At 66.6% G+C, this 56,664-nt stretch carries 50 protein-coding genes and 1 pseudogene (2 of these 51 running past the window's edge); 17 read left to right on the top strand and 34 right to left on the bottom strand.

The window, feature by feature from the left end:
- Window positions 1-801: the 5' portion of a glutamate ABC transporter substrate-binding protein gene (locus CLV01_RS20505; RefSeq protein ID WP_013801878.1), read on the bottom strand. 102 nt of this gene lie to the left of the window's left edge; the window shows 801 of its 903 coding nt (coding positions 1-801); the start codon lies at window positions 799-801; its stop codon lies beyond the left edge, outside the window.
- A gap of 142 nt (window positions 802-943) precedes the next feature.
- On the bottom strand, window positions 944-2,254 hold the full coding sequence (locus CLV01_RS20500; protein ID WP_099735087.1) for a flavin-dependent oxidoreductase: 1,311 nt from the start codon (window positions 2,252-2,254) through the stop codon (window positions 944-946).
- A gap of 70 nt (window positions 2,255-2,324) precedes the next feature.
- On the opposite strand from CLV01_RS20500, the gene CLV01_RS20495 reads away from it, so the two are divergent.
- The 6 genes from CLV01_RS20495 (at window position 2,325) to CLV01_RS20470 (ending at window position 7,089) form a co-directional block, all read left to right on the top strand.
- Window positions 2,325-2,930, top strand: a complete 606-nt coding sequence (locus CLV01_RS20495; protein WP_099733341.1) for a TetR/AcrR family transcriptional regulator — start codon at window positions 2,325-2,327, stop codon at window positions 2,928-2,930.
- 73 nt (window positions 2,931-3,003) lie between these two features.
- Entirely contained in the window at window positions 3,004-4,005 is a 1,002-nt protein-coding gene (locus CLV01_RS20490; RefSeq protein ID WP_099733342.1) for an NADP-dependent oxidoreductase, read from the top strand.
- Window positions 4,006-4,035: 30 nt separating this feature from the next.
- Entirely contained in the window at window positions 4,036-4,740 is a 705-nt protein-coding gene (locus CLV01_RS20485) for an SDR family oxidoreductase (RefSeq protein ID WP_097202048.1), read from the top strand.
- 118 nt (window positions 4,741-4,858) lie between these two features.
- Window positions 4,859-5,182 (top strand): ArsR/SmtB family transcription factor, encoded by a 324-nt coding sequence (locus CLV01_RS20480; RefSeq protein WP_012206185.1) that lies wholly within the window; start codon window positions 4,859-4,861, stop codon window positions 5,180-5,182.
- A 40-nt stretch (window positions 5,183-5,222) separates the two neighbouring features.
- A complete protein-coding gene (locus CLV01_RS20475; RefSeq protein ID WP_099733343.1) occupies window positions 5,223-5,726 on the top strand; it encodes an arsenate reductase ArsC in 504 nt (167 codons plus the stop codon).
- Between the two features lie 76 nt (window positions 5,727-5,802).
- Window positions 5,803-7,089 carry an arsenic transporter gene (locus CLV01_RS20470; protein WP_099733344.1) on the top strand — a complete coding sequence of 429 codons (1,287 nt, stop codon included), beginning with the start codon at window positions 5,803-5,805 and terminating at the stop codon, window positions 7,087-7,089.
- Between the two features lie 38 nt (window positions 7,090-7,127).
- On the opposite strand, the gene CLV01_RS20465 is transcribed toward CLV01_RS20470, so the two are convergent.
- Complete coding sequence (locus tag CLV01_RS20465; protein ID WP_099733345.1) at window positions 7,128-7,508, bottom strand: hypothetical protein; 381 nt, start codon at window positions 7,506-7,508, stop codon at window positions 7,128-7,130.
- A gap of 504 nt (window positions 7,509-8,012) precedes the next feature.
- Here CLV01_RS20465 and CLV01_RS20460 point away from each other — a divergent pair.
- The 3 genes from CLV01_RS20460 (at window position 8,013) to CLV01_RS20450 (ending at window position 12,794) form a co-directional block, all read left to right on the top strand.
- Complete coding sequence (locus tag CLV01_RS20460) at window positions 8,013-11,513, top strand: InlB B-repeat-containing protein (protein ID WP_257221428.1); 3,501 nt, start codon at window positions 8,013-8,015, stop codon at window positions 11,511-11,513.
- A 213-nt stretch (window positions 11,514-11,726) separates the two neighbouring features.
- Window positions 11,727-12,164, top strand: a complete 438-nt coding sequence (locus CLV01_RS20455) for an acetyltransferase (RefSeq protein ID WP_099733347.1) — start codon at window positions 11,727-11,729, stop codon at window positions 12,162-12,164.
- Between the two features lie 150 nt (window positions 12,165-12,314).
- Window positions 12,315-12,794: a GNAT family N-acetyltransferase gene (locus CLV01_RS20450; RefSeq protein ID WP_099733348.1), complete on the top strand. Its 480-nt coding sequence runs from the start codon at window positions 12,315-12,317 to the stop codon at window positions 12,792-12,794.
- 36 nt (window positions 12,795-12,830) lie between these two features.
- Here the strand turns inward: CLV01_RS20450 and CLV01_RS20445 are convergent, their stop codons facing one another.
- The 3 genes from CLV01_RS20445 to CLV01_RS20435 form a co-directional block, all read right to left on the bottom strand.
- Window positions 12,831-13,271 carry a hypothetical protein gene (locus CLV01_RS20445; protein WP_013801890.1) on the bottom strand — a complete coding sequence of 147 codons (441 nt, stop codon included), beginning with the start codon at window positions 13,269-13,271 and terminating at the stop codon, window positions 12,831-12,833.
- Between the two features lie 311 nt (window positions 13,272-13,582).
- On the bottom strand, window positions 13,583-14,704 hold the full coding sequence (locus CLV01_RS20440; RefSeq protein ID WP_099733349.1) for an extracellular catalytic domain type 1 short-chain-length polyhydroxyalkanoate depolymerase: 1,122 nt from the start codon (window positions 14,702-14,704) through the stop codon (window positions 13,583-13,585).
- Between the two features lie 10 nt (window positions 14,705-14,714).
- The gene (locus tag CLV01_RS20435) at window positions 14,715-15,128 is read right to left on the bottom strand and encodes a CopG family transcriptional regulator (RefSeq protein ID WP_013801892.1); all 414 of its coding nucleotides are present in this window, start codon (window positions 15,126-15,128) and stop codon (window positions 14,715-14,717) included.
- 297 nt (window positions 15,129-15,425) lie between these two features.
- Here CLV01_RS20435 and trhA point away from each other — a divergent pair, with 297 nt between their 5' ends.
- Window positions 15,426-15,944, top strand: coding sequence for a PAQR family membrane homeostasis protein TrhA (gene trhA, locus CLV01_RS20430; RefSeq protein ID WP_257221427.1), 519 nt, complete (start codon window positions 15,426-15,428; stop codon window positions 15,942-15,944).
- Window positions 15,945-16,546: 602 nt separating this feature from the next.
- On the opposite strand, the gene CLV01_RS20425 is transcribed toward trhA, so the two are convergent.
- The 10 genes from CLV01_RS20425 to CLV01_RS20380 all read right to left on the bottom strand — a co-directional run bounded on the left by CLV01_RS20425 (window position 16,547) and on the right by CLV01_RS20380 (window position 29,020).
- On the bottom strand, window positions 16,547-17,023 hold the full coding sequence (locus CLV01_RS20425) for a hypothetical protein (protein WP_143290012.1): 477 nt from the start codon (window positions 17,021-17,023) through the stop codon (window positions 16,547-16,549).
- A gap of 102 nt (window positions 17,024-17,125) precedes the next feature.
- Window positions 17,126-17,536, bottom strand: coding sequence for a GFA family protein (locus CLV01_RS20420; protein ID WP_099733351.1), 411 nt, complete (start codon window positions 17,534-17,536; stop codon window positions 17,126-17,128).
- Between the two features lie 82 nt (window positions 17,537-17,618).
- Window positions 17,619-18,839, bottom strand: coding sequence for an HNH endonuclease (locus CLV01_RS20415; protein WP_143290013.1), 1,221 nt, complete (start codon window positions 18,837-18,839; stop codon window positions 17,619-17,621).
- Window positions 18,840-18,999: 160 nt separating this feature from the next.
- Window positions 19,000-19,335: a hypothetical protein gene (locus tag CLV01_RS20410; protein WP_223275358.1), complete on the bottom strand. Its 336-nt coding sequence runs from the start codon at window positions 19,333-19,335 to the stop codon at window positions 19,000-19,002.
- 199 nt (window positions 19,336-19,534) lie between these two features.
- A complete protein-coding gene (locus CLV01_RS20405) occupies window positions 19,535-20,479 on the bottom strand; it encodes an FHA domain-containing protein (RefSeq protein ID WP_065346240.1) in 945 nt (314 codons plus the stop codon).
- A gap of 119 nt (window positions 20,480-20,598) precedes the next feature.
- Window positions 20,599-22,818, bottom strand: a complete 2,220-nt coding sequence (locus CLV01_RS20400) for a TOMM precursor leader peptide-binding protein (protein WP_099733353.1) — start codon at window positions 22,816-22,818, stop codon at window positions 20,599-20,601.
- Entirely contained in the window at window positions 22,775-23,641 is an 867-nt protein-coding gene (locus CLV01_RS20395; protein ID WP_232245205.1) for a class I SAM-dependent methyltransferase, read from the bottom strand. Before CLV01_RS20395 ends, CLV01_RS20400 begins: the two co-directional genes overlap by 44 nt.
- Window positions 23,616-24,401 (bottom strand): BMA_0021/BMA_0022 family TOMM bacteriocin, encoded by a 786-nt coding sequence (locus CLV01_RS20390; RefSeq protein ID WP_034394953.1) that lies wholly within the window; start codon window positions 24,399-24,401, stop codon window positions 23,616-23,618. Before CLV01_RS20390 ends, CLV01_RS20395 begins: the two co-directional genes overlap by 26 nt.
- A gap of 17 nt (window positions 24,402-24,418) precedes the next feature.
- Window positions 24,419-28,507, bottom strand: a complete 4,089-nt coding sequence (locus CLV01_RS20385) for a TOMM system kinase/cyclase fusion protein (RefSeq protein ID WP_099733355.1) — start codon at window positions 28,505-28,507, stop codon at window positions 24,419-24,421.
- A 165-nt stretch (window positions 28,508-28,672) separates the two neighbouring features.
- The gene (locus CLV01_RS20380) at window positions 28,673-29,020 is read right to left on the bottom strand and encodes a low molecular weight protein tyrosine phosphatase family protein (protein WP_099733356.1); all 348 of its coding nucleotides are present in this window, start codon (window positions 29,018-29,020) and stop codon (window positions 28,673-28,675) included.
- Window positions 29,021-29,163: 143 nt separating this feature from the next.
- On the opposite strand from CLV01_RS20380, the gene CLV01_RS20375 reads away from it, so the two are divergent.
- Window positions 29,164-29,568, top strand: a complete 405-nt coding sequence (locus tag CLV01_RS20375; protein WP_034394943.1) for a GFA family protein — start codon at window positions 29,164-29,166, stop codon at window positions 29,566-29,568.
- 11 nt (window positions 29,569-29,579) lie between these two features.
- Window positions 29,580-30,722 carry a DSD1 family PLP-dependent enzyme gene (locus CLV01_RS20370; protein WP_099733357.1) on the top strand — a complete coding sequence of 381 codons (1,143 nt, stop codon included), beginning with the start codon at window positions 29,580-29,582 and terminating at the stop codon, window positions 30,720-30,722.
- Between the two features lie 75 nt (window positions 30,723-30,797).
- Here the strand turns inward: CLV01_RS20370 and CLV01_RS20365 are convergent, their stop codons facing one another.
- Window positions 30,798-31,805, bottom strand: a complete 1,008-nt coding sequence (locus CLV01_RS20365; RefSeq protein WP_013801912.1) for a Bug family tripartite tricarboxylate transporter substrate binding protein — start codon at window positions 31,803-31,805, stop codon at window positions 30,798-30,800.
- A gap of 204 nt (window positions 31,806-32,009) precedes the next feature.
- On the opposite strand from CLV01_RS20365, the gene CLV01_RS20360 reads away from it, so the two are divergent.
- Complete coding sequence (locus tag CLV01_RS20360; protein WP_013801913.1) at window positions 32,010-32,909, top strand: LysR family transcriptional regulator; 900 nt, start codon at window positions 32,010-32,012, stop codon at window positions 32,907-32,909.
- A gap of 40 nt (window positions 32,910-32,949) precedes the next feature.
- Here CLV01_RS20360 and CLV01_RS20355 read toward each other — a convergent pair whose 3' ends face one another.
- Window positions 32,950-33,732, bottom strand: coding sequence for an IclR family transcriptional regulator domain-containing protein (locus CLV01_RS20355; protein WP_012206162.1), 783 nt, complete (start codon window positions 33,730-33,732; stop codon window positions 32,950-32,952).
- A 170-nt stretch (window positions 33,733-33,902) separates the two neighbouring features.
- Between CLV01_RS20355 and pobA the strand changes: the two genes are divergently transcribed.
- The 3 genes and pseudogenes from pobA to CLV01_RS20340 all read left to right on the top strand — a co-directional run bounded on the left by pobA (window position 33,903) and on the right by CLV01_RS20340 (window position 36,517).
- A complete protein-coding gene (gene pobA / locus CLV01_RS20350) occupies window positions 33,903-35,078 on the top strand; it encodes a 4-hydroxybenzoate 3-monooxygenase (RefSeq protein ID WP_013801914.1) in 1,176 nt (391 codons plus the stop codon).
- Between the two features lie 120 nt (window positions 35,079-35,198).
- Window positions 35,199-35,980: pseudogene (locus CLV01_RS20345) on the top strand (2OG-Fe dioxygenase family protein).
- A 99-nt stretch (window positions 35,981-36,079) separates the two neighbouring features.
- Window positions 36,080-36,517 (top strand): universal stress protein, encoded by a 438-nt coding sequence (locus CLV01_RS20340; protein WP_012206159.1) that lies wholly within the window; start codon window positions 36,080-36,082, stop codon window positions 36,515-36,517.
- Window positions 36,518-36,607: 90 nt separating this feature from the next.
- Here the strand turns inward: CLV01_RS20340 and CLV01_RS20335 are convergent, their stop codons facing one another.
- From CLV01_RS20335 to rpoN, 7 genes are all read right to left on the bottom strand, one after another.
- Complete coding sequence (locus tag CLV01_RS20335; RefSeq protein WP_256974407.1) at window positions 36,608-37,162, bottom strand: bacteriohemerythrin; 555 nt, start codon at window positions 37,160-37,162, stop codon at window positions 36,608-36,610.
- 110 nt (window positions 37,163-37,272) lie between these two features.
- Window positions 37,273-38,256 (bottom strand): Bug family tripartite tricarboxylate transporter substrate binding protein, encoded by a 984-nt coding sequence (locus CLV01_RS20330; protein ID WP_043825246.1) that lies wholly within the window; start codon window positions 38,254-38,256, stop codon window positions 37,273-37,275.
- 254 nt (window positions 38,257-38,510) lie between these two features.
- Window positions 38,511-39,803, bottom strand: a complete 1,293-nt coding sequence (locus CLV01_RS20325; protein WP_099733359.1) for a Zn-dependent hydrolase — start codon at window positions 39,801-39,803, stop codon at window positions 38,511-38,513.
- Between the two features lie 66 nt (window positions 39,804-39,869).
- Window positions 39,870-43,697 (bottom strand): ATP-binding protein, encoded by a 3,828-nt coding sequence (locus CLV01_RS20320; protein WP_373681072.1) that lies wholly within the window; start codon window positions 43,695-43,697, stop codon window positions 39,870-39,872.
- A 112-nt stretch (window positions 43,698-43,809) separates the two neighbouring features.
- Window positions 43,810-44,010, bottom strand: a complete 201-nt coding sequence (locus CLV01_RS20315) for a hypothetical protein (RefSeq protein WP_013801919.1) — start codon at window positions 44,008-44,010, stop codon at window positions 43,810-43,812.
- A 1-nt stretch (window position 44,011) separates the two neighbouring features.
- A complete protein-coding gene (locus CLV01_RS20310) occupies window positions 44,012-44,206 on the bottom strand; it encodes a hypothetical protein (RefSeq protein WP_012206153.1) in 195 nt (64 codons plus the stop codon).
- Between the two features lie 523 nt (window positions 44,207-44,729).
- Window positions 44,730-46,292: an RNA polymerase factor sigma-54 gene (gene rpoN / locus CLV01_RS20300; RefSeq protein ID WP_099733362.1), complete on the bottom strand. Its 1,563-nt coding sequence runs from the start codon at window positions 46,290-46,292 to the stop codon at window positions 44,730-44,732.
- Between the two features lie 328 nt (window positions 46,293-46,620).
- Here rpoN and CLV01_RS20295 point away from each other — a divergent pair, with 328 nt between their 5' ends.
- Window positions 46,621-48,198 (top strand): hypothetical protein, encoded by a 1,578-nt coding sequence (locus tag CLV01_RS20295; protein WP_257221424.1) that lies wholly within the window; start codon window positions 46,621-46,623, stop codon window positions 48,196-48,198.
- Window positions 48,199-48,217: 19 nt separating this feature from the next.
- On the opposite strand, the gene CLV01_RS20290 is transcribed toward CLV01_RS20295, so the two are convergent.
- The 9 genes from CLV01_RS20290 to ligD form a co-directional block, all read right to left on the bottom strand.
- Window positions 48,218-48,496: a GlsB/YeaQ/YmgE family stress response membrane protein gene (locus tag CLV01_RS20290; protein ID WP_013801923.1), complete on the bottom strand. Its 279-nt coding sequence runs from the start codon at window positions 48,494-48,496 to the stop codon at window positions 48,218-48,220.
- A gap of 71 nt (window positions 48,497-48,567) precedes the next feature.
- On the bottom strand, window positions 48,568-49,095 hold the full coding sequence (locus tag CLV01_RS20285; RefSeq protein WP_099733364.1) for a hypothetical protein: 528 nt from the start codon (window positions 49,093-49,095) through the stop codon (window positions 48,568-48,570).
- Window positions 49,096-49,161: 66 nt separating this feature from the next.
- Window positions 49,162-50,796, bottom strand: coding sequence for a sigma-54-dependent transcriptional regulator (locus CLV01_RS20280; protein WP_099733365.1), 1,635 nt, complete (start codon window positions 50,794-50,796; stop codon window positions 49,162-49,164).
- A 132-nt stretch (window positions 50,797-50,928) separates the two neighbouring features.
- On the bottom strand, window positions 50,929-51,990 hold the full coding sequence (locus CLV01_RS20275) for a DNA topoisomerase IB (RefSeq protein ID WP_099735088.1): 1,062 nt from the start codon (window positions 51,988-51,990) through the stop codon (window positions 50,929-50,931).
- A 74-nt stretch (window positions 51,991-52,064) separates the two neighbouring features.
- Entirely contained in the window at window positions 52,065-52,253 is a 189-nt protein-coding gene (locus CLV01_RS28935; protein ID WP_141441593.1) for a hypothetical protein, read from the bottom strand.
- A 157-nt stretch (window positions 52,254-52,410) separates the two neighbouring features.
- The gene (locus CLV01_RS20265) at window positions 52,411-54,498 is read right to left on the bottom strand and encodes a catalase (protein ID WP_099733367.1); all 2,088 of its coding nucleotides are present in this window, start codon (window positions 54,496-54,498) and stop codon (window positions 52,411-52,413) included.
- A gap of 152 nt (window positions 54,499-54,650) precedes the next feature.
- Window positions 54,651-54,863: a hypothetical protein gene (locus tag CLV01_RS20260; RefSeq protein WP_012206144.1), complete on the bottom strand. Its 213-nt coding sequence runs from the start codon at window positions 54,861-54,863 to the stop codon at window positions 54,651-54,653.
- Between the two features lie 217 nt (window positions 54,864-55,080).
- The gene (ku, locus tag CLV01_RS20255; protein ID WP_099733368.1) at window positions 55,081-56,058 is read right to left on the bottom strand and encodes a non-homologous end joining protein Ku; all 978 of its coding nucleotides are present in this window, start codon (window positions 56,056-56,058) and stop codon (window positions 55,081-55,083) included.
- 34 nt (window positions 56,059-56,092) lie between these two features.
- Window positions 56,093-56,664, bottom strand: partial view of a DNA ligase D gene (gene ligD, locus CLV01_RS20250; RefSeq protein WP_099733369.1) — the 3' portion only. It continues 2,056 nt past the right edge of the window; only the last 572 of its 2,628 coding nucleotides appear in the window; the start codon falls outside the window, past its right edge; its stop codon occupies window positions 56,093-56,095.

Genomic DNA, 56,664 nt, shown 5'->3' with positions numbered 1-56,664 from the left:
CAGGAAGGCGTTGATGAAGGCCACGCCGTCCGAGCCCTTGGGCAGGCCGATGCCGTAGGAATCCTGGGCGCCAAAGGGCGCGCCTGCCAGCCGCGCGTCGCCAGTGCCCAGGCTCAGGGTGTTGAGCAGCAGGGTGTAGTCGGTCACATAGGCATCCACACGGCCCTGGCGCAGGGAGTCCAGCGCTTCCTGGTGGGTCTGGAACTCCTGCACGACCGCCTTGGGCGCGTGCTGCGCCAGGATGGCGGGCCCCGTGGAGCCGGCCTGCGTGGCCACCTTCTTGCCTGCCAGATCGCTGTACGACTGCACGGTCTTGTTGCTTGCCTTGACAAGCACCCCGGCCTGCGAGGTGTAGTAGGGGCCGGCAAACGAGATCTTCTCGGCGCGTGCGGGGGTGATGGAGTAGGTGGCGATCACCATGTCCGCCTGGTTGTTGATGAGCACCTGCTCGCGCGTGGACGAGGTCACCTGTGCGAACTGGTACTTGGACGCATCGCCCAGGATGTAGCGCGTGAGCAGCTGGGCCAGGCCTGCGTCGAAGCCGCGGATCTTGCCGTCCTTCTCGTTGAGCAGGGAGAACAGATTCGAGGTCTGGGTGCTGCCCAGGCGCAGCGTGCCGGTCTGCTTGATCTTGCTGGCCCAGGTGCTCGATGCAATGGTCGCGGCGTCGGCGACGGGGCCTTGCGCCACCAGGGCGTCAAACGCCGCTGTGTTCAGGGGCGCGCCCTGCGCAAAAAGCGATCCACTGCCCACGATCGCCAGCGTCACCACGGTGGATTTCAGAATGGATTTGATGGGCATGTGGTCTTCCTGCTTGGTCTGTGATGTAAATCTGGGGATGGCTGCCAGGGGCAAGGGCCGATTATGGCGACTCGCGGCCCTTGCTGCCGCACAAGGGTTCAGTCCCTGGTCATGCGCCGGTCGTGCGCCGGTCATGCGCCGGTCACGTGCTGGCCATGCGCCGACCGGGTGCGATGGTGGGGGCTGCGGCATTGAGCGTCTCGATCGCATAGCCGGCCGCTGCCTTGTAGCGGGCCATGAAGCCCTCGCGCTCCTCGCGCGGCAGCACCTCGTCGATATGGTCGAAGACGCCGCCGCAGCGCTCGTCCACCAGTCCCAGCAGGCCGAAGGGGCCGGCCCCGCGGTTGCGCAGCACCAGGGCCGAGATGTCCTTGCACAGCCTGTCGTCATAGGCGCGCAGCGCCTGCGGGCCCACGCCGTGGTCCAGCAGCTGCGCGCCCAGCACGCGCGCGTCCACGATGGCCTGGCTGGCGCCGTTGGAGCCCACCGGGTACATCACATGCGCCGCATCGCCCAGCAAGGCCACGCGGCCGTCCACCCAGGTGGGCACGGGGTCGCGGTCGATCATGGGGTACTCGAAGACATCCGTGGCGCCGCGCAGCATGGCCGGCACGTCCAGCCAGCCGTAGTCCCAGCCGTCGAAGTGGTGGATGAATTCCTCCAGCGCCACGCGCCGGTTCCAGTCGCCTTGCTGCCAGCCGCCGTCGTTGTCCACCGTGATCTCGGCGATCCAGTTGATGGTGGCCAGGCCCGTGACGGGGTCCGGCGGCGTGATGGGGTACAGCACCACGCGATGGCGCAGCGAGCCCACGCCCACGAAGGACGCACCGGTGCGCACAGGCACGCCCGGCGTGGTGCCGCGCCACATGATGGCGCCACCCCACTGGATGGGCGGCTGAGCGGGGTGCATCTGCGCGCGCACGGCCGAGTGCAGGCCATCGGCCGCCACCAGCAGCGAGCCCTGCACCTCCAGCCGCTGGCCATCGCGGGTGTCGATGAGGGCGGTCACGCCCTCGGCATCCTGCCGGTAGCCCACCACGCGCCGGCCCAGCTGCACGGCGTCGTCGCCCAGGCGCTCCCGCACGGCGTTGAACAGCATCATCTGCAACTGCCCGCGGTGCACCGCGTACTGCGGCCAGCGGTAGCCCGCCTGCAGCCCGCGCGGCTCGGCATATACCTCGTTGCCGTTGCGGCCCACCAGCGCCCATTCCCGCGCCTGCAGGCCGATGGTGTCCAGCACATCGTTGCCGAAGCCCAGGTCATGCAGTTCCCGCACCGCGTTCGGCTGCAGGTTGATGCCCACGCCCAGCGGCTGCAGCTGCGCCACCGACTCGAACACGATGCAGGGCACGCCGATCTGGTGCAGCGTGAGGGCAGTGGCCATGCCACCGATGCCGCCGCCGGCAATGAGCACGGGGCGGGATGGATTGTTGTGTGAAGCAGCAGCAGACATGCCGGGATTGTCCATGCAATGGCTGCGGGCGGATGTCCCATCTGCGGCGCGTGCATGGCGCAAACAATGTATGATGACCATCATGCGAAACACAAATTCCAGCGCCCGGGCTTCCGCCAAGGAGGCCACGCATGAGCGCATCGTGTCCGTGGCGGCGCGTGCCATCCGCCGCAGCGGCTATGGCGGCACCGGGGTGGCGGACATCATGAAGGAGGCGGGCCTGACGCACGGCGCCTTCTACGCCCATTTCGCCTCGCGCGATGCCATGCTGGCCGAAGCGGCGGGCAAGGCCTGCGCCGAGTCCTGCGCCGCCGTCGCCGACGTGGTGGCCAAGGCGCCGCCCGGCATGGTGCTGCAGGCCATGCTGGCCGCCTACCTTTCCAAGGAACATGTCCAGCGCGCCGAGGTGGGCTGCCCCCTGGCGGCCCTGGGCTCCGAGACCTCGCGCCAGGCGCCGGAGGTGCGCCGCGTGGCCACGGGCCACATCAAGGAAATGGTCGATCTCATCGCCCGCCAATCGCCGGACTGGGGACAGCCCGGTGCCCATGAGCGCGCGCTCGTCACCTTGTCCACCATGGTCGGCAGCCTGTTACTGGCACGGGCGGTGGATGACCCTGGCCTGTCCGACAGCCTGCGCGAGGCAGCACTCAAGCACCTGACGCCGGCCAGCCATTGATGGCGCATGCCCTGTGCATGTGCCTGGATTTTTTTCGCCATTACATATGATGACCATCATATAAAGGAAAGCCATGAAGGCATTCATTCTGGAAAGCCATGGAGCGAACCGCGCCTTGCAGCTGGCAGACGTACCCGAGCCGCAGCTGCGTGACGACGAAGTCCTGGTCCAGGTCCATGCCGCAGGCGTGAACCAGCTGGACTCCAAGATCAGGGACGGGCAATTCAAGCTCATCCTGCCCTATCGCCTTCCCCTGATCCTGGGCCACGACGTGGCCGGCGTGGTGGTCAAGGCCGGCCCGAGCGTGCGGCAGTTCAAGCCGGGCGACGAGGTCTATGCACGCACGGACGATTTCCGGATCGGTACGTTCGCGGAGTTCGTGCCGGTCAAGGAGTCGTCGCTGGCGCCAAAACCCAAGGGGCTCACGATGGAAGAGGCCGCCTCCATCCCCCTGGTGGGCCTGACGGCCTGGCAGGCACTGGTGGAGACAGCGAAGCTGACGAAGGGGCAAAGGGTCTTCATCCAGGCCGGCTCCGGGGGCGTGGGCACGTTCGCCATCCAGCTGGCCAGGCACCTGGGTGCCACCGTTGCCACCACCACGAGCGCGGCCAACTTCGAGCTGGTCAGGAGCCTGGGCGCGGATGTCGTCATCGACTACCGCACGCAGGACTTCGAGGACGTCCTGCACGACTACGACGTGGTGCTGAACAGCCAGGACGGCAAGACGCTTGGCAAATCCCTGCGCGTGCTCAAGGGCGGCGCGAAGCTGATCTCCATCTCCGGCCCGCCCGATCCCGCATTTGGCAGAAACATCGCTGCGCCCGCATTCGTGCGGCTGGTGATGCGGCTGCTCAGCTCCGGCGTCAGGCGCCGGGCGCGAGGCCGTGGCATTGACTACTCCTTCCTCTTCATGCGGGCCAACGGCGGCCAGCTGCGCGAGATCACCCGCCTCATCGAAGCGGGCGCCATCCGCCCGGTCGTGGACAAGGTCTTCGCATTCGAGTCCACCAACGAGGCCCTTGCCTATTCCGAAGCCGGCCATGCCAAGGGCAAGGTCGTCATCAAGATTCGTTGAATCTGTTTTTCCCCACCCCTGGAGTGCTCCATGAAAATTGAAAACGCTGTTGTTCTCGTCACCGGTGCCAATCGCGGCATCGGCCTGGCTTTCGCGCGCGAGCTGCTCGCCCGTGGCGCCCGCAAGGTCTACGCCGGCGCGCGCGACCCCGCCACCGTCACCCAGCCCGGCGTGCATGCCCTGCAGCTGGACGTGAACCGCCCGCAGGACGTGGCCGCCGCCGCCGCGCAGGCGTCGGACGTCACGCTGGTGATCAACAACGCCGGCATTGCACAGCCCGGTGGCTTCATGGCGCCCGACAGCGAAGAGGTCGCCAGGCGCATCTTCGAGACCAACTTCTTCGCCGTGCTGCGCATGAGCCAGGCCTTCGCGCCGGTTCTCAAGGCCAACGGCGGCGGGGCCTTGCTCAATGTGCTGTCGGTGGCCTCCTGGGTGAACGGCGGCGAGCTGGCCGCCTATTCGGCCAGCAAGTCGGCCGCCTGGTCGCTCACCAACGCCCTGCGCAGCGAGCTTGCAGGGCAGAAGACACAGGTGCTGGGCCTGCACATGGCCTATGTCGATACCGACCTCACGCGCGGGCTTGACGCGCCGAAGTCCAGCCCCGAGGACATCGTCAGGCGCGCGCTGGATGGACTGGAGGCCGGGCTCGATGAAGTGCTGGCCGACGAGCTCACCCAGCAGGTCAAGCGCGGCATGACGGCGGCCCGGCCAAGCTATCTGCCGCAGGGCGCCTGAGATCGGACCGTGCCAGCCATGGGTGCCCATCCGCATGGATCGGCGTGGGCTGGCACGATCGGTCAGCGCCGGTTTGGCCTTTATTTCCATATTTGTTGAAATATCGTATGATTTGCCCATGGATGAATCTGAAGTCGTCGAATCCCTGGCCGCGCTTGCCCACCCCTTGCGGCTGCGCATCTTCCGCGCGCTCGTCGTGGCCGGGCCCGAGGGGCTGACGCCGGGCGTCATGGCAGAAAGCCTGGGCGCCGCCAACACCACGCTGTCTTTCCATCTCAAGGAACTGACCCGCTCGGGCCTGGTGACGCAGGAGCGGGCCAGCCGCAACCTGGTGTACCGCGCCGCCTATGAGCGCATGAACGGCCTGCTCGGCTTCCTGACGCAGAACTGCTGTGCAGGCGCGGCATGCGAGGTGGCCGACATGTCCTGCAAGTCCTGCTGACGCTGCTCCCCCGGTTTCCCCGCCCCGAACATTTCCTGCCATGGCTACCGACAAACCTCTGAATGTCCTGTTTCTGTGCACGCACAACTCTGCCCGGAGCATCCTGGCGGAAGGCCTTCTGAATCACCTCGGCGGCGGGCGCTTCAAGGCCTACTCGGCAGGCAGCAGCCCCCGCGACAACCAGCAGCCCCATCCGCTGGCGATTGCGGCGCTGGAGCAGGCGGGCGTGTGCACCGAAGGCCTGCGCAGCAAAAGCTGGGACGAGTTCGGCGCGCCTGATGCGCCCCCTATGGACCTGGTCATCACTGTCTGCGACAGCGCCGCTGGCGAGGCATGCCCCTATTGGCCGGGCCAGCCCGCCACCGCGCACTGGGGCTACGCGGACCCGTCGCAGGCCGAAGGCAGCGACGAAGGCCGGCAGGCCGCATTCCGCCAGACCCTGCTGGCCATGCGGCAGCGCCTGGAGCGGCTCGTCAACCTGCCACCATCGTCCCTGGCCAGGCACGCGCTGCAGCAGTCTGCCCGCGACCTGGCCCGTGACTGAAGCCTGCCACTGATACCCGCCACCGAAACCGCTGCGGCCCCCGCTGCCGCCTGCACATCCTCGAAGAAAACAGCACATGCTTGCGGCCCTCCTGATCTTTGCAGCCACCCTTGTCCTGGTCATCTGGCAGCCCGCAGGCCTGGGCATCGGCTGGAGCGCGTCGCTCGGCGCCATCGTGGCGCTGGCCCTGGGGGTGGTGCACTGGGCCGATGTCGCCGTCGTCTGGGGCATCGTCTGGAATGCAACCGCCACCTTCGTGGCGGTCATCATCATCAGCCTGCTGCTGGACGAGGCCGGGTTCTTCGAATGGGCTGCACTGCACGTGGCCCGCTGGGGGCGCGCAAGCGGCAGGCGCCTGTTTGCCTTCATCGTGCTGCTGGGCGCCGTGGTGTCTGCGGTCTTTGCCAACGATGGCGCCGCGCTCATCCTGACGCCCATCGTGATGGCCATGCTGGTGGCCCTGGGCTTTTCTGCCGCAAGCACCCTGGCATTCGTGATGGCGGCAGGGTTCATCGCGGACACGGCCAGCCTGCCGCTGGTGGTGTCCAACCTGGTCAACATCGTCTCGGCGGACTTCTTCGGCATCGGCTTCAACGACTACGCGTCGGTCATGGTGCCCGTGAACCTGGTTGCCGTGGCCGCCAGCCTGGGCGTGCTGTTCCTGTTCTTCCGCAAGGATCTGCCCCGCACCTACCCCTTGGAGCGCCTGCAGCAGCCATCGGCCGCCATCCGGGACCTGGCCACCTTCCGCGCAGGCTGGGCCGTGCTGGCGCTGTTGATGCTGGGCTTCTTCGGGCTGGAGCCGCTGGGCGTTCCCGTCAGCGCCGTGGCCGCGGCCTGTGCGCTGCTCTTGCTGGCCGTCGCCGCCCATGGCCGGGTCATCAGCGCAGGCCGGGTCCTGAAGGGCGCGCCATGGCAGATCGTCGTGTTCTCACTGGGCATGTACCTGGTGGTCTATGGCTTGCGCAACGCCGGGCTGACCGGCGCCCTGGCCAGGGTGCTGGAAGTGTTTGCGGGCGGCGGTGTGTGGGGCGCCGCAATAGGCACCGGCTTTCTGTCGGCGGGCCTGTCTTCCGTGATGAACAACATGCCCACGGTGCTGGTGGGCGCCCTGTCCATCGAGCACTCCGGGGCCACGGGGCTGGTGAAGGAAGCCATGGTCTATGCCAATGTGATCGGCTGTGACCTCGGCCCCAAGATCACGCCCATCGGCAGCCTGGCCACCTTGCTCTGGCTCCATGTGCTGGCCCGCAAGGGCATGACGATTGCCTGGGGCTACTACCTGCGCGTCGGCATCGTCCTGACCCTTCCGGTCCTTGCCATCACGCTGGTCGCGCTTGCTCTGCGGCTGAGTGTGGTCTGAACATGGGCTGAACGCCGGCCGGCCGGCGCGCTGGCGCATCAGCTGCTGCCGTCCTGCGCAGGCATCGGCACTTTGGCGCGGCGTTCAAACAGGTGGGCCATGGCCTTTGCCGCCGCCTCGGCCGCTTCAGCGCGGCGCATCTCGGCCGCGTCTTCGAACCCGCAGCCCATGGCCTGGGCCTCGGTGCCGGCGTAGTCGGCCAGCGTCTCGGCGCTGTCGCGGATGCTTTGCAGGGCGCGGGCCACCACGTCCAGGTGCCGGTGGCCCTTGGGGGTCTCCAGCCATGCCAGGGCGAGCTGGGCGATGGCGGAGATTTCTGCACAGCCTTGCTGCACGAGATGGTCCACCTGGGTGAGGGCGTTGGACAGCTGCCGGGTGCTGTGGCTGTCTTTGGTGGGGGAGGGCTGGGTGGGGTTCATGCCATGTCCCTCCGCAGTTGGCCGGGCACAAAGGGCTGGCATGAGGGAGGGGCTGCGCCAAAAGACGGCGCGCAGGCGAGAGAAACGGCGTTCATTGTTCCGTGCTCCATTGCGGATCGAAACCACAGGCCATTGCATCTGCATTGACTGATGGATTCGCTGTACCAAGCCTCGCTTTCGGAGAGGCTGTGCCGCTATACGACGGATGTTTTGAAGCATCAGCCCCGGGACAGGGGGCCGGGGCGGATGATAGCGCGGGAGGGGAGGGGAACGCCCCTTTTTTTTGGGGGGTGAGGCTTGCGAAACGTCCAGTCAAGCGCGGCACGAACGCACAGTCAAGCCGCCAGGGCTGCGCGCCCGCAAGATGGCCGGCAGTGCGCATCCACCCGTGCCACACGCTTCCATAAACATGGCTTTCAGCGCTTGATACACAAGTGCTGAAAGCATTTTTCATGGCCGATCGCGGCTGGGTGGAACACAGCTCCACCCACCCACCACATCGCCATGAAAACCCTTGCCCTTCGAATTGCCATGCTGCTGCTGACGGCGGCGGCTTCAGTGTCTGCTGGTGCAGTCACGGTATTCGACAACCTGGCAGCCGCCAATGACCCGTGGCTCATCCAGCACAACTCCAGCTACCACACCAACCTGTGGGTGGCCAACCGGATCCCGATTGGCAGCCAGTCGCTGCGCATCACGCAGGTGAAGATGAATCTCACCCAGATCGACCAGTTCGAGCTGCAAGTGTGCGCAACCGACGCCAGCGCCGCCACGCCGTTCGTGGACATGACGGCCTGCGCCCCCTTCACCGCCGACGCGGCCACGCCAGGCATGCGCGTGTTCACGGGCGACCGCATTGTGGCGGCGGGCGACTTTGCCTGGGTGGTGGTGCGCAGCATCGGTCAGACCATGATCCGCCGCCAGATCACCACGGCCACCAACGACGGGCTGACCTGGTATTCAGGGGCGAGCCACAACCCGGCCTGGGTGGCCGAGCCGCAGACCTCCATCGGCATGACGGTCGAGGCCGGTTCCGTGCAGCTCGATGGCGTGTGCGGCAGTGCCAGCAGCGCCACGCCTCGCCGCTATCCGCCAGATGCCTTGCTTTGCAGCGTGGGCACGACCAGCGGCGTGATGGGTGATACCTACTCCTTCTCCTGGGTGTGCCAGAGCAGCTACGGCGGCAACCCTTCGCCGCAATGCTCCGTGCCTCGCGCCTACCTCGTTACCTCCCAGGCCACGGGCGGCGGCAGCATCGAGGCGGGGCGCGATGTAGCGGCGGGGCAGCAGGGCAGCTTCACGCTCACCACGCCACCGGGCTATACGGTGCAGGCCAGCGGCTGCGGCGGATCGCTTGCGGGCAACACCTACACCACTGCGACCATTACCGGCAATTGCACCATCAGCGCCACCTTCGCCCCGCCGCCCACCAACGGCGCGTGTGGCAGCACGGCGCCTTCGCTCACCTTGCCAACCCTCTTGTGCAGCGCCGGTTCGGCCACCAACCAGTCTGCCGCGGCCGATGCCTTCCGCTGGAATTGCGCGGGCATCAGCGGCGGCACCACGGCCGCTTGCTTGGCACCGCGCCAATACATGGTGACAGTCAACACGGATGCGGGCATCGCCAGCGCACAGTGCACCCCGAACCCCGTGACCCATGGCTCCAGCGCCACCTGCGCGGCCACGGTGCACGACCCTGTCGCCCGCCCCTTCAGCGGCTGGGGCGGCGCATGCAGCGGCGTGGGGGCTTGCCAGCCCGTGGTTCTCGGGGCTACCACCGTCTCTGCCAATACGACGCTCATCACCTACGCCATCACCACTACTGCCACCACGGGCGGGAGCATGTCGTGCACGCCCAACCCCGTGCCCCACGGCCAGGGCGCTGGCTGCACTGCCACGCCGCAAACGGGCTTTCAGTTCACCGGCTGGACGGGCGATTGCGCGGGCACGGGTGCATGCCAGTTCACCAACGTGACCAGCGCGCACAGCGTGGGAGCCACCTTCGCGCCCATTACCTACGCCATTGCAACCCCCGCAGTCACCGGCGGCAGCGTGAACTGCACGCCCAACCCCGTTCCCTATGGGCAAGACACTATCTGCGTCGCCTCGCCCGCGATGGGCTACCACTTCACCCATTGGTCGGGCGATTGCGCGGGCACTGCCAGCGCGTGCATTCTCTACAACGTGACCAGCCCGCGCAGCGTGGGTGCCACATTTGTACTCAACACCTATTCCATCGGCATCGTCCCCGCCCCGGCCAACGGCACAGTCACCTGCACGCCCAACCCCGTCACCCACGGCCAGGATGCAAGCTGCACCGCCACGCCCGATGCGGGCTACCACTTCACCAGTTGGTCGGGCGATTGCACGGGCACGGGGGCATGCCAGTTCACCAGCGTGACCGCGTCGCGCACCATCTCGGCCACCTTCACGCCCAACACCCACTCCATTGCCACCCCCGCTGCCGTCAACGGCACGGTCACCTGCGCACCCAACCCCGTTAACCATGGGCAGGGTGCAAGCTGCACCGCCACGCCCGATACGGGTTACCACTTCACCAGTTGGTCAGGCGATTGCGCGGGCACAGGTGCATGCCAGCTAACTAACGTGACGAGCCCGCGCAGCGTGAGTGCCACCTTCGCGCTGAACACCTACCCCATCAGCATCACCCCCGCCACAACCAACGGCACGGTCACCTGCGCACCCAACCCCGTTAACCATGGGCAGGGCGCAAGCTGCACCGCCACGCCCGATGCGGGTTACCACTTCACCAGTTGGTCGGGCGATTGCGCGGGCACGGGGACATGCCAGCTCACCAACGTGGCCAGCCCGCGCAGCGTGAGTGCCACCTTCGCGCTGAACACCTACCCCATCAGCATCGCCCCCGTCACCACAAACGGCACGGTCACCTGCGCACCCAACCCCGTTAACCATGGGCAGGGCGCAAGCTGCACCGCCACGCCCGATGCGGGCTATCACTTCACCAGTTGGTCGGGCGATTGCACGGGCACGGGTGCATGCCAGCTCACCAATGTGACCAGCCCGCGCAGCGTGAGTGCCACCTTCGCGCTGAACACCTACCCCATCAGCATCGCCCCCGTCACCACAAACGGCACGGTCACCTGCGCACCCAACCCCGTTAACCATGGGCAGGGCGCAAGCTGCACCGCCACGCCCGATGCGGGCTATCACTTCACCAGTTGGGCGGGCGATTGCACGGGCACGGGTGCATGCCAGCTCACCAATGTGACCAGCCCGCGCAGCGTGAGCGCCACTTTCACCCACGATCCGGTCGATGCCACCTGCGGCTCAGCGGCCAACGGCGCTGTGGCCTTCAAGCCCAGCGCGAATCTGTGCGTCACGGGCACGCCAGGGACCGTGCTATCCGCTGGCGGCCAATACAAATGGCAGTGCAGCGGTGAATATGGCGGCGCAGCGCAGCAGTGCAGCGCACCGTGGCAGGGTGCGGGCGGCAACGGCAATCTGGGGGCGGTGGAGGTGGACAGTGCGAACGGCTGGGAGATCAGCAGCGCCGCCTTTGCCTCCACCTTGCCCGCGCCCTTGCCGTCCCATGTGCGTGCAGTGCACGCGCCGCTGGGGCTGGTGCTGGGGCGTGTCGCTGGCAATGCAGATGCACAGGTGACCGTGCACTTCACCGCACCAGTGCCGCAGGGGGCCGTTTATTACAAATACGGCCCCAGCCCTGACGGGCTGGGCTGCACCAGCGCTGCCTGCGCGCAGCCGCACTGGTATGCGCTGCCCGGTGCGCAGTTTGCGCCCGACGGCCTGAGCGTGACCTTCACCCTGGCCGATGGCGGCGTGGGTGACAGCGATTCCGTGCCCAACCAGATCACCGACCCCGGCCTGCCCGTGCTGCTGGCCCCGCAGGCCATCCCCGCACTCGGCTCCTGGGCGCTGGCGCTGCTTTCGCTGCTGGCGGCGGGTCTGGTGGCTGTGCGTCGCCGCGCGTTGGGCGGTGCTTGCGCACCACTGATCAGAAAGTGAAGCCAAGCTGTCACCAAGGCAAAGCCGCCCCAGCGCCGGGTTTCAGATGAGTTGCCGGCGGGACTCAGGGGCTCCGCAAAGTTTCCTATTGCGACCCACGCATAGGCGCTGCCGAAACAGCGCCGCCGTTCAGTGTGTACAACGGGGGCCGCGACGACTTAGCGGGTGTGTACCGTCATACTTCACGCAAGCTGAATCATTTGCAAAGTTGCCATGTACACACTCCGCACATCACGTCCTGAAGATGGTGCCGCTCTGGTTGACCTTTGGCGGCGTTCCGTAGACGCCACCCATCACTTTCTCAGTCCCGATGATCGAAAGGCCATTGATGCCGAAGTGGTCGAGTTTCTGCCTCATGCACCAGTGACTGTTGCTGTCGATGAACATGACCAGCCCCATGGCTTCATGATGATCGATGGCACGCACATGGAGGCGCTGTTCATCGATCCGGATGTCCGCGGCACCGGCATTGGCCGCAAGTTGTTGCAGCATGGATTGGCGCTGCACGGGGCATTGAGCACAGACGTCAACATGCAGAACTCCCAAGCGGTTGGCTTCTATCAACGGATGGGGTTCGTTGAAACTGGACGTTCGCAGGTGGATTCCCAAGGACGCCCTTATCCTCTTATTCACCTGCGACACCAGGGCTAGCTGGAGCCAAGCCGCAGCTCGCATGGGGCCTGCCTTGCAGCAGCAACCCCTTACTGTGGACTGCTGCCCCTTGGTTGATGCTCAGATACACGGTCGGCAACCACCGTTTTGTACGCTTTTAATTTGATGGATAGACAACCAGATACAGGCATGAATTTGAAATTTAAGCGGCTCACTGAAGTTGATCCGGCTCAAATTGTTTCGCTGAACAACAATCCAGATGTGCTGCGACAAATGCCGCTTGGAATTGCGGATTTCGACCTGGCGAAAGCAAATGAATGGGCTCAGAAAAAAGATGCCCAGTGGCAGCAATACGGCTATGGGCCGTGGGCGTTTGAAATTGATCAGCAATTTGCCGGCTGGGGCGGCTTGCAGTACGAGGAAGGTGATGCTGACCTCGCTTTGGTGCTTCACCCCAAGTTCTGGGGAAGTGGCAAGGTCATCTATCAAGAGATAGTGAAACGTGCATTCACTGGCTTGGGGCTGAACTCCATCACGATTTTGCTGCCACCTTCAAGAACCAGAATAAAAGGGATTCTCAAGCTGGGATTTCGGCCAGATGGCGCATTGGATATCGAGGGGACTCGTTTTTTGCGCTATCGCCTGCATGCACCCGGCAAACCCGCTTGACCAGATATTTGAGCAGCGCGTCTTGATCCCGCGCGCTCATACCTTGGCGAGGAAGGCCGCCGCATCACCCGCTTCACACTTCCAGTCTGCGAAGACTCCAACCAGATTGCATTCCACGCAGTGGCAAGCGATGTAGTACCAGCGCACGTCGTGTGTGCCCTCGTACACGGAGACGCCGGACATCAGTTCGAACGTCTCGTTCTCGCACACGCACTCGTGTGCCTCGGGGGTGGCCTCTTCAACATATTCCGCGCTGTCGCCCATCAGGTGTTCCTGCCCGCAGTCGGTGCAGGTGCGGATGGCCACGCCGGCTTCTTCATCTGTCTGCAGCGCAAAAGTCCGGCACCCGCAATCGCATTTGGACGAGGCAAACCGGACGGCCTCATGAAGATTCGCAATGCTGTAGCTGCGCAGCTCGGCTTGGGTGTCGCCGGAAGTTGTTCCGTACCAGAACTCGCCCTTCTTCGTCAGTGCCATTGATACTGTTCCATTCTTCAAGTTGGGCTTCCCGGCAGACCTGACGCCAAGCTTTCCCGATGTTCCGGATTTTGCCTGATGGCACGGTGAATCGTCGCCAAGGGGCCGGGCCGAGGTGGACGCCGATTCTTGGAGATTGCAGCCAGCGACCATCAAGTTCAACTGTTGATCGCCGCCGATGTTCGATGTTGAAGCTCCTGCGTCCAGCTCTCAGCCTGAGACCAGTGTTCGGAAATCTGCAGCTGCCGGCTGCTCCGCAGCGGTTGCTGCCGCCCAGGGCCTCCTCGCGAGCTCGCTGCCGGTGCCGCGCGTCAGCAGCCGTGAGCACGCTTGTGCGAGAGGAAGAAGCGCAGCATCTCGGCGCTGGCGTCGATTCCTCCTGGCGTGGTGTAGCTGCCCTCTGAGCTGCCGCCGGACCATGCGTGGCCTGCGCCATGCAGTTGCCAGTGTTCAATGGCGGTACTTCCGTCGGCCGCGACATAGGCAGAGCGGGTGAATCGCTGGCGGTTCGGCGCATGGCCCTGGATGACGCGAGGTGCGCCTTGGGGACTTTGCGCGCTGCGTGCAGCATTCACCACGGCCGCGCCGTTGTCGTGGTGCACCGTCGTGTCGGCATCGCCGTGAAACACGATCACCGGACACACGCTGGGACCGCTGGCCGAGCCTGATGCTGCGCCTCTTCGCATCGCCTCGAGGGCTGATGGCAGATTGGACGCAGCACCGGCGGGCAAGCCCGAATGCACGCCCACGGCGGCGAACAGCTCAGGATAGGTGCGTCCCAATATGTCCGCCATTGCACCTCCAGCCGATAGTCCGGCGACATAGACACGCGATGCGTCCGCGCCATGGTCAGCCACCATCTGGCGTGTGAGGCCCGCCAGCAGTGCTGGCTCGCCCCGGCCCCGCTGCTGATGCTGGGCCTTGAACCAGTTCCAGCATTTTTGCGAGTTCGCATGCTGTGTTTGTTCGGGATAGAGCACCAATACACCAGCCCTGCGTGCCTGCTCATTCATGCGCGTGCCGGCGGCGAAGTCTTCCGGCCCTTGGGTGCAACCGTGCAGCATGAGGACGAGCGGCCGAGGCCCCGCTTCAAGTGCACTGCCTGGCGGCACATACAGCCGATAGGCCAGCTGCCGGCCTCCGTGCGAGTAGCTGCCGCGCAGCCATTGCTCGTCGCTGCAGGTGTCTGCCTGCGATGAGCCCGCAGGCACGGCGAGTTCGGGAGCATCGTCGATGAAACGGGCTTCGGCATCGACGATCCAGCCTTCTTCCCTGTGACTGGTTGCGGCTGTCTTGCCGTGGGGCGCGGGCGCAGGTGCGGGCGCGCTTTCGCCTCGCAACGTGCGCTGAATCAGCTCGGTTGCTTCCAGCAAATTGCCAGTGCGCGTCAGGCGTGTAGCCTCGCCCAGCATGTCGTGAAAAAGCTGTTTCATGGAGTGGTTCTCAGGTAATGCGGCCGGCCAGAGCGGCACGAACGGCGGGGCTGGCCTGGAGCGCTCCCAGCACCGTGATGGATTCGATGGTTTCTGCGGCCAGCTGCGCAGGCACGTCCTGCGCGATGCTGGCCAAGCCCAGCACCCGGATCTGCAGCTTTTCCCCGGCAGCCTGCACCCGCATGAGATCGGCCTGGGAGAAATGCTGCATACCCAGGACCAGCATCTTGCGGGCGACGACCTGTTGCAACGCGTCCGCGTGGCTGCGCAGGTGATTGCGTATCGCTGTACGGATGAAATCACTGCGGTTTGCGTAGAAGCCTTCGGCGACCAGCAGGTCGATTTGGCCCAGGTCGACATAGCCCAGATTGATGGTGAGCTTCTCGGATTCGCTCACGCGAGGGGTGGAGGTGGTAGTGGCCATGGAACATCCTTATGCCATCCATATGGATGGTTTGAGGATGGTTTCAAGGCCTGATGTTTCAATTTGGCGCTGCACGTCGTGTGGTGTCCGGTGGACGGGCTCTCCAGCGTGTCCGTTGCCATCATTGCCCTGTCACGTCTGGGCCGTAGGGTGGCCGGGCCGGGCCACCGTGCCCGGCGTTGCTCAGCCATGCGCCAGGAGGCTCCATGCAAGATTTGCAGGCAGGCTCGCCGCACGGCCCTTGCGTTTGGGGCCGGCCCGGCGAACGGTTCAATACCTGGAGTCATCTGCGAAACGGTGTCCGGCGGCGATGCGCGCAAGATTGTGGGCGCTGTGGTGTTTGGCCTGTCTCTGGCGGCGCTGTTTGGCGCATCGGCCCTCTTTCATGGCTGTACCGGGGTGCGCAAGCGTTTCTGGCAGCGCGTCGACCACGCCTGCATTTACCTGCTGATTGCCGGCAGCCACACGCCCTTTGCCTTGATGGCGCCCCCTGGCTTGTGGGCTTGGCTGCTGCTTGGCGGCGTATGGGGGCTCGCATTCCAGGGTGCGATACGTGCACTGGGTTTCGATTCGCCGCCGCGCCTGTCCCTGTACATCAGCCTTGGCTGGCTCAGCTTGGGGGGCGCGGTGCCGGTGGCCTTTCGCCATGGTGCGCAGACCCTGGCCTGGCTGCTCGCCGGCGGACTGCTCTATTCGGCAGGAACGGTGTTCTACCGTCGTCTGGCGAGCATGCGCCACGCGCACGGCATCTGGCATCTGTTCGTGGTTGCCGGCAGCGCCTGCCATACCGTTGCGGTAGCCGGTTTGCTCGCCTGACCGCCTGCCATTCATGGCTTCGACACCCCGCTGGCCGTTTTCTCGCACATTCAATAGCGGAAAGATCAAGGGGATGCCAGCATCAGCGGGTTCACAAGCACTTTGTGTGGGCAGCCATCCTCGATCCGCTTTGGCCGCAATGATCGGGCTGGCTACAGATGCCGACTGAGAGTTGTCGGCGGCGAGGGGAATCGCTTCGCATGAGGAAGGTCAATGACCGGTTCCGGCAGCCGCTGACATTCGCTTTGGAACGGCGAACGACCGTACCCAGCCTGAAGCCGTCATCTACCGGGATGTCTGTGAGGACCGCTCCTGGCCGATAGCCGAACTTACGAGACGCGGAAGACTAGGCTGGAGAGCATGTCGTTGAGCTCCGTGTCGTTGTGTCCACGGCCGTTCTCGACTAGGTTCCAATGCCAAATTGCTTGAACCTCTGGCGTCATGGCATTCTCGAAAACGTTCACGGCGAGCCACGCCAAGTCTGTCCTTGAAAGTTGGAAGCGGCGCGCGACCTTTTCGCAAGGCTGTTGCGGGAGGCTGACTTGCCAGCTCACTACGCGCCGCCTCAAGCATCTCTTGGGTCGCCTCAAACATCCTGATTCCTATGCCTCCGGAAAAACATCGACCGTCGGCCCTTGGCCGCCCCAAGTCCGCCGCTGGGCCGCTTGGCGCTGCGAGATGACGCGGAGCAAATCGTCAACGGCAACGTCGCCAGTCACCCCAACTTTGTCCGAGACCGTGGCCAAGTAGGCTTCCCAATGCTCGGACGGCTCTTCCCACGGCATCTCATGAAGAGTCCACCAGCGGTCAAACACCTGAATGGTGATGGCGTCGGAGCCGAGAACACGATGGGCGTCGAGAGAGGAGGACAGGAATTCGTACTCACGGACGCGCGCAAGGTAGAGCAGTTTCACCGCCATAGCAACCGCCTCTTGGCGCCACGCCGACCTGTCTGACCAGCACCTGCTTGTCAGCACCGGCTGCAGAAGCATGTCCGCCTCTTCCGCCGTGAGGACTGATGGGAATGTGACCAGCGCAACTGCCGATGGCTCAATCTGGAAATAGGTGGTGTGTTTCACGAGGTCCAATGCTCGCTTCGAATGCCAGTTTGCAGGCGTGGATTCTGCCTATACCGCGAATGGTCGGTTGAAGTCACAACCGAAACCAGCCGTTTAATCAACCTATTCCCAGTCCACCCACCCCATCCCCACCCCCCGATTCACATGCCGCTGCCCACCCACCACCAACTCCGAATCCAGCGTGGCCAAAGCAACAGAGATCCAGGCGCCCTCCGCGTAATGCGCGCTGTGCCACGTCAGCGATGAGCCGCATTGCTGGCAAAAGCAGCGCGTGATGCCGGGCGATGAGGCAAAGGAGCGCAATTGCTCCTGGCCCTGGGTGAAGACAAGGTCCTTTGTCGGCACGCTGCCGTAGGTGGCGAATGCGGCACCGTGGGCCTTCTGGCAGATGCGGCAGTGGCAGTGCGAGACGGCCTTGGGGCTGGACCGCAGTTCATAGGCGATGGCGCCGCACAGGCAGCTGCCGGTCAGGGGAAGGGCAATGGGGCTTGTGTGGGCGCAGGTGTCAATCATGGCGTGGCGGAAAAGAAAAACGATACGGTTGCCATTTGGTATAGGCCATGTTTGCCGCACAGGTCTCAGAGAGATCGCTGCATCAACCGATGACTTTGGCGACTGGATCCTTGATGCAGTCTGCAGGGAAATTCAGAGCGCAAGCATTCCAGTGCCAATTCAACGCCGCTAAGCTGGGTCGCTCAGCATTGGTCAGGGGAAGCCTCAAGATTTTTCCGGCAATCGCCTGATAGTAGTCACCTTTCAACTTTGTTGAAACCTCAATCTTTAGGTCACCAGGGTTGATGCGTACCAAACGCAAGTCGAACAGGGTGTGAAGATCCGACCGCAGTAGCAGACCATTCACTACTACGTTGGTGTGTGCCCCCAAATATGGCCTGATGTGCGCAGCTTCGAGTGCCTGCTCGACATCGCAACCGGTGAACGCGCAGCGTCCAGCGTATGCCTTCAGCAGCGACTTTCTGAAGCCCATTTGGCCCTGCCTTCGGGCAATGGCTCCTAACGTTTTTTTTCGTGCATCAGTGTCGTCGTCTGGATCGAACTCATCTTCGCTTTCGAGCTCGTCTCGCAGAGCATCAAGCGCTGCTTCAGTCGGCTGAATATCTAGGCGTTGCGGGCGCAGTTTAGTGTCACCAGGCACAGCGGCCAGTTCCCAAATGCCATGGACTTCAGGTTCGTAGAACGTGTATGTGCGGATGCCTAGCGTCTCGACGAACAAGAGGTCGAAAGAGTTGGCGCCGTCGATTACCCGCGCCTTCTGGTTTGGAGACCAGTTTGCTCGAGAAAAGGCGTTCACAGAGACCAGATCAAGGTCAGGGCGTACATTTTTCAGGTTGAAGCTGGGATGTCGAATTGAGAGGTACTGCTCGACTTCGGGAATCGTTGCGGTTCCGCCCAAGGCTCTCAGTGCATCCACAGCCATTTGCCATGTCTGTTTTTCTCCGTATTTGAACTCGCGTTTAAGTTCAGTCTCTGGAGTATCTCTACCCGTTTCCAACGCCGCAGCGATCGGCAACATGTAGTAGGCGTGCTTGTACAGACCTCCGGCCGGACCAGTGTTTCGATAGTCGTTGGGGTTGCGCCTGCCTTCAGTCCAGAGCTTCCAAAATGCGTTGAACCGCGCTCTGTCAAACCATCGAGGTTCACGGCCTGTGTCTGTGATGATGATTTGATAAACAGCATGTTCAGCGTCGCCCTGGCGTTCCAGCTTGAAGCTCTTGTAGCCCGGCCGGACCGCAGTCCAGCGACGCATGGTCATATCGGTCACCGTGTTGAGTCGGCTCCATGCCTCATCAGAATTCACTTGTTTTCCTTCTTTTGATTGTTTTGGGCCGACACCTTATTCACACAGCAAACTTGGTATCTGTGGTGAGAGGCATAAACGAAAAAAGGCGCATGCAATTGTGCATGCGCCCCAATGCCGCGACAGGGATGCGAGGCAACCCCAGGAGTCATCCGTTTCGTCAGTCGCCGATGACCTGCAGCCCGCTGCCGTCCCCATGCGCCTGCAGGCACATTCTTCCGAGATCGTTGAGAAAGCGCAGCACGGGCATCTCGCCCACGCAGGCGGGGATGGCGGCCATGATGTCGTTGTGCAGTTCCAGCAACTGGTCGGAGGCCACGAACATGGCGGCGGATTCGCCGTAGTAGTGCCGCCAGAAGTCCTGCAGCAGGCCGTGGCGGGCCTTGCCTACGACCAGGGGATAGCCGTTTTCCCAGACCTGTGCGTCCATGGAAAGGCTGGCCAGGCCAGGGTCAACAGGCCGCGCGCTGGCGGGGATCAACAGTACACGTCGCATGTCCATGCTCATTTGCGTCTTCCAGGTGCGCCAGTGGACTCGGGCAACCCGGTCCGGGAGGAGGGTGAGAGGGTTCGCACCGCAGGCGGCAAGAACCGGTTCCCACTTTATTCACGTGTGCACAACAAGAAAATTACAGCTGATTACATGCGGCGAGCGATGCACCGTGTGCCTGCCGTTCTCCGTTGCAGTTCGCCGTTCAGGCGCTGCGCGCCCCGCCTTCGATCTCGAACGCAAAGTCCCCGAAGCGCAGGCTGCCGCGCCGCCGCTCCACCAGGGCGGGCGAGGCAGCGCATTCGGGCAGGGCGCTGAGGATCTGGTGCTTGGCGCGGAAGATCTGGATGTTCACGTACGATGGCTCCACGCCCAGCATGCGTGAGAGCGCATCCAGTTCTATCCAGCCCTGGCTTGCGGGGGCCAGGCCTTTTTCTGCGTCCTGCTGGCGCACGCGGGCCAGGGTGACAAGGGTGTAGTGGTGTATGCGTTCGCCCAGCGCAATGGGCTTGCCGTCGCTCATGACGGTCAGGCTGGCGTGCTCTTCGTTCTGGCTGACGGTGAAGCGAAAGGACACTTCCGGCGGCTTGGGCGCACGCGGGTCGAAGCTGCTTTCCCGCGTGGATTCCAGGTCGTCGCATTGCACGAATTCCCAGCTGCCTGCGGAGGTGTGGATCATGGCACCGTCCACCAGGGGCTCGGTGCCGTCGCCGGACTCCTGTAGCCAGCGGCCGTCCTCGAAGAAGACGTTGGCTTCGGGCTCCTGCGCGTCAGGCAGCAGGGTGCCGCGCGGGTTCAGGGCCAGGGGGCCGTCCTGGGGCAGTCCCGGGCCGGGGCTCAGGCAGGTGATGGGAGGTCCCAGGTCTTCCACGGTCCAGGCCGCTTCTGCGCCTTCGCCCATGCTGAGCTTGGCGCCCACCGCCAAAACGGTCCAGCGGCCGGCGACCAGGCGCACGCCGTTGAGCATGGTGCCGTTGCGGCTCTGGTCCACGATTTCCCAGGTCTGCCGGTTCCAGCGGAACAGTGCGTGGACCTGGGAGACGTCGGGCGCCTTCATGACGGTCTGGCAGACCGAAGGATGGCGGCCGAAGGTATGCAGGGGCCGCAGCACGACGATGCGGCCGTCGAGTTGGTTACGAAAGAGGGCCATCGCCTCGAATTCTCCTTGGGGCTTGTGTGAACAGGGGGTGGGCTGGGGGCGCATTGGCCCGGAGCCGGCAGCCTGTTGCCAAGCTGAGAGAGTACATGCCCGCTGCGCTTTTCAGTTTGTCAAACGTACAGAGCCTGCGGATTCAGTTCGGATTCCTGCAGCGGCCGGCTGCGCCAGCCCAGGGCCACGGGTACGTTGCGCAGCCGTGGATTGCCCAGTTCCGGCCAGATATGGCACAGGCCGGGAATCGCGACTTTGACGGTTTGCAGAGGGATGTCGGGGCGCGAGTGGTCGTAGACGATGGTTTCCAGGCCCAGGCCGCGTGCGATGTCCACGCAGCGCGCGATGGCCTGGGCAATGTCTGGCGGCGTGGTGTCCGGCGTGTGCCCAGACAGAGGCGCAGGCTGTTGCGGCGGCGCATCGGCGCTGTCCGCAGGGTGCAGGAAGGCCTGCAGTGGCTCGGGCACGGCAAAGCTTTTGCCGGCCGCGATCAGCTGGCTGATTTCGGTGAGGGCGCGTTCGCAGGCCAGGGCGCGGTCCAGGCTGCAGCCAAAGCCCACGGCCCATTGGCCGGTGTCAGCGTGGCGGCCCACGGAGACGACCACGGGTATGCCGAAGTCATGCGTGATGTCCAGCAGCCAGTACGACCATTGCGGGCCGCAACTGCGGTCCAGGCGCTGGCGCGTGGCCTGGTCGATGCCTTGCAGCGCAATGGCGGGCCTGCGGATCTGGCCGTACCACCAGATGGCGGCGGCGTCGCGTTCCACCAGTTCCATGAAGCCCTGGAGGATGGCCTCTTCCCGCGTGTTGCCGGCCGCGCAGCCGTTGGAGGTCCAGCCCACGTGGTGCTGGCTTTGCGCGGGCGCATGGGCCAGGCAGAAGGCCAGCGGCAGGTAGCGGCGCGCATCGGCGGTCAGGGACCAGGCGGGAGCCCACCACAGGGGCTCGCCCTGGCCGGTGCTGGGGGCCACGGCATGCGGTGGCTTGTCGGTGGCAAAGCCGGCGGTTTGCCGCTCGCTGAAGCGGGCCAGTTCCGTGGGCGCGATGCAGGGCGCGTCCAGCTCGGCGGCGGGGGCGATGACCACGGCTTCGTCGCCCTGGTGGAAGGCGGCGTAGCGTTCCACCGCTTCGCACATGGCGCTGGCGCGGGCCTGCACGGCCGACAGGCCCTTGCCCAGGCACAGCTGTGTTCCGGAGCCGGCCAGGCTGGTGCTGCCGGGGGCCGGTGTCCTGAAGATTTCGCTGCAGTAGACGGTGAGCGCTTCGTCTGTCTCGGCCGTCAGCGGCGTGACCCGGGCAATCACGCCGGTCAGCGGGCTGACGTGCTGCGACAGGCGCTGCACCGTGGTCTCGGCCGGCACGCTGCGCCAGCCGCCATCGGCGCGCGCGGCATGCGTGCCGGGAACTGGCGCAATGCGTTCGCGCTGGCGCAGGGCCATCAGCCCTGGCGTGCCGCAATGCGGGCATTGCGGGCGGGTGGCCACCGGGTGGGGCTGCTCAGGCTCCAGCGTCCACACGGTTTGCGCCGCATCGGTGTGCGCCAGCAGGCGCTGCACCGTGGGCAGCAGGGCCTGCAGCCGCGTGGCGATGAGGTCGGCGCCGGCGCGCACGGGCGGGCAGCGGTCGCTGTCCTGAGCCTGGCCGTGCTTGCCGCCGCGTGCGGGATGGTTGCGTTGCCAGCGGTGTGCGAGGCAATGCCAGCAGGCCGCTGCCTGGGGTTTGAAAAGCGGTCCCGCCATGGCCTGCTCGCCTGTTGGCCGCACCAGCAGCCAGGGCCGGCCTGCGGCACGCTGGTTGGCGTCAATGGCGCCCAGGCGCGGGTCCAGATAGTCGTCGCAGAAAACGATGGTGAGCGGGGCGGGTACCTGCCTGGCTGCCGCCGCGGCAACGGCCGCGGCCCAGTGGCAGGCGTCTGTGCTGTCCAGCGCTGCAGTCAGCATGACGATGTCGATCTGCTCCGATGCCTGCAGGCGCACGGGCGGGGCCGAGAAATCCGGTTGCAGATAACGGTGGCCTTTCACGTCGCTGTGCAGCACCGGCTGGACCAGGCCCTGGCGCAGCAGGGCGCCCAGGGCGTGCAGCATCTGTGCAAGCGGCGCATCGGGCGCTGCGGCGCAGTGCTGCATGAGGCTGGTGCCGGCCTGCAGCGGGGCGTTCAGCGCCAGCACGGCGGCAGAGCCCAGGGCCAGGGTGTCGCGTTCGCTGGCCAGCAAAAGGCGGTCGCCCTGCTGCACGGGCGGCAGGAATTTCTCGTGCCAGCGAAAGGCGTGGGCGAACAGGTCCGGGGCCGTGGGCTCAGGCAAGAGACGGTGCTCCGAGTTCAAGGCGGACGACGGCATAGGGGTGCTGGCCGGTGGTGGCGTGGAAGGCGGTCTCGAACAGCTGGTGCTGCTGCGAGAAGCGGGCATACAGGTGCTCTTGCAGGCTGATGCGGATGGCGGGGTGGATGCGCTCTATCTGCGCGCCGTCCGCAAAGCCCGAGACGACGGGCAGGCGCATTCCGCCCACCTGCATGGGCAGCCGCGCAAGGGCCGGGTGCACATGGTCGAGTACGACGGTGCACGGCGGGCTGCCGGGCGCGGCAAAGCGCTGGGCCAGCTGCTGCAGCATGGCCTCCAGCGCAGCCTGGGGAAGATAGGGGCAGACGCCTTCCAGCAGCACCAGAACGGGCTGGTTGCCGGGCAGGGCGGCGGTGTCCAGCCAGGAGGTGTCGAGGATGGAGCAGGCGAGGTTGGTTTCAGGGCCTGCAATGTATTGCGCGCGCAGGGCGATGGCGTCGGGCAGGTCCACGTTCAGCCAGCGTGCGGTGCCGGCCTCGGGGGCCAGGCGGTTGCGCCGCGTGCACAGGCCTGCACCCAGCGCAATGCACAGGCCGGACGGATGGGCGGTCAGAAATTCGGTGGTGAGCCGGTCGAACAGCTGCGAGCGCAGCACCACGCTGCGTACAAAGGCGGGGTCGGCCGCATGGGCCTCGCTGGCCTGGGGCAGGGCGGCGGCAATGCGGCGCGCCTCGGGGTCGGAAAAAGGCGGCAGGTCCGGCAGTTCCGAGGAAGCTGCCGGACCTGCCGCCCGGGCACGTGCCGCCAGCGTCAGCAGCAAGGTGGCCGTGGCCCCTTGCAGCTGCGCCGGTGCCGTATCAGCAGGTGAAGGGGTAGGCGTCACCGGTGTTGTTGTAGGAGGTCAGGGCGATGGCCCACAGGTCCTGCTCGGCAGGTGCCACCGGGTAGTTCAGCACGATGCCGTTCTTGATGGCCGTGCCGTCTGCGCGCTGCAGGTTCCATTCGCCGCGTGCCGCATCCCAGGTGAAGGCCTGCTCGGTCTCGAAACGGACCTGGAAGTTGAACGGGTTGTTGTAGCCCAGCCATTGGCTCAGCACGGGGGCCTTGTCCTTGCCGTCGTCACGCGTCAGCTCTGCGTGGAACTCGGGCGACTGCCAGGCCAGGGCGATGGCGCGCAGCACCACGCCGCCAAAGGCCAGCAGCGAGTCCGGGCCGCCGCCGGGGATGCCCAGGCCCGTGGGCAGGGCGGCCCTGAGCGTGCCGTTGCTCGGTTCCTCGAACGAGGTGCTGATGCCCATGAAGTTGGGGAACAGCTGGTAGTAGGCGGCCAGCGCTTCGGAGGCGTGGGTCTGGGGCGCCTGGGGCAGGACGATGACGAATTCATCGTCAGGACCGATCCAGCCGGCCGTGAGCACGGGCTTCCATTCGGCGCGCTGGGTGGGGTCGTCGCTCAGGCGCAGCGACACATCGACCTGGGGCCACTGGGTCGGCAGGCTGAAGTCGCGGTGCAGCATGGGCTGGATGTCGCGCTGCCCCAGCAGGTCACGGCGGTAGGCGTCATCCTGCCAGGAGCGGGCGATGGCCCGCAGGTAGGCAAGGCGGAATGCGAGCAACGGTTCAGTATTCTGCAGCTGGGTGGTCATGTGACTTCATCCTCGGTTCAAGAAAAATGCGCCTGGCCGGGCAGGGGCCCGGACAGGTGCACGGACAGTTCAGGCCGCAGCGCGGCCAGCTCACTCAGGCGCGCGGCCACGTCCGGCCTGGCGGGTGCCAGGGCCTGCGACAGGGCCAGCGCCTCGGTTTCGGTGCGGTACTTGCCGGCGGTGCGCGCAGTCCCTGCCGCCTGGGCCAGGCTGTCCTGCACGGCTGCGTGGTCGGCGCCCATGGCCAGCAGGAAGCGGGCCTTCTTCAGGTGCAGCTCGCTGCTGTGCAGCCGCTCGTCCAGTACGTCGGCCAGGCGCAGGCATTCGTCGATCTTGTCCAGGGCCTCGGCCCAGCGCCCGCTGGCCGCCAGCATTTCGGCGACGAAGGAGCGGTAGTAGGTCTGGCAGTAGCGGCAGCCCATGTCCCAGAGCAGCTGCGCCGTGCCGCTGGCGCGCTCAATGCCCTCGGCGCTGGCGCTGCCTGCGCCGTCACCCAGTGCCCAGCAGCGGATGATGTCCGCATAGCCCGAGAACGCGGGCAGGCCGTAGCGGGCCGTGATGTCCAGCAGCTCGCCCGTGGTGGCCAAGGCGCTTTCCTTGTCGCCACGCGCCTGGTGGACCAGGGCCTGGTAGAGCAGGGCCATGCTCAGGGAGGGGATGTGCGAAACCTCGTGCGCCAGGCGCACGGCGTCGTTCGCATCGGCCAGCGCGGCCTGGTCGAAGCCGGCGAACCAGCGCACCAGGGCGCGCCCGCAGGTGGCCCAGACGCGCGTGTCGAAGCCGAACTCGGCCGCATGGTGGACATGTGCCACGGGGTCGTAGCGGGTGATGGCGTCGGTCAGCGCTTCTTCGGCCTGCTCGAATCGGCCGTCGGAGTAGTGGGCCAGGCCCAGGTAGGTCTGCGCGGCCACCAGCACGCCCGTGTCCTGCTGGCGCACGGCCTGCTCCAGCAGGCGGTGGCTGAGCTGGCGCACTTCCTCGCGGTTGCTGGCCACGTGGTGGTAGGTGATCAGCATCCACAGGTGCTGCACCTGCTTGTAGTCGGCCACCGCGTTGGCGCCGGGGCCGGCCAGCAGCTCCTGCGACAGCGCGATGCTTTCCACCACCTGGGCATGGGCCCAGCCGTGCTTGTTCATCAGCGCCTGGGTCACGTAGCTGTTGACGTCCAGCCGCGCCTCGCGCTGGGCCACGCCCTGGAGCTGATGCAGCCAGTCGTCGATGTGGCGCGCGTAGGCAATGGTTTCATCGTTGAGCGAGCGCAGCTGCGTGATGCGCAACTGCCGCACCGCAAGCGCCACGGCCTGGGCATGGTCGCCCGCGTCTGCCCAGTGCTGGGCCACGCCTGCGGGTTCTGCTGCAACGCGCTGGGGCTGGTGCTGCATCAGGGCCAGGGCCACGTCGCGGTGCAGCAGCCGGCGCTGCGATGCCAGCATGCATTCGTAGGCCGTGTCGCGGATCAGCGCGTGGCGGAACATGAAGGCGCCGGCGCCCGCACGTTCATCGGCAATGACCAGGCCGGCCTGGCCCAGCTGCGCCAGTTCCTGCTCGACCTCGCCTTGCGGGCGTTCCACGCAGGCGCACAGCAGGCCGAAGTCGAAGTGCCGGCCCATGGTGGCGGCCAGTTGCAGCAGCGGCTTGAGCGGGCCGATGCGGTCAAAGCGGCTGACCAGCGAGTCGCGCAGGGTCAGCGGAATGGCGGCCGGCAGCCCGGCATGGCGAAAGTCCCAGACGCCGTCCTGCTCCACCAGGTGGGCGTCCAGCAGCATGCGCGCCATTTCCTGGATGAACAGCGGCACGCCGTCGGTGCGCTCCACCACGTGGCGGATCACGGCGGGGCTGAGCCTGCGCGGCGCCAGCGTCTGGCGGGCCAGCTCGGTGGCCTGTGCGTCTTCCAGGCGCCGCACGTCCACGCACTCGGCTTGCAGGCCTTCGGGCGGCTGCCACTGCGGCCGCGCCGTGAGCACCAGCAGCACGCGCCGCCCGGGCAGGCGCGCTACCAGTTGCTCCAGCAGTTCGATGCTGGTGGGGTCGGCCCAGTGCACGTCTTCGACGACCAGCAGCAAGGGCTGGGCTTCGGACATGTGCAGCAGCCATTGCGCGGTGGACTGCAGCAGCAGCGCCCTTTGCATGACGGCCGAGATGCGGCTGGGCTCGCAGTCGCCCAGGGGCAGCGAGAGCCAGGCGCACAGAATGGGCAGGGCGGCCTCGGCATCGCAGCCTGCGGCGCGCAGGGCTTCGCGCATCTGCTCGCGGTGGTCCTGCGGGGGATCGGCCGCCTCCAGCCGCTGCCGTATCAGGCCCAGGAAAGGGGTCAGCGCGGTGTTGCGGTGCTCGGGCTGGCATTGCAGCACCACGGTGTTTGCACCTTGTGTCCTGGCGTGGACGAGCAGCATGTCGGCCAGGCAGGATTTGCCGATGCCCGGCTCGCCGCGAATCCACAGCGCATTGCCCCCAGCTTCGCGGGCCCGCGCCCATGCGTCGTTCAGGCGCTGCAGTTCGGGTTCGCGGCCTATGCACTGCAAGGCCGCATCGGACACAGGCCCTGGCAGTGGCTCGGCTGGCTGCTCCAGCTCCAGGCGATAGGTCTGCATGCCCGTGGGCTGGCCGGGCAGGCGCAGGCTGCCGGCTTTCTCGAAGCGCGCATGGCGGGCCAGCAGGCGATGGCTGCTTTCGCTGGCCAGCAGGGTGCCCGCATCGGCGATGGCCTCCAGCCGCATGGCCACGTTGACGGCATGGCCCGAGGGTGCTTCGCCGCCGACCACCACGGCCATGCCGGTGTGCAGGCCCATGCGGATTCCGAGGTGCAGTCCGTGGACTTGCTCGATGGCGGCCGCGCGGCTGCGGCTGAGCGTCAGCAGCTCCTGCGCCGTCATGCCGGCCTGGCGGGCATCGGTGTCGCTGGTGTGCGGGTAGCCGAAAAGCACCAGCATGCGGTCGCCCAGCGTGCCCGCCAGCATGCCTCCGCGCCGGGTGGCAACGTCGGAGAACAGCGTGAGCTCTTCGCGCTGCAGCAGTTCGATGTCTTCGATGTTCAGCCCCTGCGAGGGCTGGCCTGCAGTGCGTGCCGCGCTGTCCATGCCGTGGATGTCGCTGCCCGGCCACAGGGAGACGCTGCAGCACAGCACGGTGAGCTGGCGCACTTCGGAGAACACGCGTGTGGTGGCCACGGTGCGTGTCAGGTCCGCCTGTTGCACCTGGGCGGCGGCGGGCAACTGGCCCACCAGATCGTCCAGCCGCACGCGCATGAGGTCCCTGAGCAGGGCCGCCGCCGAGTCGCTGCGCTCCGCAGGCCGCTTCTTGAGCGCCTTGCGCAGCAAGGTGGCGATGGGGTGGGTGGAGATGGCCGGCGGCAGCTGCACTTCCTGCGGGCTGAGCTGGCGGTGCACGATCTCGGCCACCGAGGCGCCCTGCACGGCGGGCGTGCCCGTCAGGCATTCGAGGAACATCAGCCCCCAGGCATACAGGTCGGTGCGTGCGCTGGGCGGCTCGCCGCGCAGCTGCTCGGGGGCGCTGTAGGCCGGCGTGCCCAGGCACTCGTCGCCCATGGTGAGCTGCGAGACCTGCGGGCCGGCAAACTGCGGAATGACGGTGCCGATGCCGAAGTCCAGAACCATGGCGTGCCGCACGGCGCCCGTGGAGGTGACCATCACGTTGTCGGGCTTGAGGTCGCGGTGCACGATACCGGCGGCATGCGCGCAGTCCAGCGCATCGAGCACCTCGGCCATGAGGCGGCCGGCCTCGGCGGCAGTCAGCACGCCCTGGCGGCGGATCAGGCTTTTGAGGGTCTCGCCGGGCACATATTCGAAGACGCCGTAGACGCAGTCGCCTTGCTCGCCCTTGTCCAGCAACTGGACGATGTGCGGATGGTGCAGGGACGCGCACAGCATGGTCTCGCGGTGGAAGCGCTCCACCTGGCGGCCGCCTTCCTGGAGCCTGACGACCTTGATGGCCACCGATGCACCCGTGCGCCGGTGGCGCGCGCGGTAGACGGTGCCGTAGCCACCCGATCCCAAGGTTTCCAGCAGTTCGTAATCGGGTATTTCCAGGGGGGCTGGCGCCACCGGGGTCACCGCAGCTTGCGTGGGGTTGGTGATGGCATCGTGCATTTCAGCCTCGGTTGGGGGTCCTCCTGGAGGGTATCCAGTCGTCCATTTGTCATACGGCAGACCGTGCTTTTGATACCGTTCGTTACTATAGCGTACGTCCGAATGCAATTGACTGTTTTTGCCTACCTGCTTGCCTATGGTTGCCGTCGCCGTGGCGTCCGGCGCTCAGTCCAGTTGCAGCAGTGCGCTGACGGCGGTCTGCAGCATGTCCACCAGCTCGGGGTCCATGTAGCGGTACTCGTCAGGAATATCGAGCACATGCACGCGCTTTTGCGCCAGCAGCCTGCCGAAATCGGCCTTGAGGCGGGTCTGGTGCCTTTCCTCCATCACGAGAATCACGTCGGCCCAGGCCACATCGTCGGCCGACACGCGGTGGCGGGCGCCCGCACTGGTGCCGCCCGAGCGCACCTGCAAGGCAGGGTGCCTGCGCCAGACCTGCTCTGCCGTGGGACTGCGCCACTGGTTGCGGCTGCAGACGAAGAGGACCTTGAGGCGGTTGTCATTGCGGGGCATGGCTGACAAGGGGGATGGATGGTTGAGAGGACTGGCGCGCAGTGTAGAGCGCCGCGGTTTGCAGGTGCTGCGCCATCGCCTATGATGCGCGGCACCTGTGAATAATCACAGCTACTTGCAACCCACGGAAAGGTCCACGCACCATGAACGGTCATTGTCTTTGCGGCGCAGTCAGCTTTGTCTCTCCCCAGGCCCGGGAAATCGGGGCCTGCCACTGTGGGTACTGCCGGCGCTGGGGCGGTGGCCCCATGCTGGCGGTGCATTGCGGGCCCGATGTGAAGTTCGAGGGCGGCGAGCACATCGGCACCTATGCCTCCTCCGAATGGGCCGAGCGCGCCTTCTGCAAGCAGTGCGGCACGCACCTGTACTACCGGCTGCACGCCACGGGCGAGTACTTCGTGCCGGCCGGCGCCTTCGAGTCGCAGGACTTCGAGCTGGCCACGCAGATCTACATCGACAAGAAGCCCGGCTACTACGACTTCGCCAACCAGACGCCGACCATGACCGAGGCCGAGGTCATCGCCCAATACGCGCCCCCGCAGGAATGAGGCACAGCCCCATGCCCCTGCACGATGACTCCAGCGGCCTGGCAATGGAGCCTGCCGCACGGCCCGGCGATCCGCTCGACCGGGTCGATACACCCAGCCTGGCGCTGGACCTGACCGTCTTCGACGCCAACCTGCGCACCATGCAGGACTGGGCCGACCGCCACGGCGTGGCGCTGCGCCCGCATGCCAAGGCGCACAAGTGCCCGCAGATCGCGCTGCGCCAGCTGGCGCTGGGCGCGCGCGGCATCTGCTGCCAGAAGGTGAGCGAGGCCGTGCCCTTTGTGGCGGCCGGCGTACGCGACATCCTGATCAGCAACGAGGTGGTGGGACCCGCCAAGCACGCGCTGCTGGCCCGGCTGGCGCGCAGTGCGCGCATGGCCGTGTGCGTGGACAACGCGGCCAACCTGGTGCAGTTGTCCGAGGCCATGTCGCAGGCGGGCGTGGAGATCGACGTGCTGGTCGAGGTGGACGTGGGCCAGGGCCGCTGCGGCGTCACGGGCCCCGAGGCCGTGCTGGCCCTGGCGCGGCAGGCGCATGACCTGCCGGGCGTGAATTTCGCGGGCCTGCAGGCCTACCACGGCGCGGTGCAGCACCGGCGCAGCCGCGAAGAGCGTGCGCAGGTCTGCCGGGAGGCGGCGCGCCAGGCGGCGGCATGCGCGCAACTGCTGCGCGACAACGGCATGGCCTGCCACACCATCACGGGCGGCGGCACGGGCAGCGTGGAGTTCGACGCGGCCAGCGGCGTCTACACCGAGCTGCAGCCGGGCTCCTATGCCTTCATGGATGGCGACTACGGCGCCAACGAGTGGGACGGGACGCTGGCCTTTCGCAGCAGCCTGTACCTGCTGTCCACGGTGATGAGCACGCCCGCGCCGGACCGCGTCATCCTGGACGTGGGCCTGAAGTCCACCTCGGCCGAATGCGGGCCGCCTGCCGTGTACGGCACGCCGGGCCTGCGCTGCGTGGCCATCAACGACGAGCACAGCGTGGTGCGCGTGGAGCCGGGCGCCCAGGCGCCGGCGCTGGGCAGCGTGCTGCAGCTGCTGCCCTCCCACGTGGACCCGACTTTCAACCTGCACGACGAGCTGGTGGTGCTGCAGGACGGCGTGGTGCACGCGCTGTGGCCGATTGCGGCGCGCGGGCTGTCGCGCTGAAGACGGCATGAAAGAAGCCGCCGGCCTTGCGGCGCGGCGGCTTTTTTGCGTCTGCGGCCTGCTGTGGCCTGTGGCTTACAGCTCGATCTTGGCGCGGCGGATCACGTCGCCAAAGCGCTTGTTCTCTTCGACGATGAAGGCCTTGAACTCTTCGGGCGTGGGGAAGTAGTTCTCGTAGCCGAAGGTCTGGAACTTGGGCTGGATGTCGGGCTCGCGCAGGACTTTCATGGTGTCCTGGCGGATCTTCTCGACCACGGCGGGCGGCGTGGACTTGGAGACGGCAAAGGCATTCCAGCCGGTGACCACGGCGTCGGCCGGGCCGCCCGATTCGGCCACGGTGGGCACGTCTTCATAGCCCTTGAGGCGGTGGGGTGCCAGCACGGCCAGGAAGCGCAGCTTGCCCGAACGCATCAGCGGGCCGGCCGTGCCCGAGGAGCCCAGCGCAAAGGCCAGCTCGCCCGTGGCCACGCTGGTGTACAGCTGGCTGGTTTCCTTGTAGATGACGTGTTCCATCTTGGTGCCCGTCAGCGACTCCAGCAGGGCCGAGCCCAGGTGCACCGGGTTGCCCACGGACCACGAGCCGTAGTTCAGCTTGCCGGGGCGCGCCTTGGCGTCGGCAATCAGGTCGGCCACGGTCTTGTAGGGGCTGTTGACCGGCACGCAGACGAAGAAGAAGGTGCGAAACAGCGGCAGGACGACTTCGAAGTCCTTGTCGATGTTGTAGGGCAGCTTCTTGAACAGGTGGGGATAGGCGGCCAGGTGGACGTTGTCCAGCTGGATGATGTCCGTGCCGTCGGTGGCGCCGCGCTTGAAGGCCTCGATGGCGATGAAGCCGTTGCCGCCAGGGCGGTTTTCCACGATGACGGGCTGGTTCCACAGGCGCGCCAGCTTGTCGGCCACCAGGCGCGAAGTGCCGTCCGGCCCGCCGCCCACGGGGAACGGATTGATGATGCGCACCTGCTTGGTGGGCCAGTTGGCGGCGGCACCCGACTGGGCACGCGCGGGCGCCAGCGCGCCCAGGGCCAGGGCGCCAAGGGCGAGGCCCGCCTGGCGGCGATTGATGCTGAAGGCGCTGTCTTTCATGGTTTGTCTCCGAGTCGCTGTTGGGCTTGCTGGGTGGCTTGGCCCTATGCCGGGAATGCACGGGCCGCTCTTGTTTTCTACGCTCTCTTGCGGGAGCGGCTGGATCATCCAGTCGCCGCATTGTGTCAGTTCGCTGCAAAGCACCTAGCCATGGCTGCCGCTAGCAGCTATAGCAAAATGGCATAAGTGAGGAGACGATAGAACATGAATTTGCAGCAGATAGAGACCTTTGTGCATGTGGCCGAGACCGGCAGCTTCAGCAAGGCGGCCGTGCTGCTGGAGACGGCCCAGCCCGCACTGAGCCGCCAGGTGCGGGCGCTGGAGACCGAGCTGCGCGAAACCCTGCTGATCCGCACCGGCCGCGGCGTGACGCTGACCGACGCGGGCCGCCGCCTGCTGGAGCACGGCCACGCCATCATGCAGCGCGTGGCGCTGGCCAAGGAGGATCTGGGCAGCCAGCGCGACGAGCCCGTGGGCCGCATCGTGGTGGGCCTGCCGCCCAGCCTGGCGCGGCGCCTGACGCTGCCGCTGATCGACCTGTTCAGCAAGGACATGCCCAAGGCCCGCCTGGCCGTGGTCGAGGGCTTTTCCATGAACATTGCCGAATGGCTGACTTCGGGCCGCATGGACCTGGGCCTGGTCTATACGCCCGAGCCGCATCCGCACATCGAGGTCACGCCCGTGCTGGAGGAGCGCCTGTGCCTGATCGGCCCGGCGCGCACCCTGGGCGGGCGCAGCGGCGTGCGCTTTGACGAGCTGTCGCAGTTCCCGTTGATCATGCCGCAGCACGGCCAGATCTTCCGCAAGCTGATGGAAGCGCAGGCCACGCTGTCCCAGGTCAAGCTCAACGTTGTCTGGGAAGTGTCCAGCGTGCCGGCCATCCTGGACCTGGTGCGCGGCGGCTACGGCTACGCCGCGCTGACCGACAGCGCCATGCGCAGCCACCTGACCGATGCCGAGCTGGTGGGCATTCCCATCGAGTCGCCCCATGTGGTGAGCACGCTGTGCCTGGCGCAGTCGGCCAAGAAAAAGGCCACGCCGCTGATCCGCAAGACCTCGCTGGCCCTGCGCGAACTGAGCCAGCAGGTGTGCGCGCCGCTCTGAGCGGTTGCAGCGACGGCGGCAGGCCGCAGGCCAGCAGGCCTCAGAGCAGCGGCCGCAGCTCCCGCGCCGCCTCCTGCAGCAGCGGCAGCAGCTCGGCCGCCATGTCGGCGGGCGCCATGCGCTGGGGCGAGGTCACGATGTTGAGCGCGGCCACCGTGCGGCCCTCCATGTTGCGCAGCGGCACGGCCAGGGCCTGCACGGCCAGCTCATGCTCTTCCAGGGCCAGGCAGAAGTCCTGGCGGCGTACTTCGTCCAGCACGCCTTCGAGCGCTGCGCTGTCCGTCACCGTGTGGGCGGTCAGGCGCCGCAGATCGTGCGATGCCAGCCATTGCCTGAGCTCGGCCGCAGGTAGCGCGGCCAGCAGCACGCGGCCCGTGGAGGTGGCATGGGCGGGCAGGCGGCTGCCCAGGTGCAGGCCGTGGGCCATGAGGCGCTGGCCGCGTTCGTGCAGGGCGCTGCGCGCGACGATGACCACCTCGTGGCCATCGCGCACCACGCAGGAAAACGACAGCTGGGTCTGCGCCGCCAGCCGGTAGAGCACGGGCTGGACGATGCGCGGCAGCCGCGCCGAGGCCAGGTAGCTGCCCGACAGCCGCAGCACCTTGGGCGCCAGCCAGAAATGGCTGCCGTCCGTCTCCAGGTAGCCCAGGTGCGTCAAGGTCAGCAGATGGCGGCGCGCGGCCGTGCGCGTGATGCCCGAGCGCTCGGCCGCCATGGTGGCGTTCAGGCGCTGGCGCTCGGTGTCGAAGCTCTCCAGCACGGCCAGGCCCTTGGCCAGTCCGGCGATGAAGTCATCCGGGTCGATGGGAAAGGGCTGGTTCATGGGCGGGGAGGGCGGGCATGCAGGTAGTGCGCGATTGTCGCGCAGATTGCGCGATCACCGCGCAACGCGTGCTGCAGCCCCTCGTCTTTGCGCTGCCTCAAAACTAATCTTGGGCGCAGGCCATGGCACGAACCGGCCATGACATCGAACAACGCAACGGAGACAAATCAATGCGCACCCAAGTCGCCATCATCGGTGCAGGCCCTGCCGGCCTGCTTCTCGGCCAGCTGCTGTACCGCGCAGGCATAGACAACGTCATCATCGAGCAGCGCAGCGCCGACTACGTGCTGGGCCGCATCCGTGCCGGCGTGCTCGAACAGGTCACGGTGGACCTGCTGGAGCAGGCCGGTGCTGACGCCCGCATGCGCGCAGAAGGCCTGCCGCACGACGGCATCGAACTGCTGTTCGGCGGCCAGCGCCACCGCATCGACCTGCATGGCCTGACCGGCGGCAAGCGCGTCATGGTCTACGGCCAGACCGAGGTCACGCGCGACCTGATGGAAGTGCGTGCCGCCGAGGGCCTGACCACGGTCTACGAGGCCAGCAACGTGCAGCCCGTGGGCTTCGATGGCGACAGCCCCGTCGTGCGCTATGAGAAGGACGGCCAGGTCCATGAGCTGCAATGCGACTTCATCGCCGGCTGCGACGGCTTTCACGGCATCTGCCGCGCCAGCGTGCCCCAGGACAAGGTGCGCACCTTCGAGAAGGTCTACCCCTTCGGCTGGCTGGGCCTGCTGTCGGACACGCCGCCCGTCTCGCACGAACTGATCTACGCCCAGACCGAGCGCGGCTTCGCACTGTGCAGCCAGCGCAGCGCCACGCGCAGCCGCTACTACCTGCAGGTGCCGCTGACCGAAAAGGTCGAGGACTGGAGTGATGAAGCCTTCTGGAACGAACTGCGCCTGCGCCTGGACCCCGAGGCACGCGAGCGCCTGGTGACCGGCCCCTCGCTGGAAAAGAGCATTGCCCCGCTGCGCAGCTTCGTGACCGAGCCCATGCGCTTCGGCCGCCTGTTCCTTGCCGGCGACGCGGCCCACATCGTGCCGCCCACAGGCGCCAAGGGCTTGAACCTGGCCGCCTCGGACGTGGGCTACCTGTCCAGCGCCTTCGCGCAGTACTACCGCGACAAGGCGCCCGAAGGCATCGACGGCTACTCCGAGCAATGCCTGCGCCGCGTCTGGAAGGCCGAGCGTTTTTCGTGGTGGATGACCTCGCTCATGCACCGCTTCCCCGATGCGGGCGGCTTCGACACCAAGGTGCAGGAGGCGGAGCTGGACTACATCGTCAACTCCCGTGCAGGCTCGACCTCGCTGGCGGAGAACTATGTGGGGTTGCCGCTGGTGTGAGCCCAGGGCAATAGCGAGGGGCAGCGCCTGCATTGATGCGCGCCTGTCGCCACAGCATTGCGCAAATTTGCAGCCCGCCTCGCCCGGACGGGTGCGGGCGAGGAGTAAGCTTGTCGGGTTATGGCGCACATCACGTTTCCCCCTCCCTATATCGCCCCCAGAATGCAGCGCAGTCGCTGCGCGACGCAGGCTATGCGGTGCTGCGCCCCGATGAATTCGCGGCCTGGGCAGGCGTGTCATTGACCGAGCTGCATGCGCTCGATGCCGACTGGGCCCAGCTGCCGCCCGATGCCTTTCTGAAGGACGGCGGGCGCTACCGGCGCCGCCGCCATTCCTGCTTCATCGCGGGGCAGGACGGGCTGCAGCAGGTGGAGCACCGCGCGCACTGGCAGCCGGTGGAATACAACGCCCTGCATGGCGGCATGCTGCGCATGTTCGATCCCATGCGCGACGCCACGGCGCAAAGCACCACCTGGAGCCGGCTGCTGCTGGCGCTGGCCGGCCTGTCCGACCAGGTGTTCTGCGCCCAGGGCAATGATGTGCAGCACGAGCGCTGGTTCATCGAGTCCCACCAGTTCCGCATCGACACCACGGACGGCATTGGCCGGCCCACGCCCGAAGGCGCGCACCGCGACGGCGTGGACCTGGTGGCCGTGATCCTGGTCGGGCGCGAGGGCGTGAAGGGCGGCGAGACACGCATCTTCGAGGCCACGGGCCCCAGCGGCCAGCGCTTCACGCTGACCGAGCCCTGGTCGGTGATGCTGCTGGACGATGCCCGCATGATCCACGAGACCACGCCCATCCAGCCAGAGCAGCCGGGCGGCGTGCGCGATACCCTGGTGCTGACCTATCGCCGCCAGGGTTTCCAGGGCTCGGAGCTGACGCGTCGCCGCAAGGATTGATGCAGCTCAAGACGCTGGCGCATGATGGGCGCACACTTTGGTTCATCGACCCGGCCGCCCCCGATTGTTGACGGCGGCCAAGCACAAAGGAGAAAACGCATGTTCAAGCACATCCTGGTTCCCGTGGACGGCTCCAACAGCTCGATGCTGGCGGTTCACAAGGGCGTGGAGCTGGCCAAGGCCTTTGGCAGCACGCTGACGGCGGTCTACGTGGTGGACCCCTATCCGTTCACGGGCGTGGGCGCCGACTTCGCCTACGGCCAGTCGCAGTACCTGAGCGCGGCCACGGCCGAGGCCAACACCACGCTGGACGCCGTCAAGAAGATCACCGACGAGGCCGGCATCACCGCCACCACCGTGGTGGGCGAAGGCCATGCGGTGCACGAAGGCATCGTGCGCGTGCTCGAGAGCACGGGCGCCGACCTGATCATCATGGGCTCGCAAGGCCGCCGTGGCCTGGAAAAGCTGATGCTGGGCAGCGTGACCCAGCGCGTGCTGGGCGCCGTGCGCGTGCCGGTGCTGGTGGTGCGCGAGTAATCACCGGGCCGCTCGGCCCTTCGCCGGGTGAAACGTCAACGGCTCCCTCGGGAGCCGTTTTTGTTGGTGCGCTGCAAGGGGGGAGGGCGATCAGCGATTGAGCAGCCGTGCCAGCCAGCCCTTTTTCTTGCGCTGCAGTTCCAGCTCCTGCAGCACTTCGTTCTTGAGCCTTTCCTTCTCGGCGGCAGGACTGGACTCGCGCGCCATGCGCAGATAGGCCTTGGCCGAGTCCACGTAGCCGGTGTCTTCGTTGCGGATGTGGTTGAACAGCCAGCGCGAGAGCATGCCGTGCAGCTCGGCGGCCACGTCCTCGCCCGCATCGAAGCGGGTCTGCATCTCGATCACGCGGCGCGTGAACAGCTCGTGCACCTTCTTGTGCGGGCCGGCGAACATGTAGCCGGCGCTCTCGATCAGGCTTTCCTCGAACACGAAGTGCGAGACGGTGTAGTCGATCATCTCGCCGATGACATCGCCCAGGGCCTCGCGGTCGGGCGACGAGCGCAGCTCGTAGAGCTTGTTGATGTAATCGACGATGCGGCGGTGCTGCCGGTCGATTTCTGCAATCCCGGTGTCCAGCTCGGGGACCCAGACCAGCAATGCCATGACGTTCTCCAGGAATTCGGTGATTTCCGGAGAAGTATTCACGGGACTGTCACATAGCTCCTTGATGCAGATCAGGCTGATCTGCATCAATGAAATGCGGCGTTGGCCATTGCAGGCGGTGCCGGGCATGCAGCCCTGGCACCGCAGGCATGTCACTCGATCTTGGCGCCCGAGGACTCGACGATCTGCTTGGACTGCTTGAAGTCGGCCTGGAACATCTTGTCGAAGTCGGCCACGCTCATGGACTGGGGCTCGGCGCCCTGGGTCTGGATGGCGTCGCGCACTTCGGGCATGGCCAGCAGCTTGTTCACTTCGGCGTTGACCTTGGTCACGACGGCCGTTGGCGTGCCCTTGGGCATAAACAGGCCGTACCAGGTGCTCACGTCAAAGCCCTTGAGGCCCGATTCGGCCAGCGTGGGCGTGTCGGGCAGCGAGGACGAGCGCTTGGCCGAGGTCACGGCGATGGCGCGCAGCTTGCCGGCCTTGATCTGGCCGATGGCCGAGGGCACGGAGGACACCAGCAGGTCCACGTTGCCGGCCAGCGCATCCATCAGGGCCGGGTTGGAGCCCTTGTAGGGCACGTGCACCAGCTGGATGCCTGCGGCCTTCTCCAGCAGCACGCCCGAGATGTGGATGCTGGTGCCATTGCCCGGCGAGCCGTAGGTCACCTTGCCCGGGTGCTGCTTGGCAGCGGCCACGATGTCGGCCAGGGTCTTGTAGGGCGAGTTCACGCTGGTGGCGATCACGATGGGCGTGTAGGCCACGTGGGCCACGGGCACCAGGTCCTTGACGGGGTTCCAGGGCAGGTTCTTGTAGAGGTAGGGGCCCAGGACCACGTTGTCCTTCTGGCCCATGACCATGTCGTAGCCCGTGGGCGCTGCCTTGGCGGCCTCGGTGATGCCGATGGTGCCGCCTGCGCCCGCGCGGTTGTCGGGCACCACGGTCCACTTGCTGACTTCGGTGAGCTTGTTGGACACCACGCGCGCGAGGATGTCGGTGCCGCCGCCGGGCGGGAAGGGCACGATCATGCGCACGGGCTTGTTCGGGTAGTCGGCAGCCGCACCTTGGGCGGCTGCGGAAAAGCTCAGGCCCATGGCGGCGGCCACGGCGGTGCAGGTGATCAGTTGGCGGAACATGAAAGAAGAAACTCCAGGGTCTGATGGGGCGGTGCAACCCTCTCGCAGCGGACCGGCAGTGCCGGTCCGCCCAAGCGGTGGGTTGTCGATGATCGGGGAGGGTGGTTCCGCCATCTTGCATTGGGAAACCCGCTATTTGGGCGGATTTCCGCAATCTGTGCCACAGGGGCTTCCACCAAGGAGCAGCTTGTGCCTGCTCCAGAGGGAAGCGGGCTATTTTATGCCGCCTTGGTGCCTGGCCGCAGGCCAGGCGCTCAGGCCTGCGCCAACTGCCTGTCCAGCACGCGCACCGTCTCGTACAGCACGCGCGTGCCGTCCAGCAGCTGGGCGGGTTCTATCCACTCCTCGGGCGCATGGCTGCGGCCGTGGAGGCAGGGGATGAAGATCATGCCCATGGGTCCGGTGGGCGCCATGTAGACGGCGTCATGGCCGGCGCCGCTGGGCATGCGCATGTGGGCGTAGCCCAGGTTTGCGCAGGCCTGCTCCACGCCCTGCATGACCAGGCCAGCGCAGTCCGTGGGCCGGGAGCGGCTCACGTCGGCCATCTCGGCACGCACGCGCAAGGCGGCCAGGCCGGGCAGGACTTCGGCCAGCAGTTCCTCGGGGAAGCGCTCCAGCACGCCGGCGTGGTCGCTGCGCACTTCCATCATCATCTCGACCAGGCCGGGCACGGCATTGGAGGCATTGGGCGTGAGCGATAGCCGGCCCACGGTGGCCACCACATAGTGGGGTTGGCCATTGAGCGCGGCGGCCTTGCGGTTGGCCGCATCGATGATGCGCGCCGCGCCCACCAGCGCGTCCTGGCGGATGTCCATGGGCGTGGTGCCTGCGTGGTCGGCCTGGCCGCGCACGGTGAAGCTCACGCGGCGTATGCCCACGATGTTCGTCACCACGCCGATCGGCAGGCCGCGCTGCTCCAGCACCGGGCCCTGCTCTATGTGCAGTTCCACAAAGGCGGCCGTGCCGCCGGCGCTGCGCAGCGGGCGGTCCAGCGCCTCGGGCCGCGCGCCGATGCGGCGCATGCCTTCGGCCAGGGTTTCGCCTTGCGGGTTGCGGGCGGCCAGCATGGCGGCGTCCAGCTTGCCCGACAGCGCGCGGCTGCCTATGCAGGAGATGCCGTAGTCGCTGGGTTCTTCGGACAGGAAGTCGATCACCTCGAACGGGTGCTGCAGGGCGATGCCGTTTTCGTGCAGGCAGTGCGCGACCTCGATGCCGGCCAGCACGCCGATGATGCCGTCGAAGCGCCCGCCCATCATCACGGTGTCGCAGTGCGATCCGGTGGAGATGGGGGCGCGTTGCACCGGGCCTGGGGCAGCCGGCAGGCGGCCCACCAGGTTGCCGCCTTCATCCAGATGGACCTGCATGCCCGCTGCCTCGAACTGCCCGCGCAGCCAAGCACGGGCCTGGTCGAATTCAGGGGAGAAGGCGCGGCGGGTCCACGGCACGTCGGGCAGGGTGAAGGTGGACAGGGTCTCCACGCGGCGCCACAGGCGCTCGGCATTGATGGGGGGAAGGTTGGGGGCGGAGGAAGCGGGCAGGGCGGTCATCGGTCTCGGTGGCGTCTGGGGCAGCTGGATCGGGCAGCCCGAATTCTCGCGCGAAAAAAGCAGTCCTCACGGCAGGGGGCGCAGGCCCGCCAGCAGACGCTCGAGCGTGTCGAAGCTCACGGGTTTGACCAGGTGGTGGTCCATGCCGGCTTCCCGTGATCGTCTCAGGTCCTCCTCCTGGCCCCAGCCCGTGAGCGCGATCAGCACGACCTGGTCGCGGCCGTGCTCTGCACGGATGCGGCGGGCGACCTCCAGGCCGTCCATGCCGGGCAGGCCGATGTCCAGCAGCACCACTTCGGGCCTGAACGCCGCATGCATGGCCAGGGCGCCGGGGCCGTCGCGGGCAATCTCGACTTCGGCACCCAGCAGCCTGAGCAGCATGGCCAGGGTGTCGGCGGCGTCGATGTTGTCATCGACCACCAGGATGCGGCCGAAGGCCGTTGCATCCTCGGGCTGGGCATTCGGTGCCTGTCCCGCCAGGGGCTGCGCCTGCGTGGGCAGGGGCAGGTGCAGCCTGAATTCGCTGCCCTGGCCCTTGCCTTCGCTGAGCGCCTGCACGCTGCCGCCGTGCATCTCGACCAGGCTGCGCACCAGGGTCAGCCCGATGCCCAGGCCGCCCTGCCCACGGCGGCCGTTGCGGTCCACCTGCATGAACAGATCGAACACCTTGCCCAGCAGGGCGGGCGGGATGCCGATGCCGTTGTCGCGTACCGAGACCACGGCCTGCGCGCCATCGGTCCAGGCGGACAGAACGATGTGGCCGCCGGAGTGCGAGTACTTGGCGGCATTGTTGAGCAGGTTGGAGACCATCTGCGCCAGCCGCATCGGGTCGGCCAGCAGCGACACGGGCGCAGCGGGCAGTTCCAGGCGCAGCTGGTGGCTGCCTGCCTCCATGACCGCGCCGCTGGCCGCCACCACGCCTTGCAGCACATCGTTCAGGTCCACCAGTTCCTTGCGCAACTGGACCTTGCCCGTGGTGATGCGCGAGACCTCCAGCAAGTCGTCCACCATGCGGATCATGTGGTTAACTTGGCGCTCCAGCATCTCGTGGCTGTGGCGCACGCTGTCGTCGCCGCTGGCGGTGCGCTTGAGGATTTGCAGGCCGTGGCTGATGGGTGCCAGCGGATTGCGCAGCTCATGCGCCAGCGTGGCCAGGAATTCATCCTTGCGTCGGTCGGCTTCCTTGAGGTGGTGCTCGGCCTGTTTGAGTTCGGTGATGTCCTGGATGACGGAGCAGGTGCCTATGAGCTGGCCGTCGTCATCGCGCAGCGGCGCGCAGCTGACGCGCATCCACCATTCGCGGCCATCGTCGTCGGTGTGCAGCATCTCCAGACCCGGCATGACCACTTCGCCGCGCAGCGCGCGCTTGCAGGGCCAGTTCTCGGGGGCAATGGGCTGGCCCTTGTCATCCCATCCCTTCCAGCGCGGCATGCGGTCCGCCAGGGTGGAAGGAATGGCGCGCGGCACGAAGCGGTCCATGAGCGCATTGCTCAATACCATGGTGCCGCTCATGTCGGAGACGCCCACGCCCGCAGGCATCTGGTCGATGATGGCGCGCAGCTTTTTCTCGTTGGCCTGCACGGCGGCGTGGGCCTGTTCGCGCACACGGACCAGCTGCAGCAGCGATGCGATGCGCGCCAGCAGCTCGCGCGCCGAAAAGGGCTTGACCAGGTAGTCGTCCGCGCCCGCGCGCAGGCCTTCGACCTGGGCCTCCTGGCCGGCCCGCGCGGACAGCATGATGACGGGAATGGCGCGCGTGGTCTCGTCACTGCGCAGCGCATGCAGCAGCTCGAAGCCGTCGAGCACGGGCATCATCACGTCGGCCAGCACAAGGTCGGGCCGCTGGCGGTGGATGCTGGCCAGCGCGGCGCGGCCATCGCCCACGATCTCCACTTCATACAGCGGCTCCAGCAACTGGCCGATGTAGCTGCGCATGTCGGCGTTGTCATCGGCGCAGACGATGCGGGCACGTGGGGGCAGGGCACCACCGTGCATGTCCCGCTGCATGTCCCGCTGCATGGGCCTGGCTTCGTCGCTGGCGGCCGGGGCGGGCTCGCCGGGCAGCCAGCGCAGGGCCTCATCCACCTGCGGGTGCGCGGCAGGCGGGCGCGCGGGCCGGTGCTCGGCCGGAAGATGCGCATGCCCCCTGGGCAGGCGCACGGTGAAGCGGCTGCCTTCGCCCTCCGTGCTGCTGACCGTGACGGTGCCGCCATGCAGCCGCGCCAGTTCTTGCACCATGGCCAGGCCGATGCCAGTGCCCTCGTGCGTGCGGGCCGGCTTGCCGGGAATGCGGTGAAAACGCTGGAAGAGATGGGGCAGGTGCTGGGGCGCAATGCCCGATCCGGTGTCGGTGACGGACAGCTCCACCGCACCATCAGCCCCGCCCGCGCCGTGCGCATCGGACACATCGGGCACGTCGCGCAGCGCCACTGCGATTTCGCCTTGCAGCGTGAACTTGAAGGCGTTGGACAGCAGGTTGAGCACGATTTTTTCGTACATGTCGCGGTCCACATGGACCGGTCCGTCCAGCGGCGGGCAATCCACGCGCAGCCGCAGGCCGGCTTGCTCCACGGCCGAGCGGAACATGCTGGCCAGCTCGGCCGTGGTGCGGGCCAGGTCCGTGGGCTCGTAGCTGGCCTGCATGCGCCCGGCTTCGATGCGCGAGAAGTCCAGCAGGGCGTTGACCAGTTTTTGCAGGCGCAGCGCGTTGCGGTGGATCATCTGCGTCTGCCCGGCCGGCACCTGGCCGCCGTGCTCGCGCAGGGCATCTTCCAGCGGGCCCAGGATCAGCGTCAGCGGGGTGCGCAGCTCGTGGCTGATGTTGGAGAAGAACACGGTTTTGGCGTGGTCCACCTCGGCCAGGGCCTTGGCGCGCCGTGCTTCCTGCTCGTAGGCCTGGGCGTGCGCGACCACGCTGCCGGTGTGGCTTGCCACCATGTCGAGGAAGGCGCAGTAGTCCACATCCAGCGGGCGGCGCGGGCTGACGCCCAGCACCATCACGCCCGAGACCTGGCCGTCGCCCGACCAGCGCACAGGCACGATGCGCGCCAGACGCGAGGCCTCGGGCCAGGGGCCGCCGGGCAGGGACAGGCCCAGGGGCGCCAGTTCCACATTGGCGGGCTGGGCCGGCTGGGCCGCCTGATCCGCCTGATGCACCTGGTCCGTTCGGTCCGCTCGGTCCGATGGATGGGATTGCACGGCCCGGTCCAGCGGCCAGCGCGAGGGGTCGGCCGCCAGCTCCATGTCCAGATCCATGCCCGTGGCGCACAGCATCCTGAAGGCCGGGCCGCTGGCGCCTGCGCTGCCCGCGGCAGGGGTGTCCACGCATTCGTAGATGATGGCGAAGGGCACGTCATAGGGGTTCTCGTCCAGCACGGCGCAGACTTTCTGGGCGGCGTCCCTGGCGTTGTGCATGTCCAGCGTGCGTATGCCCAGGCGGTGCAGCGTCTCCAGGCGCCTGCGGCTGACGATTTTTTCCGTGGTCTCGGTGCAGGGGCAGAACACGCCCTGCACGGTGACGCCGTCATCGGCCAGGATGGGGCCGTAGGTGAAGGTCACGAAGACCTCTTCCTGCGGCAGGTCGCGGTCGAAGAAGTAGCGGGCGTCGGTGGACCAGGTGGCCTCGCCGGTACGCATCACGCCTTCCAGCATGGGGCCGATATCGCTCCAGATCTCGCTCCAGCAGTGCGCGCCGGCCTGGCCCAGCGCCTGGGGGTGCTTGCTGGTTCCCAGGAAGGGGATATAGCCATCGTTGTAGATCAGGCGGAAGTCTTCGCCCCACCAGATGGTGATGGGAAAGCGCGAGCCCAGCGCCAGGCTCACGGCGTTGCGCAGGGTCTGCGGCCAGCCGTCCGGCGCTCCCAGGGGCGTGGCCGCCCAGTCGTGGGAACGCACGCGTGCCGGCATTTCGCCGCGCTGCGGCAGGAATCGAAAACTGTCTTCTGAGTTCACACTTTCTCCCACGGCAATTGCGGGTCTCGGGTCTCGGGCCTGGCCGCAGTCGCGGTTATTTTGACTTGGACTGGCCCGCCTGCCTGCCCCGGCCCGAGCCCGACAGCTTGCCGCCGCCGCTTTGCCTGTTCACGGTGGCCCAGGCGCGCTTTTCAGCTTCTTCGTGGCCCACGCCGCGCGACTCGTAGCTGTCTTCGATATGCCGAGCCTGGCGCTTTTGCTTATCGGTATAGGCCGATTTGTCACCTTGTGGCATGTCACTCTCCCTTGCGCGTCTGTTCCTGCTCCGGGGACGGTGGCAGCTCGATGGGCGGCGCCGTGGTGGGCGGGTCGATGGGCTCGGGCCCGCGCGGGCGGCCGGGCTGGCGGTTGGGATCATCGGGGGCCACGGGGTCGTTGGGCGTGGTCGGCACCTGGGGAATATTGGGTGCGTGGGGCAGAGGGTGGTTCATGGTGCGTGTCCTTTGGGGGGCTGGTGAGGGGGGATGCCGGCTCAGCGCGCAGGCGTGGAGGTGGGGCAGGCGTCGTGGCCGGATCAGCCTGCTGCGGCGCGGCGGAAGGCGCGGGCGGCGACGCGGGCTGTGTCGCGGGAGACGGTGAGGGCGAAGGCGTTCCAGTCGCTCCAGTGGCGCTGGGCGCATCCAGCCGGCCCTTGGGGGCCATGAAGTTGAACATCAGCACCAGGATCAGTGCGACGGCGGCGGTGAGTGCGCCTATGCGCAGGGGCCAGCGTCCGTCGCGGATGTGGTTGTTCTCGCTGCGCTGGCGTTCGAGGGGGCATGCATTCGGCGGGGTGAGTTGTCCATGGCGGGCTCCTTCAGTCCATGAGCTTTCACCTTAGGCCGGGCGGCGGCCTGCAACTGTCGGACAAGGCATGCCCTGCGGGAGCGACAAGCCGCTGCACGGCGGTGGGGCTTGGCAGGACGGGCCGGACAGGCTTTTGGACAGGCACGCCGCTTGCCACAAAGCCAGGTTTCAGGCGTGGCGCCTGCGCCGGTCGGCCGGTTCTATGCGCAGCAGCTGGCGGTATTTGGTGACGGTGCGGCGCGCCACGACCAGGCCCTGGGCACCCAGCTGGCGTGCGATTTCGACATCCGACAGCGGCCGCGCATCGGACTCGGCCGCGATGATGTCGCCGATCAACTCGCGGATGGCCGTGGCCGAGCAGGCATTGCCGCTGGCGCTGAGCATGGGGCGCGAGAAGAAATGCTTGAGTTCGAACACGCCCGTGGGCGTGGCCATGTATTTGTTGTTGGTCACGCGCGAGACGGTGGACTCGTGCACGCCCACTTCCTCGGCAATCTCGCGCAGCACCAGCGGTTTCATGGCCATGGCGCCGAACTCCAGGAACAGCTGCTGCTTGCGCACGATGGCCTGCGCCACGTCGAGGATGGTGGAAAAGCGCTGCTCCACGTTGCGCACCGTCCAGCGCGCATCCTGCAGGTGGTCGGCCAGTTGGTTCTGGCCGCTGCGGCGGTGGCGCTGAAACAGCTGCTCGTAGACGCGGTTCAGGCGCACGCGCGGCACGACCGCGGGGTTGAGGTGCACGTTCCAGCCGTTCTGGCCCCGGCGCACGATCACGTCGGGAACGATGTAGTCCACGTGGGAGGATCCGAAGTTCCAGCCCGGCCTGGGATTCAGCCGACGTATGCAGTCCAGCGCCTGCGTGATCTGCGCGGGCGGCACCTGCAGCGCCCGGGCCAGCCGGGGCACGTCGCGGGCGGCCAGCGCATCCATGTGGTCCTGCACCATGGCCTGGGCCAGCTGGCGCAGGTGGGCATCGCCGATCTGCGGGCATTGCAGCAACAGGCATTCGCCCACGCTGCGGGCGGCCACGCCGGCCGGGTCCAGCGATTGCACCAGGCGCAGGGCAATGAGCATTTCCTGCGCGTCAGGTGCGGGGCTGAGGGCCAGCAGGCCGGCCAGTTCCTGCAGCTCGGTGCGCAGATAGCCGTCGTCGTCCAGCGACTCCACGATGGCGCGGGCCATGCACAGGTCGCGCGGCGTCATCGCCATCACATTGAGCTGGCCGTGCAGGTGCATGGCCAGCGTGGTCTCGCAGGCCGCCAGATCCATGGCCGTGCCTTCTCCATCCACCCCCTGGCGCGCGCCCGTATGCATGTCGGCCAGCCACAGGTCGCGGTCGTCGGCGGGTTCGGTGGCGGGGCCCGGCAGGTGGTCGGCCGGGTCGGGCGGGTGCTGCGTGCCGGGGAGATCGCGGTCCATGTCCAGACCGATGCCCATGCCGATGCCTTCATCCATGCCCGTGTCCGGGGACAGGCCTGCCTCCGGGGCCAGCCTGCCCATGCCGCCTTCCCGGTCCTCTTCACCCAGCTCCTTGCCGTCGAGCAGCCCCTGTTCGTACTCGCCGTCCTGCGCATCCTGCGGGTCTTCCAGGAACGGGTTGTCCTCCAGCTTGCTGCGCACCACGGCGGCAAAGTCCAGTGAGGACATCTGCAGCATCCGCACTGCAAGCTGCAGGCGGGGAGAAAGCGTCTGGGACTGGCGTATGTCCGCCCTGAGGTGCATGGAACCCATTTCATCTCCTTGGTGCGATGACCCGAAGACGCAAGCTCCATGCCGCCATGCGGGCGGCGAATCGTCTGGATACACTTTGGGCACGAAACCTGCTGTGGTCTCCCTGCGCAGGCGGCACGGGGCCCAGGGTTTTGCCGCCGCTGCGGGGGATCGGTTCTGGAACAGCGGGGCCGGTCATGGCGTCCACGGCAGAAATTGCCGTTTGGGCGCAAGGTTTTCTGCAAACTTTGCCATGCACCAGTCCACCAGCTTCCACACGGTCCCGCCCCCGGGGGCCCAGAATTCCGTTCCACGGGAGGCGCCGCGTGATGCCCTGCCCGAAGATCCCATGTCCATACGCCTGAGGTTGGTCCTGCTGCTGCTGGCCTTGCTGGTCTTTGTACTGGCGGCCTCGTCCTGGCTGCTGTTGCGCGCCTACCAATCCGAGCATGCGGCGCAGGAGCAGGCCGCGCGCGTCAGCAGCATGGCCGTGGCCCGTCTGCTGGACAAGGAGCCGCGCACGGCCGGCGCCGACCAGGTGCTGGCGGCCTTGCGGCCCTTGCTGGACTCCGGCTGGCCCGGCTTTCTGGTGGACAGCACAGGCCGCGCCCTGCCGGCCGGGCCCGGCGCGGCAGCCGACCTGCCTGCCTTGCCCGCCGATTTCAGCGAGCGGCTGGCGGCCAGCCTGGCGCAGGCTGCGCCCGGCGTGAAAAGTGCGGGGCAAGGCGCAGAGCAAAGCGCTGGGGGGGACGCAGGGCAGGGCGCTTTGCAGGGCTGGCTGGATCTGCCAGATGCGCAGGGCGGGCCGCTGCGGGCCTTCTTCAGCAAGTCCGCCCAGGGCTGGACCTGGGTGAGCTGGGTCCCCTGTTCTGCGCTGGACCCCGCATGCTCCCGGCCCCTGAAGGGGGTGATCTGGGTGGCCATCGTTTTGTTTGCGGTGGCGGGCCTGGGATTGGCGCGGCTGGCGCTGCGGGGCAGCGCTTCCCTGGTGTTGCCGGCAACGGGCGGCAATGCGCAAGACCAGGGCCAGGGCGGCGGCGGTGCCGGCCTGTCCGAAGGCGCTGCGGTGGACGCTGCCGGCCTCGAAGAGGCCGCTGCCCGTCTCCAGAGCGAACGTCTGCAGGTGGTGGGGCGGCTGGCAGGCCGGTTTTCCCATGAGTTCAACAACCAGCTGGGCATTCTGAGCAACAGCGCCTATCTGATAGAGCGGCGCTCCGAGGACCCGGCACTGAGCCTGCCTGCCCAGGCCATGCTGCGCTCGGTGGACACGGCCAGCCGCCTCACGCAGCAACTGCTGCGTTTTGGGGCGCACCATTGCACGCATGCGCTGGTGGTGGACCTGTACCGCTGGCTGCCCGGCCTGCAGGGCACGCTGGCCGTGGTGCTGGGCAAGCGCATGGCGCTGGAGGTGGCGGAGCCTGCCGAGGCCAGTCAGCCCGGCCAGCCGGCGCCGCGATTGGGCGTGCATGTGGACCCGGATGAACTGGAGCTGGCGCTGATCAGCATTTTTCTCGCCATCCGCGAAGCGATGACCGATGGCGCGCAGGTGCACATGGCCGCCCGGCCCCTGTCCGAGGACCTGGCCCAGGCCCAGGCCGCAGCTTCTCGCGGGAATGCGCTGGTGGAGATCCGCATCGAGGCCATGGCCCACGGGGCGGGCGCCGCCAGCACCGGCTCCGGTACCGGCGAGGCGGGCGCGCCACGGCTGGAACGTGTGGAAAGGCAGGAGCCGCCGCCTGTCTTCACTCCATTGAACGATGCCGATGCGGACGCCACCTGCGGCCTGAGCCTGGCGCGCCGCCTGTGCCTGGAGCGCGGTGGCGTGGTGCGGGCCGAGGGTGAGCATGGCCGCTGCCTGGCGGTCTCACTGGTGCTGCCGCGCGTGGCCATGGCGGCGCAGGACTGCCTGGCGCAAAGGCTGGACTGACAGGCCGCCTGGCTGGGTTTCAGCGCGGCACGCTCCGCTTGCACAGGTTGAAGATGGCCAGCAGCGCAACGGCGCAGGCCAGAGAGACGAAGATGGACATGGAGGTGGCCGGCGCCTCCGTCTGCGCATTCATGGCCGAAGGCCCCAGCATCGGCGCCAGCAGCCAGCCGCCCAGCAGTGCGCCTATGGCGCCTATGACCACGTTGAGCAAAATGCCTTGCTCGGCCTGGGTGTTCGTGACCATGCTGGTAATCCAGCCGATCAGGCCACCCACCATCAGCCAGATGAGGAAGTCCATGGCATCGCCCTTGAAAAAAAGTTACGGTTGGTGATCAAGGGCAATCGGCGTGCCCGGCTCCTGCAGGCCGTTCAGAGCCTAGGCTTGTCAGGGGCGGTGTCTTGGTCCGAGGCAGGGCGAATCTCTGCACGCTCCGCCTCATGGCCCGAAGGCGTCTGGGCATCCAGGCCCCGGTCGGGCGACTCGCTGACCTGGGGCAGGTCGGCGGCGTGCTCTATCAATTCCTCGATGATGAAGCGGCCATAGAGTTGGGCGCGCTCGGCGCCGGCGGCCTTCAGGGCATCGGCGGCCGTGCGTGCAGCCTCGTCGTTGTCCACGCGCACCACCAGCCAGTGGTAGCCGCGTTCGGCCAGGGCCTGGTGGGCCTTGACCAGGTTGAGCTCCTGGCCCACGGCGGCAACGGGGCTGGCCTGGCGCAGGTCTTCATCGATCTGGGCCAGCATTTCCCGGTCGGAATAGCGCTGGATGTCCTGGGCGGGCAGCTCCAGCGCCTGCAGCGCGGCCACGCCGTCATCGGCCTGCGCAGCTGTGGGAAACGAGACCACCATGTGGCCCACGGGCTTGAAGACACCGTAGGCGCGGGGAGGAGAGGAGTCCATGGGCTTGTCCTTGGTTGCACGAAGGTGCAAGCAAGGTGGCAAGCAGCGTGCCTGCAAGTTTGGGTGTCAGCCGTGCTCGGCGTCCGTCTCGCCCTTTTTGCCGCCCGCATAGTCCCTGAGCCGGTTGTACAGGGTCTTGAGGCTGATGCCGAGAACGGCCGCCGTGCGTTCCTTCTGGTACTTGCACTGCTTGAGCGTGGCCTGGATGAGCAGCCGCTCGGCCTGCGCCATGGTCATGCCGATGGGCAGCTGTATGGTGGCCGGCTCGGTGTCCGGCAGGTCGTAGGTGGCGGCTGCATGCGCGTGGTCGGCGGGCGCATGCGCTGTGATGGTGGGGGTGATGGGCGTGGTCGATGGCGTGGTCAATGGCGCGGTCAATGGCGCGCTCATTGGCATGGACCCCGCCTGCGGCATATGTTGCATTTGCGGCACTTGCGGCAGGTGCAGGGCGTGGGCGGCCGGATGCACCGGGGCCGGCTGCTGGGCAATGGCCACGGGCGGCCGGGGCAGCCATTCCTGGCTCACCAGCGGGCCGGGCTCCATCACATAGGCGCGCTGCACGGCATTGCGCAACTCGCGCACATTGCCGGGCCAGCTGTATTGCGCAAGCTGCTTGAGGGCCGATGCCGTGAATTGCTTGGCCTGGCCCTCGCGCTGGGAGATGGCCTCCATGAAATGCTGCGCAAGCAGCGGAACGTCGGTCAGGCGCTCGCGCAGCGGCGGCAGCTCGATGGGGAAGACGTTCAGGCGGTACAGCAGGTCTTCGCGCAGCTTGCCGCTGGCCACGGCCTCGTAGGGGCAGCGGTTGGTGGCGGCGATCACGCGCACATCGGTCTGCAGCGTCTGGGTGGAGCCCACGCGCATGAAGCGCCCGGTCTCCAGCACGCGCAGCAGCTTGACCTGCAGCTCCATCGACATTTCCGTGATTTCGTCCAGAAACAGCGTGCCCGTGGCCGCGCGCTCGAAAAATCCCTGGTGCTGGCGGTCGGCGCCGGTGAAGCTGCCCTTTTCGTGGCCAAAGATCTCGCTTTCGATCAGGTGCGGAGAAATGGCACCGCAGTTGACCGCCAGGAAGGGCCGGCTGCGCCGCTGGCTCAGCTCATGCAGGGTCTGTGCCACGACTTCCTTGCCGGTGCCGCTTTCGCCCGTCAGAAAGACCGTGACCGAGGTGCCGGCCACGCGCTCCATCTGCTGGTACAGCCGCTGCATGGGGGCCGAGCCGCCCCACAGCCGGCCAAAGCGCCCTTCCTGGGCGCAGTAGCCGGCGCCGGGCCTGTCTTGCGGGGTGATCTGGTCGAAGGCCGCGCCCGTGACGGTGCTGGTGCCCGTCTCCGGCAGGCCGGCCGTGGGGATCAGAAAGCGCGAAAGAATGTCCTCCAGCCGCCCGATGCCCACGGGCTTGACCAGATAGTCCATGGCGCCGCGGCGCAGGGCCTCGATGGAGGAGTCCAGGCTGGCGTGGCCGGTCACCAGCACGATCTGCGAGTCCTGCGGCACCTGCTGGTCACCGAAAAGGTCCATGCCGTTGCCATCGGGCAGTTGCAGGTCCAGCAGCACCAGGCTGGGCGGCTGCATGGCCATCTGCCGGCGCGCGTCGCGCAGGGTGTGGGCCACGGCGACCGAGAAGCGGTCCACGCCCACGAGTTCGCGCATGGTCGCTGCGGAATCCGCATCGTCATCGACGATCAGCACGTGGTTCATTGCATGGCCTCCAGGGGTCCTCGCCGCAACGCGTTTTGACAAAATTTCATGATCTGCCAGTTTAAGGGCGAGCATGCGGGCGTCTTTGTCAGTCCACAGGCACAGTGTTTGCCGGGCGTGCGGGAGGCGGGATCAGGGAGGCGGCTGGCGACTGGCGCGCCGGCCGCTGCGGGGCTGCAGCAGCCCCAGGAACAGGCATTCCTTGGCGCTCAGTCCGCGCGGGCGCCTGTCCGGTGCGGTGGGAATGTCCTGTCCAGGTCGCTCGCACAGGGCCAGCACCTGGGGATGGATGTAGAACTTGCGGCAAACCGCACAGGTATTGCCCAGGCGCCGGGCGACCTGCGTGACCAGAGCGTTCAACGCCGCCGCACTGGTGCCTGCGCCTTCTTGCGATGCTGCCTTGCCTGCAGTCAGCGCAAGTTCCAGCGCCAGTTCCAGCGCGTACACGCTGGCATGCCAGGTGCGGAAATCCTTGGCGCTGAAATCCGGGCCGTCTGAGGTATCTCCGGCATCAGCCCCATGGGCCGCAGCCTTGCCGCAAATCCTGCGGATGTAGTCGTTCACATGCTCGGATCGCACATGGTGGACTTCGCCTTCATCGTCGATGAACTGGAACAGCCGCTGGCCCGGCAGCTCCTGGCAGCGCTTGACGATGCGGGCCACGGCCCGGTCGGACACGCGGGCCTGCTGCAGCACGCCGCTCTTGCCCTTGAAGCTCAGCGTCAGCTCACCCGCGTGCACCTGGGCATGGCGGTTTCTGAGCGTGGTGAGGCCGTAGGAGCCATTGCTCTCGGAATACTCGTCATTGCCTATGCGCAGGGCCGTGCAGTCCAGCAGCCAGACGATGGCGGCCACCACGGTGTCCAGCTGCGGCCGGCCAGGCTTGAGGTCGCGCGCCACCGCCCGACGGATGGCGGGCAGGTGGCGGCCAAAGGCGCGCATGCGGTCGAACTTGACCTGCTTGCGCTGCTCCTGCCACTGCGGGTGGTAGCGGTACTGCTTGCGGCCCCGGGCATCGCGGCCCGTGGCCTGCAGGTGGCCCTGGGGATCGGGGCAGATCCAGACATCCACATAGGCCGGTGGAATGGCCAGTTTGCGGATGCGCGCCAGCGCCTGGGCATCGCGCACGGGCTTGCCGTCCTGTGCCACGTAGGAAAAGCCCTTGCCGCGCCGCACGCGGCGCCAGCCGGGCATGCGGTCGTTCACATAGGTCAGGGCAGGGCAGGGGCCGTCTGCGTTCGCTGCCCTGCCCCTGGCTGGCGCGGAGCTCAGTGCACCCCCTGCGGCGGCGGTGGCGGTGGGGCAATGGGCGGGTCGGAATAGGGCGAAGGTGCCGGGGCCGGTGGCGGGTCGCCCACGGGGGGAACCAGCGGCTCGGTGGGCGGCGGATTGACGGGGGGCGCAACAGGCGGGGTGACAGGTGGGGTGACAGGGGGTGCAGGTACCGAAGTGATCATGGGAGTTGCTCCTGTAGGGGGGCAGGCCGGGCCGGCCTTGGTGTTGCCGTGGCAAGCGCCATGCCTGACCCGAGGGAAATGGCCAGGGTACAAGGTTGGTTGAAGTCCGGCGCGGTGCCATCTGGTGGCAATGATGTGGCGCACGCCGGGGCGGGGGTCAGGCCAGCGTTCTCAGCTTCGCTTCGCGGGCCCAGAAGCGCTTCTTGGCGCCTTCGATGAAGGGTTCGGGCTTGTCGATGGGGAACACGCCCTCGTCCGGCGTGATGCCGGCCGTCTTCATGATGTGCTGTGTCGCCTTGCAGGCCGCAATGGCCTTGAGGTGGCCGAAGGCGTCGCGGAACCAGTCCTGCGCGGCTGCCTCACGGGCCAGCGCCTGGCCGCGCTCCAGCGTGATGATGGACACCACGGCATCGAACTGCGCGGATGGCGATCCGGCCAGCTGGCCGTCGGCCGGCAGGTGGCTGCCGTCGTCCAGCGTGGCGCCGCCGATCTTGGGCGCAATGATCTTCACGCTGGCCTTTTGCGCCACCAGCGCCTTGTGGAAGGCGGCAACGTGCCGGGCGCTGGAGCCTTCGTCCACCAGGATGGCAACGCAGCGGCCCTGCAAGGTGGGCTTCATGCGGTCGATGATGCGCGTGGCCGGGCTGGGCGGCAGCTTTTGCGGGGGCACGGCAGGCTTGGCGGCAGGCGGCAACTGGGGCAGGCCCAGGCCGTCGGCCACGCGCTTTGCCAGGTCGGCGTCAATCACCTGCAGATGGCCGACGACGGCCAGGCGCACATGCGGCGTCTGTACCTTGGACAGCTCGAACACCAGGGCGCTGGCGATGTGGGCCTGCTCCTGCGCGCTCTGGCTTTGGTAGAACATGCGCGCCTGGCTGTAGTGGTCGGCAAAGCTCTCGGGGCGGATGCGGCCCTTGGCACCCTCCTGCGCGGGCTGGGCAAAGTGCCGCAAGCCGCGGGCTGCCGAGGCGCGCGGGCTGTCGGCCTGCAGGCTGGAGGGCTCATAGGCCACGCGGCCCTTGGGCACCTCGGTCTGCATGTGGCCGTCGCGCTGGTGGTGGGCGAACGGGCATTTGGGCGCGTTGATGGGCAACTGCGTGAAGTTGGGCCCGCCCAGGCGCGACAGCTGGGTGTCCAGGTACGAGAACAGGCGGCCCTGCAGCAGCGGGTCGTTGCTGAAATCGATGCCGGGCGGGATATTGGCCGGGCAGAAGGCCACCTGCTCGGTCTCGGCGAAGAAGTTGTCGGGCCAGCGGTCCAGCACGAAGCGGCCGATCTTGCGCAGCGGAATTTCCTCTTCGGGGATGAGCTTGGTGGGGTCCAGGTGGTCGTAGGGCAGGGCGTCTGCCTGCTCCTGCGAGAACAGCTGCACGCACAGCTCCCAGGCCGGGTAGTCGCCCGCCTCGATGGCCTCGAACAGGTCGCGGCGGTGGTAGTCGTTGTCTGCGGCCTGCAGCTTGAGGGCCTCGTCCCAGACCGTGGACTGGATGCCCAGCTCGGGCCGCCAGTGGAACTTCACGAAGGTGCTTTCACCCTGGGCATTGACCAGCCGGAAGCTGTGCACGCCAAAGCCCTCGATCATGCGCAGGCTGCGCGCGATGGTGCGGTCGCTCATGATCCACATGACCATGTGCATGGACTCGGGCATGAGGGAGATGAAGTCCCAGAACGTGTCGTGCGCCGTGGCGGCCTGCGGAAAGCCCCGGTCGGGTTCCATCTTCACGGCATGGACCAGGTCGGGAAACTTCATGGCGTCCTGGATGAAGAAGACCGGGATGTTGTTGCCCACCAGATCCCAGTTGCCCTCTTCGGTATAGAACTTGATGGCAAAGCCGCGCACATCGCGCGGGGTATCCACCGAGCCTGCCCCACCGGCCACGGTGGAGAAGCGCACAAAGATCGGCACTTGCTTGCCGGTTTCGGTCAGGACCTTGGCGGTGGTGTATTGCTCCAGCGAATCTGTCAGCTGGAAATAACCGTGGGCGCCTGTGCCGCGTGCATGGACAATTCGCTCTGGAATGCGCTCATGGTCGAAATGCGTGATTTTCTCGCGCAGGATGAAATCTTCCAGCAGCGTAGGGCCTTTTTCCCAGGCGGTGAGAGAGTTCTGATTATCAGGAACCGGAATGCCTTGCTGCGTGGTCAATCCGGGGTGCTGTCCGTCGGCCTGTTGCTGTAATTCTCCGCCATGGCCTGTGGGGGATTGCTTGGACGATTTCTTTTCACCAGGGGATTTCTTAGCCACGATTTACTCCTTGAAAGAAAGAGGATGGCCTGTTGTATGAGGCAATAATTATTGGAAGAGGCGATTGGCTGAACCAAAGGGCATCGTCAGCAAAGCTCTGGAGATAAAAAAAGGGCCCAGGGGGCCCTTTGCCAGTTCACGCTATCGGCAGCTTAACGCTGCTGATGGCTGCCCTGCTTTTGCTGTTCCCCTGGTTGGTTGCGCTGGGGATTGCTCTGTTGCTGCTGTTGGTTGGGATTGTTCGGGTTGTTGGGATTGCTTTGCTGCTGCTGCCCCGGATTGTTCTGTTGCTGCTGCTGCTTGTTCTTGTCGTTTTGCTGGTTGCTGGCCGTGTTGCCTTGAGGGTTGTTGGTCTGTTGCGTCATTTCCGTACTCCTTAAGTAAACAGCGATGCCGTCATCACTGCAATTTCATTGTGCGACCGTGAAAATGGCCGGCTTGTAGGATATTTGGAAGATTACTTTTGGTAAAGCATTGGAATTTGCTATGGAGTAGCTTTGTTTCATTTTGTCGGTACAAATGGATGTGTTTCTTATAATGAAATTGCTTTTTGTAAAAAATGCAGCCAGGCCAAATATGGGGTTATTTGGCGGCGGGGCGTTTTGCAGGGGGTCTGGCCGGGGTTTTTGTGGATTTTGTCGATTTTCTGGACGCTGGGGTCTTTGCATTTTTTACCGTTGACGCGGTATTTTTTTCCTTGGCTGCGGTGGCGGATGGTCCGCCTGCGCCCTTGCCCAGGCTGTTCTTGAGCAGGGCCGTCAGGTCCAGCACGGCCGCGTTGGCCGGCGCGGCAGGTGTGGTCTCCTGTTTTTCAACGTTTTGGACATCGCCCGCATGCGCCTTGGCCTGCACGAGCTGGTGGATTTCCTCGCTGAAGGAGTTGCGGAACTGGTTGGCGTCCCAGGCCTGGCTCATGTCCTTGATGAGGGCCATGGCCATGGTCATCTCGGCGCTCTTGATGCCGGCGGCCTTGGCGTCCAGCGGTGGCAGGTCCAGCTGCTCGAAGGAGCGGATCTCGCCGCCCCAGCGCAGCAGGTTCAGCACCAGCGCCCGGCCGCAGGGGATCAGAATGGCCAGGTGCTGCTTGGTCTGGATGACCACCTTGGCCACGCCCACCTTGTTGCTCTTGCGCAGGGCCTCGCGCAGCAGGGCGTAGACCTTCTCGCCACGGTGCAGGGGGGCGGTGTAGTAGGGGCGTTCCAGGTAGATGAAGGGGATGTCCTGGGCATCAACAAAGGCCTCGATCTCGATGGTCTGCGTGGTCTTGGGAAAGGCGGCGGCAATCTCTTCAGCGCTCAGCACCACGTAGCGGCCCTCCTCGAATTCCACGCCCTTGACGATGTCGGCCGTGGCCACTTCCTTGCCCGTGACCTTGTTGATGCGCTTGTAGCCCACGGGCTGCATGTTGCGCTTGTCCAGCCAGTCGAAGTCGATGTCCGAGCTGGCCGTGGCCGCGTACAGGCCGATGGGAATGTGCACCAGGCCAAAGCTGATGGCGCCCTTCCACATGCTGCGCGCGGAGGTGGACGGGCTGGATTTTGGGGAGGCGGCTTTCTTCATGGCGGTGCTTTCTTCGATCCCTGCAGGACGGTGCTCAACGCTGCGCCTCAAAGCCCAGCGCCTTCATGGCGCGGCCCAGGCCCACGGCGGCCGTGCCGTAATGCTCCCAGGGGGAGTTGCCCAGGCGCAGGCGCTGGTCTACCGAGCGAATGGTCCAGTGCGCGCCGCCCGTGAGCCTGTCCAGCTCGTTCCAGGCCACGGGCACGGAGATGCCCATGCCCGGCCGCGCCCGGGCCGTCCACGCGCAGGCCGTGGTGGCGCCGAAGCCATTGCGCAGGTAGTCCACAAAAATCTTTCCCACGCGGTTACGCGGCCCGCTTTTGGCCACGAAGCGCTGGGGCACGGCATGGGCCAGGTGCTGGACCACGGCCTGCGAGAAGGCCTTGACGGTGTCCCAGTCCAGCAGCCGCTTGATGGGCACGACCACATGCAGGCCCTTGCCGCCGCTGGTCTTGAGGAAGGCCGGCAGCTCCAGCTCCTGCAGCAGCACATGCAGCAGGCTGGCGGCCTCCTGCACCTGCGGCCAGGGCACGCCTTCGCCCGGGTCCAGGTCGAAGGTCATGCGGTCGGGCCGGTCGATGCGGTCCTTGCGCGCGTTCCAGGTGT

The sequence above is a fragment of the Delftia sp. 60 genome (genome assembly GCF_002754395.1).
In the GTDB taxonomy this organism is placed as follows: Bacteria; Pseudomonadota; Gammaproteobacteria; order Burkholderiales; family Burkholderiaceae_C; genus Comamonas; species Comamonas acidovorans.
The sequence above is the reverse complement of the archived record's forward strand: the minus strand, read 5'-3'. Positions and strand labels throughout refer to the sequence as shown.

Excerpts from the sequence above, each read along its gene's own strand:
- CLV01_RS20500 (WP_099735087.1), bottom strand. The coding sequence starts at position 2,254 with ATGTCTGCTGCTGCTTCACACAACAATCCATCCCGCCCCGTGCTCATT.
- CLV01_RS20495 (WP_099733341.1), top strand. The coding sequence starts at position 2,325 with ATGATGACCATCATGCGAAACACAAATTCCAGCGCCCGGGCTTCCGCC.
- CLV01_RS20490 (WP_099733342.1), top strand. The coding sequence starts at position 3,004 with ATGAAGGCATTCATTCTGGAAAGCCATGGAGCGAACCGCGCCTTGCAG.
- CLV01_RS20485 (WP_097202048.1), top strand. The coding sequence starts at position 4,036 with ATGAAAATTGAAAACGCTGTTGTTCTCGTCACCGGTGCCAATCGCGGC.
- CLV01_RS20480 (WP_012206185.1), top strand. The coding sequence starts at position 4,859 with ATGGATGAATCTGAAGTCGTCGAATCCCTGGCCGCGCTTGCCCACCCC.
- CLV01_RS20475 (WP_099733343.1), top strand. The coding sequence starts at position 5,223 with ATGGCTACCGACAAACCTCTGAATGTCCTGTTTCTGTGCACGCACAAC.
- CLV01_RS20470 (WP_099733344.1), top strand. The coding sequence starts at position 5,803 with ATGCTTGCGGCCCTCCTGATCTTTGCAGCCACCCTTGTCCTGGTCATC.
- CLV01_RS20465 (WP_099733345.1), bottom strand. The coding sequence starts at position 7,508 with ATGAACCCCACCCAGCCCTCCCCCACCAAAGACAGCCACAGCACCCGG.
- CLV01_RS20460 (WP_257221428.1), top strand. The coding sequence starts at position 8,013 with ATGAAAACCCTTGCCCTTCGAATTGCCATGCTGCTGCTGACGGCGGCG.
- CLV01_RS20455 (WP_099733347.1), top strand. The coding sequence starts at position 11,727 with ATGTACACACTCCGCACATCACGTCCTGAAGATGGTGCCGCTCTGGTT.
- CLV01_RS20450 (WP_099733348.1), top strand. The coding sequence starts at position 12,315 with ATGAATTTGAAATTTAAGCGGCTCACTGAAGTTGATCCGGCTCAAATT.
- CLV01_RS20445 (WP_013801890.1), bottom strand. The coding sequence starts at position 13,271 with ATGGCACTGACGAAGAAGGGCGAGTTCTGGTACGGAACAACTTCCGGC.
- CLV01_RS20440 (WP_099733349.1), bottom strand. The coding sequence starts at position 14,704 with ATGAAACAGCTTTTTCACGACATGCTGGGCGAGGCTACACGCCTGACG.
- CLV01_RS20435 (WP_013801892.1), bottom strand. The coding sequence starts at position 15,128 with ATGGCCACTACCACCTCCACCCCTCGCGTGAGCGAATCCGAGAAGCTC.
- CLV01_RS20420 (WP_099733351.1), bottom strand. The coding sequence starts at position 17,536 with ATGATTGACACCTGCGCCCACACAAGCCCCATTGCCCTTCCCCTGACC.
- CLV01_RS20410 (WP_223275358.1), bottom strand. The coding sequence starts at position 19,335 with ATGCGACGTGTACTGTTGATCCCCGCCAGCGCGCGGCCTGTTGACCCT.
- CLV01_RS20405 (WP_065346240.1), bottom strand. The coding sequence starts at position 20,479 with ATGGCCCTCTTTCGTAACCAACTCGACGGCCGCATCGTCGTGCTGCGG.
- CLV01_RS20400 (WP_099733353.1), bottom strand. The coding sequence starts at position 22,818 with ATGCCGTCGTCCGCCTTGAACTCGGAGCACCGTCTCTTGCCTGAGCCC.
- CLV01_RS20390 (WP_034394953.1), bottom strand. The coding sequence starts at position 24,401 with ATGACCACCCAGCTGCAGAATACTGAACCGTTGCTCGCATTCCGCCTT.
- CLV01_RS20385 (WP_099733355.1), bottom strand. The coding sequence starts at position 28,507 with ATGCACGATGCCATCACCAACCCCACGCAAGCTGCGGTGACCCCGGTG.
- CLV01_RS20380 (WP_099733356.1), bottom strand. The coding sequence starts at position 29,020 with ATGCCCCGCAATGACAACCGCCTCAAGGTCCTCTTCGTCTGCAGCCGC.
- CLV01_RS20375 (WP_034394943.1), top strand. The coding sequence starts at position 29,164 with ATGAACGGTCATTGTCTTTGCGGCGCAGTCAGCTTTGTCTCTCCCCAG.
- CLV01_RS20370 (WP_099733357.1), top strand. The coding sequence starts at position 29,580 with ATGCCCCTGCACGATGACTCCAGCGGCCTGGCAATGGAGCCTGCCGCA.
- CLV01_RS20365 (WP_013801912.1), bottom strand. The coding sequence starts at position 31,805 with ATGAAAGACAGCGCCTTCAGCATCAATCGCCGCCAGGCGGGCCTCGCC.
- CLV01_RS20360 (WP_013801913.1), top strand. The coding sequence starts at position 32,010 with ATGAATTTGCAGCAGATAGAGACCTTTGTGCATGTGGCCGAGACCGGC.
- CLV01_RS20355 (WP_012206162.1), bottom strand. The coding sequence starts at position 33,732 with ATGAACCAGCCCTTTCCCATCGACCCGGATGACTTCATCGCCGGACTG.
- pobA (WP_013801914.1), top strand. The coding sequence starts at position 33,903 with ATGCGCACCCAAGTCGCCATCATCGGTGCAGGCCCTGCCGGCCTGCTT.
- CLV01_RS20340 (WP_012206159.1), top strand. The coding sequence starts at position 36,080 with ATGTTCAAGCACATCCTGGTTCCCGTGGACGGCTCCAACAGCTCGATG.
- CLV01_RS20330 (WP_043825246.1), bottom strand. The coding sequence starts at position 38,256 with ATGTTCCGCCAACTGATCACCTGCACCGCCGTGGCCGCCGCCATGGGC.
- CLV01_RS20325 (WP_099733359.1), bottom strand. The coding sequence starts at position 39,803 with ATGACCGCCCTGCCCGCTTCCTCCGCCCCCAACCTTCCCCCCATCAAT.
- CLV01_RS20315 (WP_013801919.1), bottom strand. The coding sequence starts at position 44,010 with ATGCCACAAGGTGACAAATCGGCCTATACCGATAAGCAAAAGCGCCAG.
- CLV01_RS20310 (WP_012206153.1), bottom strand. The coding sequence starts at position 44,206 with ATGAACCACCCTCTGCCCCACGCACCCAATATTCCCCAGGTGCCGACC.
- rpoN (WP_099733362.1), bottom strand. The coding sequence starts at position 46,292 with ATGGGTTCCATGCACCTCAGGGCGGACATACGCCAGTCCCAGACGCTT.
- CLV01_RS20295 (WP_257221424.1), top strand. The coding sequence starts at position 46,621 with ATGTCCATACGCCTGAGGTTGGTCCTGCTGCTGCTGGCCTTGCTGGTC.
- CLV01_RS20290 (WP_013801923.1), bottom strand. The coding sequence starts at position 48,496 with ATGGACTTCCTCATCTGGCTGATGGTGGGTGGCCTGATCGGCTGGATT.
- CLV01_RS20285 (WP_099733364.1), bottom strand. The coding sequence starts at position 49,095 with ATGGACTCCTCTCCTCCCCGCGCCTACGGTGTCTTCAAGCCCGTGGGC.
- CLV01_RS20280 (WP_099733365.1), bottom strand. The coding sequence starts at position 50,796 with ATGAACCACGTGCTGATCGTCGATGACGATGCGGATTCCGCAGCGACC.
- CLV01_RS20275 (WP_099735088.1), bottom strand. The coding sequence starts at position 51,990 with ATGCCCGGCTGGCGCCGCGTGCGGCGCGGCAAGGGCTTTTCCTACGTG.
- CLV01_RS28935 (WP_141441593.1), bottom strand. The coding sequence starts at position 52,253 with ATGATCACTTCGGTACCTGCACCCCCTGTCACCCCACCTGTCACCCCG.
- CLV01_RS20260 (WP_012206144.1), bottom strand. The coding sequence starts at position 54,863 with ATGACGCAACAGACCAACAACCCTCAAGGCAACACGGCCAGCAACCAG.
- ku (WP_099733368.1), bottom strand. The coding sequence starts at position 56,058 with ATGAAGAAAGCCGCCTCCCCAAAATCCAGCCCGTCCACCTCCGCGCGC.